Consider the following 56918-nt stretch of genomic DNA (forward strand, 5'->3'; position numbering starts at 1 on the left):
CGGCGCTGACCTGCGTGTAGTCGACGGTGTCGTAGCCGTGCATCGAGCCCGGCTCGGCGGTCGTGACCGGCGATGCATACAGGTGGCTGATGCCGAGCGCGGCGAAATAGTCGACGTGCTTCGCGGCGTCGTCGAACGTGAAGCCTCGATGAAACTGGAGGCGCAGCGTGGAGCGCGGGACGGTCATGGCGTATCAGGCTCCGAAGAAGCGATGGGAGGAGCGGCAGGGGGAACGGAAGCGGTCGCCGCGCGGCGCGCGCGATCGACCGCCAGAAGACGATCGCTGAACTCGTCGTCGTCGAACAATTCATCGATCGGTAAGCTCAGCCGGCGGCGCCAGTTCGGATGCTCGTCGGTCGAGCCGGGCAGATTCGGCTGCTCGTCGAGCGCCAGCAAATCTTCGAGCGGAAACGTGACGAGCGGTCCGGGGGTGGCCGCGACAAAGGCGAGCGCTTCGTCGACGGGCGCGCTTCCGGGCGGCGGCGCAGCCACATCCGGCGCGGCCACGCCGGCTTGCTGGAACGCGCGCCACAACGCAGCGCGATCGCTCGCGCGCTGCTCCTGCGCGACTTCCTCGGGGTCGCGGCCGTCGGCGCGCGCGCTCGTCTGGCCGATCCGGTTGCGCCACGCGATGTCGCTGCCGCGCCACCACCCGGCCACGGTCGGCAGATCGTGCGTGGTGGTGGTGCCGACCGAATTGCGATCCCACTGTTGCGGCGGCTTGAAACCGTTGCCGTCGAACGCGCCTTCGAACCACAGCACGCGAATCCCGGCGATGCCGTGCTCGTCGAGTCGCTCCCGAAAACCGGGCGGCACGGTGCCGAGATCCTCGCCGATCACGATCGCGCGATGGCGCCACGATTCGAGCGCGATCAGCCGCAGCAGGTCTTCGAGCGGATAGCGCAGGTACGCGCCGTGACGCGCGCTTTCGCCTTCGGGCACGAGCCACAAACGGCGCAGGCCGAGAATGTGGTCGATGCGGATGCCGCCCGCGTGCGCGAACGCGGCGCGCAGCATGTCGATGAACGCGGAGAAGCCCTGCGTGCGCATCGCGCGTGGCGAGAAGGTGGTGAGGCCCCATGCCTGCCCGGCCTGGTTGAACAGGTCCGGCGGCGCGCCGACCGACACGCGTTGCAGCATGTCGTCGCGATACGACCACGCATGACTGCCGGCGCTGTCGCAACCCACCGCGAGATCGGCGATCAGGCCGACGGCCATGCCGGCTTCGTGCGCCGCGTGCTGCGCGTGCGACAGACCCTTCGCGGCAAGCCATTGCAGAAACAGATGGAAGGTGACCTCGTGACGATGGACGTTGGCGAAGTCCTCCACTTCCGGGCTGCGCGGATCGCGCAACGCCTCGGGCCAGTCGCGCCAATGTCCGTTGCCGCCTTGCGCGAGTTGCGCTGCCTGCAGCGCTTCGAAGCGCGCGTGATCTTCGAGCGCGCGGCCGGCGCGCTCACAGAAACCGTGGAATTCGAGCGCGCGCGGCGTGTCCTGTCCCCGTTCGTGCGCGCTGAACTGCTCGTAGAGCGCGCGCAGGACCTTCAGCTTCAGCTTGACCGCGTTCGGCCAATCGATCAGCGGCAAGGCTTCCAATGCCGACCATGCAGCGGTGGCCTGCGCGGCTTCGAGTGCTTCGCGTGCCGCGTCCGCGCCGAACACCGCGGCGGGATCGATATGCGCGACATTCAGCCACAAACGCGACGACGGCGAATACGGGCTGAAGCGATTCGGCTCCGCGCTGAACATCGCGTGCGTCGGACTGACGGCGAGCGCATGCGCGCCACGCCGCGCGCTTTCGACGCCGATTCGCGCGAGCGCCGAGTAGTCGCCGACGCCGCCGTCGCCGCTGCGCCGCAAGCCGTACAGTTGGGCGGCGATGCCCCACAGCGGCGGCGTCGGCGCAGCGTCGTCTTCATCGCGATGCAGCGTGCGCCACGCGTCGTCGACGGTGTAGCAGCGCGATGGCGCGACGGCCAGCGTCACCCGCTGATCGTTGATGACGAGCGCGTGATAGCCGGCCTCGTCGATCGGCGCGAGCAACGCCTCTTCGCCTTTGGGCGCCGTGAAGCGCCCATCGATGATCGAGCCGCTTTCGAGTTCGATCCGGTAGTGGCTGCCGGACTTGATCGCCGCGACGGGCAGCGCGATGCCGCGCCCGACCTCGGCGGTCATCAGCGGCGGCATTTTGCGGCCGGATAGTTCGGTCTCCAGAACAGCGGTGCTGTGGCGGACCTGCGTGGCGTTGCCGCACGGCAGACCCATCTGTTCGAGCAGCATCGCCAGTGTGCTCTCCGGCACGTGCTGGGTCGTGTGGTGCGCGTCCTGCCACTCCACTTCGAAGCCGGCGCGGCGGGCGAGCGTGGCGATCGTGTCGCCGGGGCGTCGGGTAGTCACGCGTGGCGCTCCTGTTGACCCGCGATGCGGGCGTCGTGGCTGATCGCGTAGTCGCTGACGTCGCCGGTCAGCCACGCGACGAACGCGTTCGTCGGCAGCGTGCCGGCGTCGATCTGCTCGCGCACGCGCGGCGGCGTTTCGAAAATCACCTTGCCGGCGGGGACGTTGTCGAACGCGACGCCTTCCTTCGACAGATTCAGCGCGATCGACAGCGTTTCGCCGTCGCAAAGTTTCCAGCGGGCGACCAGCGCGTTTGCATCGCCGCCGCCGGCCGCGCCTAGCACGCTCGCGCCGAGCGCCTTGCTGTGTTGCAGACGCGGCGTGACGAGCTTGGCGCGCACGGCGAGCGCTGACTTGTAGAAGTGCATCCAGTCGAGCCGGTCTTTCGCGTCGGCGTTGTTTTGCTCGCGCGCCTGATCCGGTGCCGGCGGCGACGAAGCGGTGAACGTCTTCAGGTCGTTCGGATCGGGAATTTGCGCACGCCGCTTCTCATCGCTGAACGACGAAAAGCGCGCGAATTCGCGGCGGCGTCCCTCGCGCACGGCGTCGGCGAGTTCGCCGGTGTAGTCGGTGAAGAACAGGAACGGCTGCGTCGAGCCGTATTCCTCGTCCATGAACAGCAGCGGGATTTGCGGCGACAGCAGGAGCAGGCCGGTGGCGGCGCGCAACGCGTCGTCCGAGGTCAGCTTGCGAAGCCGTTCGCCGAACGCGCGGTTGCCGATCTGATCGTGGTTCTGCAAAAACATCACGAACGATGTGGGCGGCAGATGCCCGCTCGATTCGCCGCGCGGTTTACCGTCGTGAATCGGCGACGGGTCGCCTTGATACGTGAAGCCTTCGGACAGGACGCGCGCGAGACGGCGGATCGGCTGGTCCTCGTACGCGTGGTAGTAGCCTTCCGTTTCGCCGGTCAGCAGCACGTGCAGCGTGTTGTGCGCGTCGTCGTTCCATTGCGCGTCGAAATGCGTTTCCAGCAGGCTCGCCGTGTTGTGCTCGTTTTCCAGCACCAGATGCACATGCCGGCCGTGCTGCACTTTCGCGCGGATGTGATCGGACAGCTCGCGCAGCCACGCATGATTGTCGATCGCATGCACCGCGTCGAAACGCAGCCCGTCGATGCGATATTCATTGATCCAATACACGGCGTTGTCCGTGAAGAAGTCGCTCACTTCACTGCGGCTGAAGTCGATGGCTGGGCCCCACGGCGTATGCGTGCCCTCACGGAAAAACGAGCGGGCATACGCGTGCAGATAATTGCCGTCCGGGCCGAAGTGGTTGTAGACCACGTCGAGAAACACCATCAGGCCGAGACCGTGCGCGGCGTCGATCAGCGCCTTCAGTTCGTCGGGGCGGCCGTAAGCGGAGTCGGGCGCATAGGGCAGCACGCCGTCATAGCCCCAGTTGTGCTTGCCGGGGAAGTCGTTCAGAGGCATCAACTCGATTGCGGTGACCCCGAGCGCGGCGAGCGCCGGCAAGCGCGTCTGCACGCCCGCGTAGCCGCCCATCGCACCCACGTGCAGTTCGTACAGCACGGTCTCTTCCCACGGCCGGCCATGCCAGTTCGTGTGTTTCCAACGGTACGCGCGCGGATCGATGACTTCGCTCGGCCCGTGCACATCCTGCGGCTGAAAGCGCGATGCCGGATCGGGCACCAGTTGCTCGCCGTCGAGCCGGAAGCGGTACAGCGTGCCCGCGCCGCCATCCACGGTTGCTTCGAACCAGCCGTTGCCGGCGGGCGTCAAGTCGTGCATGCCTTGCGCCGGCCCGTTTTCGATCGCGACTTGAACCGTCTTGCACGAAGGCGCCCAGAAACGGAACCGCGTGCGCGGTTTCGTGCCCGCGGCGCCGAGCAGTTGCGCGCTGAACGGCAGGCAATGCGCGTGATGATGCGCATGAGGGTCAATCGGACTTTCGGACATGATTCTTCACCATTCGAATGTGCTGTCGAGCCGCGTTCTGCGTTCTGCCTGCGAAGCGCGTTTTGCGCAAGCGCACACGTGAGAACCCGGCCGCCGTGCATGTGAGTCCGTGCCGCGATCCGGCTGCGATCTGGCTGCCATCGCGCCGTTGCCTCGCGGCTACTTCGCGCTTACGTCACTGGCGCCTATGTGCTCGCCTACGTGCTCGCTGACGTGTCGCTGCTCGGCGAATGCGCACCCGGATCGGGCGGCAGCGCCGTCAAAAGCCGCGGCCCGTGCTGCGCGCCGGCCTTCCAGCCCGCCTGCCAGTCCGCTTCGCCCACCGGCTGCGCGGCCAGCATCACGAGACCGTGCGCAGCCACCTCGACCTCGGCCACCGCCAGCCGATGAGGCGCACTGTCCGGTTCAGCAGTGTCTAACAGCACATGCCATTCCAGGTGCGGGGCGGGCGGTGTAAAGCGCAGTGTTTCCTCGTTTGCGTTGAGCAACATCAACAATACTTCTGTTTCGCCATTCAAGCCTGGTCCCGCGCGACGCAAGGTGAACGCGCGGCCTTCCGGGTCCTGCCAGGCCTCGATGGTGAGCGGGTCGCCGTGCTCGTCGAACCAGCCGACATCGAACAGGCCCGGCAGCACTTCACGGTCGCCGAACAGAAAACGCGTTTCGCGTAGCAGCGGATGATGTCTGCGCAGCGCGATCACGCGCGCGACGAAGTCGACCATCTGCTGGCCGTCCGGCGAGGTTGCACCTTCCCAGTCGAGCCACGATATTTCGTTGTCCTGGCAGTACGCATTGTTGTTGCCGTTCTGCGTGCGCAGCATTTCGTCGCCCGCCAGCACCATTGGCGTGCCGAGCGCGATCAGCAGTGTCGCGATCAGCGAACGGGCCACGCGTTTGCGCGTGTCGAGAATCGCGGGATCGTCGGTCGGACCTTCCGCGCCCCAGTTGCGGCTGCAGTTCTCGTTGTGGCCGTCGTTGTTGTCCTCGCGATTCGCTTCGTTGTGCTTGTGCTCGTAAGCCGTGACATCGGCCAACGTAAAGCCGTCGTGTGACGTGATGAAGTTGATCGACGCCCACGGCTTCCTGAAGCGCCGGTTGAACAGATCGGCCGAGCCGGTCAGGCGTGCGGCGAGATCGGGCCGCAAGCCTGCGTCGCCGCGCCAGAAACGGCGCACTGTGTCGCGGAAACGGTCGTTCCATTCTCCGAAGCCCGGCGGATGATTGCCCAGCTGATAGCCGCCGGGACCGATGTCCCACGGCTCGGAGATCAGCTTGCGTTGCGACAGGATCGGGTCCTGGCGCAATGCGTCGAAGAAACCCGAGCCCGGATCGAAGCCATGCTGCTCGCGGCCGAGCGTCACGCCGAGATCGAACCGGAAGCCGTCGATATTGAACGCCGTCGACCAGTAACGCAGCGAATCCATCACCATCTGCAGCACGCGCGGATGCGGCAGGTTCAGCGTATCGCCGCAGCCGGTGTCGTTGATGTGGTGGCGCTCGTCGCCGGGAACCAGACGGTAGTAGCTCGCGTTGTCGAGACCGCGCCACGAAACGGTCGGGCCCATTTCGTTGCCTTCGCAGGTGTGGTTATAGACCACGTCGAGAAAGACCTCGATGCCGGCCGCGTGCAACTGGCGCACCGCAATGCGCATTTCGTCGAGCCGGTGCGTGCTCAGATACGACGGCTCGGGCGCGAAGAACGCGGCGCTGTTGTAGCCCCAGTAGTTGCGCAGACCGCGCTCCACCAGGAAGCGGTCGTTGAGAAACGCGTGGACCGGCAGCAACTCGACCGCGGTCACGCCGAGCTTCAGCAAATGTTCGATGAACTCCGGCGACGCCAGCGCGGCAAACGTGCCGCGTTCGTGCTGGCGCAAATCGGCGCGCAGCATCGACGCCCCGCGCACGTGCGTTTCGTAGATGATGGTCTCGCCCCACGGCACGTTCGGGCGCTTGTCGTGCGACCAGTCGAACGCTTCGTCGATCACCACGCACTTCGGCATGGCCGGCGCGGAGTCACGCCGGTCGATGGAGAGGTCGGCGCGATTCGAATGCACGCGATAGCCGAACAGCGCATCCGACCAGCGAAACTGCCCGACCAGTTTGCGCGCGTACGGATCGAGCAACAACTTGTGCGGATTGAAGCGGTGCCCCTGATGCGGCTGATACGGCCCGTGCGCGCGAAAGCCGTAAGCGGTGCCCGGATGCGCGTTCGGCAAGTAGCCATGCCAGACCTCGTCGGTGCATTCGGGCAGCATGAAGCGGCGAATCTCCTTGCGCCCGGTGGGCTCGAACAGGCAAAGCTCGATTTTTTGCGCATTCGCCGAGAACACCGCAAAGTTGACGCCGAGGCCATCCCAGCTAGCACCGAGCGGATACGGCGAACCGGGCAGAAGCCGGTCGGGCATTGCATGCGACATGATTCCCCTTCCCAGTTCTGATTTATTGAATGCCAGCTTGGGTCTTCATGCAACGAGCGCGCGGCGCCCATACCCCGCTCCGCCGCGCGCTCGCGTTACAGCATGTCAATCATTCCGCACGCAACACGATGGTTGCGAGCGGCGGCAATACTAGTGAAGCGGAATGCGGCCAGCCGTGGCTAGGGGTCGCGTCGGTATGAATCAGGCCGCCGTTGCCCATGTTCGAGCCGCCGTACACGCCGGCGTCCGTGTTCAGCACTTCCGCCCAGCGTCCGCTGGCCGGCATGCCGATCCGGTAGCCGACGCGCGGCACCGGCGTCATGTTGCAGACCACGACGAGCTCACGGCCGGCGCCGTCGGTGCGCCGATAGGCGAACACGCTGTTGGCGTTGTCGTCGCCGATCAGCCATCCGAAGCCGCCCGGCTCGCTGTCGAGCAGATACAGCGCAGCCTCCTTGCAGTACAGATGGTTCAGGTCGCGCACCAGTAACTGCACCCCGTGATGATGCGGATCGTCGAGCAGATGCCAATGCGGCGAAGTGTCGTGATCGAACTCCGCCATCTGCCCGAATTCGCCGCCCATGAACAGCAGCTTCTTGCCAGGATGCGTCCACATGAAGCCGAAGTACGCGCGCAGGTTCGCGAAACGCTGCCACGTGTCACCGGGCATCTTGCCGAGCAGCGATCCTTTGCCGTGCACCACTTCGTCGTGCGACAGCGGCAGCACGAAGCGCTCGGAGTACGCGTACACCATGCCGAACGTCATGTTGTGGTGATGGTACTGGCGATAAACCGGATCTTCCTCCATGTAGTGCAGCGTGTCGTGCATCCAGCCCATGTTCCATTTGAACTGGAAGCCGAGGCCGCCGTCTTCGACGCGCGCCGTCACGCCCGGCCACGCGGTTGACTCCTCGGCGATCGTGATTGCGCCCGGCACGCCCGGCACATAGCCGACTTCGTGATTGAGGCGCTTCAGAAATGCAATCGATTCGAGGTTCTCGCGGCCGCCATAAATGTTCGGCACCCACTCACCGGCGGCGCGCGAATAGTCGCGATACAGCATCGACGCGACCGCGTCCACGCGCAAGCCGTCGACGTGATAGCGCTTGAGCCACGCGAGCCCCGACGCGACCAGGAACGCGCTCACCTCGTTGCGGCCGAGGTTGTAGATCATCGTGTTCCAGTCCTGGTGATAGCCTTCGCGCGGGTCGGCGTGCTCGTAGAGCGGCGTGCCGTCGAAGTCGACGAGGCCATGCGCGTCGTTCGGAAAGTGCGCGGGCACCCAGTCGAGTATCACGCCGAGTCCGGCTCCGTGCGCCTTATCGATGAAGCGCGCGAACTGTTCCGGCTTGCCGAAGCGCGCGGACGGTGCGAATTGCCCGAGCGGCTGATAACCCCACGAGCCGCCGAACGGATGTTCCGCGATCGGCATGAACTCGACGTGCGTGAAGCCCATGCTCTTCACGTACGGCAGCAGGCGCTCGGAGAGTTCTTCCCAATCGAGGCCGCGCTGACCTTCTTCGGCGACGCGCAGCCACGATTCGGCGTGCACTTCGTAGATCGAAATCGGCGCGCGCGCGGTCTGCCTGACGGCGCGCGACTGAATCCAGTCGTGATCGGTCCACGGAAACTGCTCGATCTCGTCGACATGCGCGACTACCGACGCGGTGCCCGGCGGCCTTTCCGTTTGCATCGCGCAAGGATCGGCCTTCAGCGGCAGCGGATGACCGTCGCGCGACAACAGCTCGTATTTGTAGCGCGTGCCCGGTCCCACGCGCGGCACGAATAGCTCCCACACGCCGGCCTGATGACGCAGCCGCATCGGATGACGGCGGCCGTCCCACGCATTGAAGTCGCCGACCACCGACACGCGCCGCGCATTCGGCGCCCAAACCGCGAAGCGCACGCCGGGCACGCCATCCATTTCCATCGGATGCGCGCCGAGACATTCGAGCACCGCGTAGGGGTCTCCGTTCGCGAGGCGGCCGAGCGGCTCGTCGCCAAGTACCGGGCTGAACGAATAGGTGTCCTCGACTTCCTGCACCACGCCATGCCAATCGATCCGCAAGCGATACGGCGCCCCCGACGTGACGCGGCCGGCGAACAGACCAGGGCGCAACTGTTCGAGTTCGCCGACCGTGGCACCGTCGGCGCGCGCAATCACGGTGACGTGCGCGGCGTTCGGCAACAGCGCGCGCACCACCGGACCCGCGTCTGTCCAATGCAGCCCGAGCTGCGAGAAAGGATCGGGGTGGCGCGCTTCGACGAGCGCGTCGATATCGAGCGTTTGCAGGCCTGCGGCCGGATCGTGCTCACTCATAGTCGCCCTCGGCCGGATTAGGCGGTGTGGCGGCGCCTGGCGCCTGGGTTGATGATTCGGTCTGTGCGGGGGTGCCGGTGTCGCCCAGCAGGCGGCTCGCGAGCGCGGCGAGGCCGCGCACCGGCAAGCTGAGCCATGTCGGACGGTTGGCCGCTTCGTAGCGGATTTCGTAAGCGGCCTTTTCGATCAGGAACAGATCGAGCAGCGCCTGTTCCGCCTCGGGCTCCACCAGCGGCGCCGGCGCGTCCGCGACCGCTGCACGGTACTGAACGAGGAAAGCTTCCGTGGCATGCGCGCGGAACCGGTCGAACAACACACGCTTGCGATCGGCGGTCTGCTGCGGCGCGCTTTCCAGCGTGGATTGCGCGGCTGCGCTCGCATATGACAGCGAACGCATCAACCCGGCCACGTCGCGCAGCGGGCTCGATTTCTGCCGACGCTCTTCGAGCGAACGCGCCGGCTCGCCTTCGAAGTCGATCAGATACGCGTCGCCTTGCGCGACCAGCACCTGGCCCAGATGGAAGTCGCCGTGGATGCGGATGCGCAATGCGCCCGCATCGGCGGAGACCAGATTCTCGACCACGGCTACGAGCGCCGCGCGATGGTCGATGAGGCTTTGCGCCAACGCCTTGGTGTCCGGATCGCTCATCTGTTCGATGCGCGGCGCGAGCAGATCGAGCGCGGCGGCGAGCATCGACTGCGTGCCGTCGACCCACGCTTTCACCTGGATGGCGTCGGCCGGTTCCGGCGCGAACGACGGGTCGTCGGTCGGCGACGCGAGCGCCACGTGCAGTTCGCCCAGCCGCCTGCCGATGATGCCGGCCAGTTCGCTATAGCCTTCCATCAGGATCGCTTCGTTGTCGCGGTCCGGCGCCGTGGACGTTTCCGGATCGATGGCGATCGCAAGTTCGTCCACCGAGCGGCGCAGATAGTCGAGCGACCAGTTCCACGCGTCGCCCTGGTTGTCGATAAAGCCTTGCAGGATCGCAAGCGTATGCGGCACGCCTTCGGGATCGACGCGCACCACTTCGCCATACAACGGCGCGGTGTTCGCATAGCCGAGCTGGGTCAGATAGCGGCTGATTTCCGCTTCCGGATGAATGCCGCTGACGAGCCGGCGCACCAGCTTCAGCACCGCGGCATCGGCGATGATCAGCGAGCTGTTGCTCTGCTCGGCCGCGAGCCAGCGAATCTCCGGCCGCTCGCCGAGGTTGTCCAGTTCGGCGAAACGCTCGGTCGGCAGGAATTTGATCTCGCTCTTCTGCACGGTCGGCACCACCGCGCGTTCGCGCAGCTTGCGCAACACGTTATGCGCGAAGATCGGCAGCGCGAACGCATCGGTCAGATGACCGACATTGCGGCCGCGCCGCACGCGCGCCAACGCGAGTTGCATGAAGAGCGGCGTGGTGGTTTCGCCACCCCACGTGATCGCGATCGGCACCACGTAGCGTTCGGTGTGGTTGCCCACGTCAGCTTCGATTTCCGTGAACGCGAAGCCGCCGTTCGGGATCGTGGTCAACGCGGCGAGCCGCACCGCGTGCATCTTCTGATCCTTCGACGCAAACCAGCGGCGCCGGCTCAGCCACGAAGGCAGCACTTCCGATTCGAGCAGGCGCACGTTTTCCGGCGTCGGGCCGATTTGCCCTTCGCGGATCACGATCGTGACGAATTCCGGCAACGGCTCCGAATGCGCCTGCGCCCAGGTGGGACGCTGACTGCCCTCACACAGCATGAACCACAGGAAGCCGTAGGGCGGGAACGTCAGCAGATAGGTCAGTTGACCGATCGCGGGGAACACGGAGTCGGCGGTCATTTCGATCGGCACCGCGCCGTTGAACTCGGACAGATCGAGTTCGACCGCTTGTGGCGCGCGCGACAGATTGGCCACGCAGAGGATCGGCGGCTGGTCCGGCATTTCCCGCAGATACGCGAGAATCTTGCGGTTCTCCGGCTTCAGGAAGCGAATCGTGCCGCGCCCGAAGGTCTGCTTCGCGCGGCGCGTGGCGAGCATGCGCCGGGTCCAGTTCAGCAGCGAATGCGGATCGCGGCTTTGCGCTTCGACGTTGATCGCGTCGAAGCCGTAGAGCGAACCCATCACCGGCGGCAGCACGAGCTGCTCGGGGTCGGCGCGCGAGAACCCGCCGTTGCGATCCGACGACCACTGCATCGGTGTGCGCACACCGTCGCGGTCGCCGAGGTGGATGTTGTCGCCCATGCCGAGTTCGTCGCCGTAATAGATCACGGGCGTACCGGGCATGGACAGCAGCAGCGAATTGATCAATTCGATGCGGCGTCGGTCGCGCTCCATCAACGGCGCCAGGCGGCGGCGAATGCCGAGATTCAGGCGCGCGCGGCGATCGCTCGCATAGGTGTTCCACAGATAGTCGCGCTCGGAATCGGTGACCATCTCCAGCGTCAGTTCGTCGTGATTGCGCAGGAAAATCGCCCACTGGTTCGACTCGGCGAGGTCCGGCGTTTGCCGCATGATGTCGGTGATCGGAAAGCGGTCCTCGCTCGCGATCGACATGTAGATGCGCGGCATCAGCGGGAAGTGGAACGCCATGTGGCATTCGTCCTCTTCGCCGAAATACTCCTTCACGTCTTCCGGCCACTGGTTCGCTTCAGCGAGCAGCATCCGGTTCGGATACTCGGCATCGATCGTCGCGCGGATCTTCTTCAGCACCGCGTGCGTTTCCGGCAGGTTCTCGTTGTTGGTGCCTTCACGTTCAACCAGATACGGCACCGCATCGAGCCGCAGCCCGTCAATCCCCATATCGAGCCAGAAGCGCATCACCTGCAGCACTTCCCTTATCACCGCCGGATTGTCGAAGTTCAGATCGGGCTGATGCGAATAGAAGCGGTGCCAGAAGTAGGCGCCCGCGACCGGATCGTGCGTCCAGTTCGACGGCTCCGAGTCGATGAAGATGATCCGCGTTTCCTGGTACTTCTGATCGGTATCGGACCACACGTAGTAGTTGCGATGATTCGAACCCGGCTTCGCGCGGCGCGCGCGCTGGAACCACGGGTGCTGGTCCGAGGTGTGGTTGATCACCAGCTCGGTAATCACGCGAATGCCGCGCGCGTGCGCTTCCTGGATGAAGCGTTTGACGTCCGAAATCTGCCCGTAGTCCGGATGCACGCTGCGATAGTCGGCGATGTCGTAGCCGTCGTCGCGCCGTGGCGAAGGATAGAACGGCAGCAGCCAGATCGCGTTCACGCCGAGTTCGGCGATGTAGTCGAGCTTTGCGATCAGGCCGGGGAAGTCGCCTACGCCGTCGTTGTTCGCGTCGAAGAACGACTTGATGTGCACCTGATAGATGATCGCGTCTTTGTACCAGAGCGGATCGTCGCTCAAGGCCGCCGGCTTGCCGCGCCGCTGCGAGCGTGCTTTGGCCCCGCTGCCCGTGGTTGCGCCTGTCTGTCCCGGCGACGTGGTCTGTGCTGGATCGTCACGCTTCATGTCGCACCTTCCGTTGGGGTTGGGTTGCCAGCGTCGGCGTGATAGGCGCTGTCGGAATCGCTGTCTGCTTCATCCGGGCGCTCGGCGGGCAGGCCGCCGAGCGGCGCGATGCGCCAGATAGAGAACGGCTGGCCCGACCCGAGTTGCACGTGCTGCCAGCGGCCGTGCCATTCGAAGCGCGCGCCGGTCATCTGGTCGGTCACTTCCAGCGCGCCGTGATCGTGCAGATGCCAGCGCTGGAACGTGTCCCACGACAGTTCGATATCCGCGCCCTGCTCGTTGAACGGATCGAGGTTGATCGCCACGACGATCACGTTGTCGCGCGCCTCGGTCGCTTTCTCGAACAGCAGGATGTGATCATTGTGCGCGCTGAGGAACGTCAGGCCCAGATGCGTTTGCAGCGCCGGGTTGGCGCGGCGAATCCGGTTCAGCGCCGTGATCTCGCCGACGATGTTGCCCGGCCGGTTCCAGTCCCACGCGCGCAACTGGTATTTCTCGGAGTTGAGATATTCCTCGCTGTTGGGCAGCGCGGCGGCCTCGCAGAGTTCGAAACCGCAGTACACGCCCCACAAACCCGCCAGCGTCGACGCGAGCGCCGCGCGGATCAGAAAGCCCGTGCGTCCCTGCGACTGCAGATGGCGCGGGTTGATGTCCGGCGTGTTGACGAAGAAGTTCGGCCGGTAGAAATCACGCGCATCGGTTTGCGTGAGCTGGTTCATGTACTCGATGAAATCGCGCTTCGACTCGCGCCACGTGAAGTACGTGTACGACTGCGAGAAGCCGATCTTGCCGAGCCGGTTCATCATACGCGGACGCGTGAACGCTTCGGCGAGGAAGATCGTGTCGGGATAGCGCGCGCGTACGTCGGCCATCATCCATTCCCAGAACGGCAACGGCTTGGTGTGCGGATTGTCGACGCGGAAAATGTGCACGCCCGCTTCGATCCAGAACAGGATCACGTCGCGTAGCGCGATCCACAGGTCGGGTTTCGCGTCGTGCGCGTAGAAGTCGGGATTGACGATGTCCTGGTACTTCTTCGGCGGATTTTCCGCGTAACGCAAGGTGCCGTCCGGACGCCACGCGAACCACGTCGGATGCTCCTTGAGCCATGGATGATCCGGCGAGCACTGGATCGCGAAGTCGAGCGCGATTTCGAGGCCGTGCGCATGCGCGGCGGCGAGCATCGCCTTGAAGTCGTCGAGCGTGCCCAGTTGCGGATGCACGCCGGTGTGACCGCCTTCGGCCGCGCCGATCGCATACGGACTGCCCACATCGCCGGGCTGTGCGTTCAGGGTGTTGTTGCGGCCTTTGCGATTCGCGAGGCCGATCGGATGAATCGGCGGGAAATACAGCACGTCGAAACCCATATCGCGGATGCGCGGCAGCTTCGTCGTCACGTCCGCGAAAGTACCGTGGCGCGATTCGTCGTCGCTCATCGAACGCGGGAAGATCTCGTACCAGCTCGCGAAACGCGCGGCGGTGCGGTCCGCGTCGATCTTGTAGATGACCGGGTCGCGGCTCAGGAACGGCCGGTGGCGCGCGGCGGTCATCGCCTTCGCGGTGGTCGGCGCGAGGATCAGCGCGAGCCTGGTGGCGGCGTCGGACTTTGTGAAGAGCTTGACGATCTGTTCGAGCGGCTCCTTCACCGCACCTTCTGTCGTCTCCACTTCGGCAAGCACCAGCGCGAACAGATGCGCGGCTTCGTCGAGTTCGAGTTCGACGGTCTGGCCCGCCTTCAGCTTCTTCTCGACGTGCTCGACGAGCGACGCGAAGTCGTCGCGCCACGCGATCACGCTGAACTCGTGACGGCCGAGCCGTTCGAGCGGAATGCGCGCGTGCCAGATGTCGAGTCCGGCGGGCTGCGCGGGACTCATCAATACTTCGTGCCAGGCGGTTTCGTCGGCGGCGCGCCAGATCACGGCGGCGGCGATCTTGTCGTGACCTTCGGCGAAAATCGCGGCGCTGATTTCGACGCGCTCGCCCACCGTGCTCTTGGCCGCGAAGCGGCCGTTGTCGACCGTGGGCATCACGCTTTCGATCGCCACGCGCGGCGCGTTGAGCGCCTCCAGCACGGACTTGCGGCCACTGCGCTTGCTGTTGGCCTTGTCGATGGGCGGAGCGAGGCGGATCGGCTTCTCCGTCACCGCGCGCAAGAGGCGCACCGCGCCGGGCGCGAGCGTGAACGGCGTCAATCCGGCTGGCGCGGCATGGCCCGGCGCATCCAGCGGCACGAAGCGTGTGAAGTTGCCCGGCGCGCTAGCGAGGAAGCGTGCGGGATCGACGCGCACCGGCGCGCCGAGTTCGGGATTGATGGCGATCAGCACCGCTTCGTCGGCGTCGCGCAGGTCCGGCTGATCGGCGCGCAACAGGACGGCGGCGGGCGCACCGGGCCCGCTCAACGGGCGCAATTCACCATTGGCGTGCAGCGTCCTCGAATTGCGCGCCACCTCGTTGGCATGGGTGATCCGTTCCGTAAGATCGAATTTCTTTGCCTGGACAGCGAGCGCGAATTGCGACGCGTCGCCGCGCGTTTGCGACATGGGTTCGGCGATGCCGTATTCGAAGCCCATCGGCATCATCCAGCCGGTGCCGAGCGCAGTCGATGTGAACAGCGCGCGCCGGTAAGCCCGCTCGACGATGGCGGCGTCGTGGGCGTCGGTCAACTCGGCGGCGAGACGCGTGCCGTAGGGCGCTTCAGGAAACGTGACCGGCGCGCCGATACGCGCGAGCGCCGCGTGCTCCTCGACCATCCAGCTCGCGCGGAAGTCCCACCAGCGCACCGACGAGAACGCGCTGTCGAAGCCCGCGCTCTCCAGCCCGGGCAGATCGTCGCGCGCTAGACCAGGGGTTGCGGCGAGCAGGCGCACGTCGGGATGCTTCGCGCGCAACGCGTCGCCGAGCTGGCGCCAGACGGCGGCCGGCACGCGATGCGGCGAATCGAAGCGGAAGCCGCCCACGCCCGCGTCGGCCAGCGCCAGCAGCTGTTGCGTCCACCAGCCGGTCAGTGCATCGCGGCTGCCGGCGTCGTTGAAGTTCGCATACGCGACGTTGTCCTCGCGATGCACATGGCGCGGATCGAGCCGCGCCTCTTCAGACTCGAAGGAATGGAACCAGTCGGCATGGTCGGCGTAGAGCGCGCCATCGGCGGCCATCCGGTCGATCACGAGATCGGTCAGCAACGTGAGACCGTTCTGGCGGGCGGCGTCTGCGAGTGTGCGCAGCGCGTCGAGCGCGGCTTGCCGCGCCTCGAACACCGGATGCAGCCTGGCGTGGTTGCCGACCACCTGTCCGTGGCCCGCCTGCCCCGGCTCGAAGAGGCCGCCGATCAGCGCATGATCGAAGCCCAGCGCGGCCGCATGAGCGAACTGCGCGGGCCATGCATCGAGCGGCCCGACCAGGAGTGAATGAAAAAAGTAAATCCGCGGCGCATACCCGTTTGGAGGTTCCATCGGTGGTTTCCAGATTCGTCCTGCTGCGGTGTGGATGCAGTTGGCATGCGATCGCAGCGCTCATTGGGCTTCCAGAGCCGGCTACCGCGCGTTGCATCAGCGAAGGCGCGTACTGGTCAATGTAGTGCAAAGATCGTCACGCCGCTGGCCAGTCGAAGGTGCTTTGACGCCAGACTTCGGCTGCGCCAGGCCGGCCGAAGCTATTCGGGAGCAGCAGCAAGCGTTGTGCCAGTCGATGACAGGAGCGGCTCGATGGGAGGGCGGGCGGGTGCCCTGAAGGAAAGCGCGCCGGGCATGAATGAGGAGACCTCCCCACGCCGACGCCGCTCGCATGTGTAAAACGGGCGGGCGTCGTGCGGGTTTTACAAGGGGCGCAGGCGAGGCGGCGTGATGACCGCAAAAGGCGAACTGGCGAGCGGCACGGGCGGGGTCGGTAGCGTTATGACCCCAGCAGGCCTGCTGCGATGTTCACGCACAAGCCCAAGACGGCGACGTTGAAGTAAAACGACAGAATGGACTGCGCGAGCGCGGCGCGGCGAATCGTTCGCGAGCGCAATACCACATCCGAGGTTTGCGAAGCCACCGCGATGGTAAACGAGAAATACAGGAAGTCCCAGTAGTTCGGTTGGAGCTTGTGGTCGGGAAACAGCAGTGCGGTCTCTTTGGCGTCGGCGTCGTAGTAGAGCCGCGCGTAGTGCAGCGTGAAGATGGTCGGAATCAGAAACCATGCGCCGATCAGCGTGAGACCGGTCAGCAGGTAGTGCCATGCGCTCGACGCCCCAGCGGTTCCTTTCGCCGATGCCAGTTCCAGCACGATCGCGGCGACGCTTGCGATGGTCGCGACACAGATCACGAAGAGCACGACGCCCGCGTTTTCGTCGTCACGTCGCGCGTATTCGCGGACCCGGTTTTCGTCAGCGACGGCCATGTGCACCCAGATCATCAACAGGTAGCTCCAGATGGCGGCGTCCCAGCCGATCAGCGCGCGCGCCGTCGCGCTGATTTGCCCGGGCACCAGCAGCGTGACCGCGCTGCCGATGATGAGGCCGAGCACCGTGCGTGGCCGATTGCGAAGAACCTGCGGATAGAATTTCGTGAGCATGGAATCGGGAGTGAGCGTGGAGTGGGCGCCATCCGTGTCGCGGATTCTACTCGCGCTTCGGTGAGCATTTGTCGAATCGGCGAATCACAAGCTATAGTCTTTCGCAGCGGGCTTGCGCGCCGCTTTCAGTTGAAAGGCGATTGGCAGGCAACGGGCCGTCGGCCTGCGCATTGCGCTGTAAAGGCCATCGCAAGGCAATGATCGGCAAGCTGTAATGCGGCTCGCATCGACAGCAGGCGCACACTGCGCATTGCGCGCATAAGGCCGCTCGAGCGGCGTCAGACCAGGTTTGGGAAAGAGCAATCGAAGCAGCGCGTACAGCGTCACGCCAGCGCGGCGCTGCTGGTTGAGAATGACTCACCATCTGGAGTCCCCATGACAGAGGTTCCCGACGACCACGTTGCGCACCGCGCAGTGACGCATCCGGCCGGATTGCTGTCATCCGCTTCGCCTTCATCGCAGTCTTCACGTTCCGCCACGTTTTCAGCTTCGCGCAGAGCATGGGTGCTCGGCGCGTGCGCCGCCGCCGCGGCGCTCGCGTTTGCCGGCGCTGGCCGACCGCTCTCGTGGATCGCCCCGGCCTTCGCCGACGCGCCGCCCGCAGGCGGTGGACTCGACGCCTTCCTCGCGCTCTCGCAGCGTCTCACCGGCCGCAGCGGCTTCGACGCCGTTCTCGGCAAACGCGTGTACGACGCCCTCGCCAGATCCGACAGCCAGTTCACGCAGAATGTCGCCGCGCTCAACACGTGGCTGCAAGGCCATGGCGGCGTGCCGTCCGATACCGTCACGCAGGCTTTGCAGGCCGAGCAGCCGGCGCTCGCGAAAGCCGTGAGCGCGATCATGCGCGCGTGGTATCTCGGCCTCGTCGGCGACATGCCGCATGTGGACGTGGTCGCGTATGAAAAAGCGTTGATGTTCGAACCCGTCAAGGACGTGCTGACCGTTCCGTCCTATTGCCGCGACGTGCCGTTTTTCTGGACGCACAAGCCGTTGAGCGCCTGAACGATCCTCTCGCGCGTGCCGCGTCGTCCAGTTTTGCCGTTCGACGTTGGGCCGCCACGCGATGTATCAAGCAACGATAAGCCAGCACGACCATCGTGTATGGGACCGGAGTGCGAAGCATGGGACCGGAGTAAGTGCTGAAACACTAACTCCGATCGACATAAGCGCTGAAGCACTAACTCTGGTCGACATACGGGTGCATGGGACCGGAGTGCGAAGCATGGGACCGGAGTAAGTGCTGAAGCACTAACTCCGATCGACATAAGCGCTGAGGCGCTAACTCCGGTCGACATACGCGTGCACGGGACCGGAGTAAGCGCTGAAGCGCTAACTCCGGTCGACATACGCGTGCATGGGACCGGAGTAAGTGCTGAAGCACTAACTCCGGTCGACACAGAAGAGGGCAGCCATGGCAAACACAAATTCGGCCGATGTCGTGGTGGTCGGCTCGGGCGTCGCGGGCGGACTGGTCGCGCATCAGTTGGCGCTGGCCGGCGCGTCGGTGATCCTGCTCGAAGCCGGGCCGCGCATCCCGCGCTGGCAGATCGTCGAGAACTTCCGCAATTCCCCCGCCAAGGCGGATTTCGCGACGCCGTATCCGTCGACGCCTTATGCGCCTCATCCCGAGTACGCGCCCGCCAACAACTATCTGATCCAGAAGGGCGACTATCCGTACAACTCGCAATACGTGCGACTCGTGGGCGGCACGACATGGCACTGGGCCGCCGCCGCGTGGCGGCTGCTGCCGACGGACTTCCAGTTGCACAAACTGTACGGCGTGGGGCGCGACTGGCCGTATCCGTATGAGATGCTGGAGCCGTGGTATTCGGCGGCAGAAGTGCAACTCGGCGTATCAGGTCCGGACAGCTCCATCGATCTCGGTTCGCCCCGCTCGAAGCCTTATCCGATGAGCCAGTTGCCGCTGTCGTACATGGATCAGCGTTTCAGCGACGTGCTCAACGCGCAGGGCTTCAAGGTCGTGCCGGAGCCCGTGGCGCGCAACAGCCGCCCATACGACGCGCGGCCCACCTGCTGCGGCAACAACAATTGCATGCCGATCTGTCCGATCGCCGCGATGTACAACGGCGTCGTGCATGCGGAGAAGGCCGAGCAGGCTGGCGCGAAGCTGATCCCCGAAGCAGTGGTGTACCGCGTCGAAGCGGACAACAAAGGGCTCATCACGGCGGTCCACTATAAAGACCCGAACGGCAACAGCACGCGCGTGAGCGGCAAGCTGTTCGTGCTCGCCGCCAACGGTATCGAAACGCCGAAGCTGATGCTGATGTCGACCTCCGACAAATTCCCGCACGGCGTGGGCAACAGCTCCGATCAGGTGGGCCGCAATCTGATGGATCACCCCGGCACGGGCGTCACGTTTCTCGCCAACGAGCCGTTGTGGCCGGGCCGCGGGCCGATGGAGATGACGTCGATCGTCAACTTCCGCGACGGCGCGTTCCGCTCCGACTACGCGGCGAAGAAGCTGCATCTGTCGAACGGCGTGCCGACCATGGGCGTGACCGCCGATCTGCTGAAAAAAGGCCTCACCGGCGCGGAGCTCGACCGGCAGATTCGCGACCGCGCGGCGCGTACGCTGAACATCAACAGCTTCCACGAGCATCTGGCGGAGCCGCACAATCGCGTGGTGCCGTCGGCGGATCACAAGGACGCGCTCGGCATTCCACAGCCCGAGATCTATTACTCGATCAACGATTACGTGAAGAAGAGCGCCGCCGATACGCACGAACTGTATGCGCGAATCGCGGCGCTGTTCGGCGGCACGGAGGTCGCGTTCGACGACGCCTTCGCGCCCAACAATCACATCATGGGCACCACGATCATGGGCAGCGATCCGGCGGATTCGGTGGTGGATTCGGACTGCCGCACGCACGATCATTCGAATCTGTTCATTGCCAGCAGCGGCGTGATGCCGACGGCGGCCTCGGTGAATTGCACGCTGACGATCGCGGCCTTGTCGCTGAAACTGGCCGACAAGCTCAAGCGCGAAATCTGAGCCCCGAGCGGAGAGCCACCATGAAGAAGAACACCTCTCGCGTGCCGCCGGAAATCGCGCTGGTGCAGACCAGGCGCCGCCGCATCGGGGTTGCGGCGCTGGCGGCAGCGTTCTCGCTGGCCGCGCTGTATGTCGCCTGGCATGAGGCGAACGGACCGGGCGCCCGACCCACTGACGAACTACCGATCACGCAAGCCCGCGCCGACTCTGCGTCGAAACCGGCCGACGCCGCGGCAATGCCGGCCGGCGCCAGCGGCAACACTCTGGTCAAGCGCGGCGAGTACCTCGCGCGAGTCGGCGATTGCGCCGCCTGCCACACCGCGGACAAGTCGCGTCCGTTCGCGGGCGGGCTGCCGATCGACACGCCGTTCGGCACCATCGTGACGCCGAACATCACGCCCGATCCGGATACCGGTATCGGCCAATGGAGCGACGCCGATTTTCTGCGCGCGATGCACGAGGGCATCGGCAAAGGCGGCGAGCGGCTCTACCCGGCCTTTCCGTACGCGGAGTACACGCGCGTCACCGAGCAGGACTTGCTCGCCATTCGGGCGTACCTGAACACGCTCACGCCGATCCACTACACGCCGCCGGCCAACAGCCTGAAATTCCCGTTCAACCAGCGCTGGCTGATGGTGTTGTGGAACCTGTTCAATTTCACTGAAGGCCGCTTCGTTCCCGATCCGAAGCAAAGCGCCGAATGGAATCGCGGCGCGTATCTGGTGACGGGACTCGCCCATTGCGAGGAGTGCCATACGCCGCGCAATTTCATGCAGGGCTTGAAGTCGAGCGCGCGTTTCTCCGGCGCGGTGCAGGCCGGCTGGCATGCGTTCAACATCACGCCGGACAAGATCAGCGGCGTGGGCGACTGGCGCGATGACGAGCTTGTCGCGTATCTGGCGACTGGCGCGGCGGCGGGCCGCGCGAATGCGGCCGGTCCGATGGGCGAAGTGGTCGCCGACAGCACGCAGTACATGGCGCCGTTCGATCTGCGTTCGATCGTCACGTATCTGCGCACGGTGCCGCCGGTCAGCGGCGGCGAGTCGCGCCCGCGCCATCAGTGGGGCAATCCCGCCGACGACGTGACCGCGCTGCGCGGCACCGCGATCAGCGGGGTGAACGGCGCGCAGCTTTTTGTGGCCAATTGCGCGACCTGCCATAGCTGGACGGGCCAGGGTGTGGGCGCGAGCGCGCCGGGCGCGTATCCGTCGCTGATCCACAATTCGACGGTCGGCGCGAGCGACGTCAGCAATCTGGCGCTGGTGATTCTGCACGGCGTAAGCCGCACGACCGCGCATGCGGACGTGCTGATGCCCGCATTCGGCAGCCAGCTCACCGACGAGCAGGTGGCCGCCATCACCAACTATGTGACCCGCCAGTTCGGCAATCCGCAGTCGACGGTGACGGCCGAGCAGGTCGGCAAGCTGCGCACGCCGTAGCCAGCGCCGCTGCGCACGCTGCTGCGCACGCAGCAATAGTCATCGCGAAGGCGATGTGTTTCTGGTAAAGGAATCCGCGAAACACACCGGTTTTGCGTAGTTTTGCGTCGTTTTTGCGCTGCAAAACGCCAGGATACGATAGGCACCGCGCATACGCACCCGCGGACGCAGCATTATCATGAGTAAATGGCTTCCGTACTCGTTAACCCCGTCCAACATCATGCAGCCAATGCGAGCGGCCGCGACTTCGTGGTCGGCGATCTGCACGGCTGCGTCGATGCATTGCGCTATCTGCTGCGCCTGATCGCGTTCGACCCGGTGCGCGACCGGCTTTTTTCGGTCGGCGATCTGGTCGATCGCGGCGAGCATTCCGAGCAGGCGCTGGCGCTGCTCGACAGGCCGTGGTTCTTCCCCGTGCTCGGCAACCACGAAGACACGCTGTGCGCGGTCGCCGACGGACGTTTGCGGCGTGAATGGTGGTTCGGGATTGGCGGCGCATGGGCCGTGAACGTGCCGGACGAACGCTTGCAGCACTACGCGGAACATCTGCGGACATTGCCGCTCGCGCGAGTGGTCGGCAGCGGGAAAGAGCGCTTCAACGTTCTGCATGCCGAATTTTTCGGCACCGACGCCGATCTCGACGCCGGCAACTTCTCGTTCGAAACCCGTGAGCGGATGCTCTGGGGACGCGACCTGGCGGTGGGCAACTACGATCCGGCGCGGCAACGCGGGCTTTCGCTGACCTATTGCGGCCACACGCCGATGCGCGACATCAAGCAGATCGGTTCGCAGGTGTTCATCGACACCGGCGCGTTCGGCCCCGGCGGCAAGCTGACGATCGTGCAGCCTGAGGCCTTGCTGCGCTGGTCGATTTCGGTCGAGGAGGCGCGTGCCGAAGGAGCGGCGGCGCTGGCTTTACCCTGAGCGCGCCCGTCGCCGCACCTGTTGCCGCGCCTGCCGCCGCGCCCGTTCATCATGTTCATCAGCCGACCTGGCTGAGTTCGAACACCATGTCCACGCTCGTGCCATTCCAGTTGTATTCCAGATACGCCGCGTGGTGGCAATCGCGCAGCAACGTGGTGCGGAACGCCGCGAGACATTCGCCTCCGGTATCGCGCACCGACGGATACGCGATGCCCGGCGCACCCGCCTCGCGCACCGCGCGGCCTAGCGATTGACCCGCCAGATAATCGTCCGGCGACAGCACGGCGAGATCGAGTGAAGGGTCGTCACGCAGATCGACCACATTGCCTTGCGCGGCCACCGTGTAGAGACGCATTTGTTGGCGCATAGGCGGCTCGGCGGTCGCTTCCAGAAATTTCCCGGTGTGATAACGCGTCTCGGCAATCGCGGTGCCGCGCGAGCGGGCGCAATAGAACACGCCGTAAGTGCCGTCGGAAAAGCGGCTGCCGAGCGGATTCAGATGCGTCAGCGCGGCCATGATCGGTCCGTAGCCTGGGCCGAAGCGGCGCTCGTCGCGCGGCACCAGATCGAGTTCGCCAATTTCGGTGCGCAGCCGGTCGTTGGTCATGGCTTCGAGCGCGTATAGCGCGTCGAAGTCTTCTGGCGAAGCGACCCGGTCGAACAGATTGATGGCCGGGAAGCGTGTAGGAATCACGCGATACGCGGGCGACCAGTCGAGCGGCGCGGTGGGCCAGCGGTCCTGCCAATGCGGTTGTGTCACGCCCACCCGCCTCGCATCGCGTCGAGATACTGGCGCACGGCCACGAGGTCGCTGATGTTGCCGGCCAGCATGCGGTCCAGCGCGCGGCGGCCGCCGAATGGCGGCGCGCTGTTGGGGCGCTTGATCCAGGTGTCGGCGGCGTTGGGCTGCGGCAGCAGAATCTGCAACGCCTTGTAAATGCCGAGCAGCAGCGACAGGCGCTCGAGCGTGTCACGCCCGAGGCGGGCCGCTTCAGGCGTCTGCTTCCACTTGAAGAAGGTGGAGCGGCCCGGTGAGCCGAGCAGCACGATCTGCTCGTCGGCGTTCAGGTCCCAGTCGTGCGCGATTTTGAAGAACGCGCGCAACCCCGCCGCGGACATCTCCGAAACCGTAGGTTCCGAAATCGGCCGGCGAATCGGCGCTTCGGGCGGGATGAGGCGGGCAGCGTGAGCCATGAGTGGGTAAGTCCCTATGTGTACTTAAAAATGATATTAGTCTAAATATGGATTTTTGCAAGAGAATATAATCCCGGCTCGTTATGCAGTCGAAGATCAGGAGAAGCCGGAGATGTGGATTCGAGTAGTGGCAGCGGCGCTTGCCGTGTGGTGTGTGTCGGAAGCGGCGATGGCGGCGGGTTATGCGGAAGTCTGGAATCCGCCCGAAGCGAGCGGGCATGTGGCGAAGCATGCAGCGAAGAAGCCGGGCCCTAATGTTAAGGCCGGATCGAAGTCGGAGTCGAAGCAGGCCGCAAACGCTCGGCACGGCGCGCCGCGAGTGGCGTCGGCGACGGCAGCGGGGCATGGCAGCAAATTGGCCGCTCATGGCGGCGTGAAGAAGGTCGCTGCGAAGAGTGGCGCGACGCACGGCGCCAAGGCGCCGGCTGCAGGCAAGCCCAAGGCGAAAGCCGCCGTCATGGCACAGGGCGGGAAGCCGCATGCGCAGCTTGTCCGGGCCAAACCGGGGCAAGGCAAGGTTGTGCACGCTAACCTGGTCCAGCCACGCACGGCTCGTCCGCAGGTGGCCAAGGTCGCGGCGAGACCGGCGGTGTCCAGCACGAATGCGTCGGCCATGTCCGCAAACGTTGGCGCCGGTTCGGCCGACGCAGCCACTAATCCGGCCACTGCCAGCAGCGGCTCGCTGCCGCCGATCATCCACTGAACCGGGTTCGCGCAGCGTGTTGGCATCGGCGTTTGCTGCGCGGCGGCCTTACTGTTGTGAGGCACGGCCTGACAATGGGTGCGGACAGTCTTTCTTCGAGACTTAGCTACTGGATCTCCCGCCGGCCTAATTCTTTAACCAGGCGGAAAGGCCGTGCGCGTCATCCACCGAAGCGCGGTCTTGTCATTGCGTGGCCAACCCATTCGCCACCAACCGCAACGTCTCCATCGAGCGCGGATCCCTCACCCGCGAATGCAGCGTCACACGCGACTCCGGCAGCGCCGGCAAGCCCAGCCGCGCGCCAACATCGAGCAAGCCGCGCGGCGCGACCCTGCGCGCCAGCGGCGACACGGCCAGCCCCGCCGCGACCGCCGCGCCGACGGCAGCCACGCCGCCGCCGACGAACACCTCCTGCCACGCAATCCCCGCTTCCGTCAGCGTGCGCAGCGCCACGTCGCGAACGTTGCACGGCGGACTCAGCAGCGCCAGCGCCAGCGGCTCGCCGACCCTCGGCAACCACGCCGGCGTCGCCAGCCAGCCGAGCGGTTCGCTGAACAGCACTTGCGCGTCGTCGCGCGGCGGTTCGTCGGCGCCATAGCGGATGATCACCGCGTCGAACCGGCGCTCGTCGAATTGCGCGAGCAGCGCCGCCGACGTCCCCATGTGCAATTCGATCACCAAACCAGGATCGTGCGCGTTGAGCCGGCCGAGCAGCTGCGGCAAATCGGGCCCCGCGACATGCTCGCTGAGCCCCAGCACGAGCCGCCGCCGCTCCACTGACAGTGAACCCAGCGCGCGCTCGTGCGCGTTCAGCAACTCGCGTGCGGCGCCGAGAAATGCAGTGCCGTCGATGGAAAGACGCACGACGCGCGGCGTGCGCTCCAGCAACTGTTTGCCCAGATGCGCTTCCAGCCGCTTGAGTTTCAGGCTGACGGCCGATTGCGTGGTATCGAGCGCGTCCGCGGCGCGCGTGAAACTGTGCAGGTCGGCAACCAGCACGAAGGCCCGCACCGCATCGAGATCGAGGACTTTCATTTCATTTGAATATAGATGAAATATCGGGTGATATGTGTTTATTATGAATGAGAGAGCCTATGCTGGGGTTGTCTAATCACCGCAACGAAGGAGTTTCATCATGCCGCTCACCCGAATCGCATTGCGCGCCGGCAAGCCGACCGAATACCGGAAGGCGCTGACCGATAGCATCCAGCGCTCGCTGGTGGACACGTTCAACGTGCCGAAGGACGACCAGTTCGTGCTGATCACCGAGCACGAGGCCGGCAATCTGATCTACGACAGGCAGTACCTGAACATCGAGCGCAGCGACGATTTCGTCGTGATCCAGCTCACGGTGAGCAATACGCGCACGATCGACCAGAAGAAGGCGCTGTATCTGCGGATCGTCGACGAACTGGCGAAGTCGCCGGGGCTGCGACGAGAGGATGTATTCATCAGTCTCGTCGAGGTGGAGAAGGAGAACTGGTCGTTCGGCAACGGGATTGCGCAGTACGCGGTGTGAACGCCGCGACGGTAAAGTGGTCTGCTAACGAAACGGCGGGGCGAGCATCGACAATCGTCGCCCGCCGCCGCCCTCAGTTCCTCAGAAAAGCACCCTTCCGTCACGCAATCGTATCGATCACTCCGCCGTCCACGTGCAGCGCCGCGCCCGTGGTCGCCGAGGCCTGCGGCGAGCTTCGCATCCGCCGGCGCGCGGCGGATGCGCGCCCGGTGGCTCGCGTGCGCGTCGTTATAATGGTTCGCTGTCCTTTCCTGGAGCTTCGAGCGCTTCTCGCCATGACATCCGAACACATCGATCCTCACAACGAATCCCTCGAACTCGGCGGCTCCGTCTGGTTCCAGGCCGGCGCGCAGACGCTTGGCGGCGCGTCGCGGATCGCGCTGCTCGCGGCGATCGGCGAAACCGGCTCGATTACCAGCGCGGCGAAAGCGGTCGGCATGAGCTACAAAGGCGCGTGGGACGCCGTCGACACGATGAACAACCTCGCCGGCGAGCCGCTCGTCGTGCGCCTGACCGGCGGCAAAGGCGGTGGCGGCACCACGCTCACGACGCGCGCGGTGAAGCTGATCGAGACGTTTCGCGCGGTCGAGCGCGAGCATCGGCGTTTTCTCGAACGTGCGGGCGCGGCAATCGAAGGTTTCGCGACGGATTGGGATCTGATCGGCCGCATCGGCGTAAAGACCAGCGCGCGCAACCAGTTCTACGGCACGGTGTCGTCGATCACGCGCGGCACGGTCAACGACGAAGTTTCGCTGACACTGCCCGGTGGTCACATGATCGTCGCCGTGCTCACGCATGAGAGCACCGAGACGCTGGGCCTGGTCGAAGGCGTGGCGGCGTTCGCGTTGATCAAGGCATCGTGGGTCGTGCTGCTCGTCGAGGACGCAAGCGGCGCGCCGCTCAGGCTGTCGGCGCGCAATCAGTTGCGCGGTACCGTGCAGAGCGTGAAGCGCGGCGCGGTGAATGCCGAGGTATCGCTGGCGCTCGCAGGCGGCGCGGTCGTGACTGCGGTCATCACCAATGAGAGCGTCGATGCGCTCGGTCTCGTGGAAGGCTCGAACGCGGTCGCGGCGTTCAAGGCATCGAGCGTGATACTCGGAGTGAAGGACTGAGCGCTGGGCAGACGCCAGCGGTGTAAGTGGCCGCCAACCAGCGCCGCGCGCCTGTCCAGGTCAGGGCGCGCTCGGCGCGTAGCCGGCGAACGGCTGATGCTCGCGCACGCAGCCATCGCTGACTTGCACGACCTGATCGCCGAACGCGGCGACATCCTCTGGATCGTGCGTGATCAACACCATCGGAATATCGAGCCGCGTTTGCAGCTCCGACAGCTCGTTGCGCATGCGCTGGCGCAACGCGCTATCGAGTGCGGAAAAGGGTTCGTCCAGCAACAGCAGGCGAGGTTGCGCGACGAGTGCCCGCGCCAGCGCCACGCGCTGCTTCTGTCCGCCCGACAACTGCACCGGATGATTGCCCGCGACGTTCTTCAGTTCCAGCGCGTCGAGCCAGTAGTCGACTTGCGGATGCGCATGCCGTGCGCGCGGATTGAGCCAACCCCGCTGCAAGCCGAAGCCGATGTTTTGCCGCACGTTCAGATGCGGAAACAGCGCGTAGTCCTGAAACAGGTAGGCGATCTTGCGCGCCTGCGGTTTCAGATCGACGCCGCGCGCGCTGTCGAACAGCGCGTCGCCATGCAGCGTGATCGCGCCTTCGTCGGGGCGCAAGAGGCCGGCGATCGCCTGCAAGGTCAGGCTCTTGCCCGCGCCTGACGGTCCGAACAGCACGACGCGCGGCGTGGCCGCCCTGAACGACACGTCGAGCGTGAAGCGGCGCTCGGCGCTCTCGAAGGTCTTGCGGATGTCGACGGCTAGCGGCATCTCAGCGCGAACTCAGGAGCGTGTGCTGCGGCACCAGACGGCCCGCGAGCAGCAGGATCACGACGCACGTCACCGAGGTCACGAGTACCAGGAAATTCGCGGTGCTGTCATCTCCGGCCTGCACGGCCGCGTAGACCGCCACCGAGAGCGTCTGCGTGCGGCCCGGCAGGTTGCCCGCGATCATCAGCGTCGCGCCGAATTCGCCGAGCGCTCGCGCGAACGCCAGCAGGCCACCGGCGAGAATGCCACGCGTGGCGAGCGGCAGGGTCACGCGAAAGAACACCGCCGTTTCGCTGACGCCGAGCGTGCGTGCGGCCCGCTCCAGTTGCGGATCGACGGATTCGAATGCGGCGCGCGCCGATTTCAGCACCAACGGAAACGCCACCACCGTCGACGCGATCACCGCGCCCTGCCACGTGAACACCAGCTGGATATCGAAGCGGTCGAGCCACGCGCCGATCACGCCGCGCCGCCCCAGCAGCACGAGCAGGTAGTAGCCGAGGACCGTGGGCGGCAGCACGAGCGGCAGCATCAGCATCGAATCGATCACGTCGCGCGCGCCGGAGCGCCAGCGCGACAAACCGAAGCCCGCCGCGACACCGAACACCAGATTGAGCGCAGTGGCCCAGCCCGCCACTTTCAACGACAGCAGGAGCGGAATCCAGGCCTGTTGCATGAGCTTGCGCGATCCCGATGAGGTTAATGCGCGTTATTGCGCGGGCCTGAAGCCGTACTTCGCGAGCACCGCTTGGCCAGCCGGCGACAGCACGAAGTTCATGAACGCCTGGGCGTCGGCGGCGTGACGGCTGCCTTCGACCTGCGCGATCGGATAGGTGATCGGCGTTTGCGTCGGCACGTTCAGCGCGACCTTGACCTTGTCCGGCATGATCGCGGCGTCGGTGCTGAACACGAAGCCGGCGTCGACCTCGCCGCGCGCCACGTAGTCGAGGCTCTGACGCACGTTCGACGCCAGCACGGCCTTCGCGCTGACCGCGTCCCACACGCCGGCGGCCTGCAGCGCGCCCTGCGTATACCGGCCGACCGGCACCGAAGCCGGATCGCCGAACGCGACCCGTTTCACGTTCGCCGACGTCAGATCGCCCAGTCCTGTCGGCGCGAAATGGCTGTCGGCAGGCACGATCAGCACCAGCGAATTGGCGGCGAAGTCGCGGCGCGAGGCCGGCACGATTACCTTCTCGGCGACGGCTTTGTCCATCGCCTTCTGATCCGCGGACGCGAACACATCGGCGGGCGCGCCTTTGACGATTTGCTGCATCAGCACGTCGGAGGCGCCGAAATTCAGCAGAACCTTGGTGCCCGGATGCTGCTGCTCGAAGACTTCGCTGACTGCCTTGAACGCGTTGGTCAGGCTGGCGGCGGCGGAGACTACGAGTTCGTCGGCGCGCGCATTCACGCTGACGGCGACGGATAGCGCGCCGACGACGCACAGCGCGCGTTTCAGAAGGCGGCGGGAGAGGGTCATGAGGGTCTGGATGGCCGGCGTAGACCGGCACGGCGAGTTAAAACGCCTATCGTAATATATGAAAGGATATAACGATACTCATGATAATAATTCAGCCACGCTTATGAAGCGTTTGCGAAGCAGCGGGAACGCGTCAGACTTTGGACGTTTGCGGCGGCGCGAGCGTATTGAGCGTCTGCGAGAGCGGCGTGGCCGCGGACGGGCGGACATCGCGCACCGCCTTCCACTTCGCGCGGATGAATGGCCTGTCGTGACCGGACACCTTCAACGCGATATGCGTGACCCAGCGCTGGGTCGGCACGTGCACGCCGTGCATCAACACGGCGAGAACCAGCATGCTGACGGCGACGGGCAATGCCGACAGACGGCCCGGCTCGGTATTCCACGCCATCCGCACGAACAGCAATGCGGCGAGCGCACCGGTCAGGCAGCCGGTGACGGCCTCGGACGGTGAGTGAGCGCTCAGCACGACGCGCGACAAGCCCACGGCGATACCCGCAGCCAGCCCGAGCAAAACGCCGAGCAGACGAATCGCCGGACGCGCCGGCAGCAGCATCAGGAACAAAGCGACCGGATAGACGGCGGTAGACAGCATGGCATGGCCACTGACGCCGGTGAAATCCAGTTCGCGCACGCCGACACCCCAGCCGAGGAACGCCAGCTTGGTCACGGTGACGACGCCGATGGCGGCGCCGAGCAGCAGCAGCCAGCCTGCCGCCATGCGCCACGTGTAGCCGAGCGCCAGCCAAAGGGCGATGGCGAACGCGAGCGGCAGCGTCATGCCGGCCCCGCCGAGACTGGTGATCGAATACCACAGGTGAAGAGGTAAATCGGGCATGGCAGGAGTGAGTGCGACCCAGGCCGCGTAGCATCAGGTTGGTGAAGAAATCAACGCGCGCACGGCGCGAGGCGTCGACGCGGCGCAGGCACGCGCATCCATTGATTCAACCGCCAGTATAGACGGGTGTGGCACCGCGGTCTCGCCGCGCGCGGCGCAGCTTGGCCGCCGAGCCGGACATCAGACGTTGGCCCGCGAACGAACTTGCAGCGGTTTGACGCCGCGGCGGCTCCGAGGTTCGCCAAGCGGAAATTTGAACTTGAGTGCCTCCCAGGACGTCAGCATCGCAGGCGGATTGATGTTATTGTGCATTGCACAAGAAACATCGTTGCCTTTTTATCGAACCGCCCCTGTCCCTTTTTGCGAGGTCATTCGCCAATGGCAAAAAGTCTATCGAAAATCTGGCTGCGCGGTCTGAAGCGACTGCTCGCCATTCAAACCGAGCACGCTAAAAAGACCACCAAGCGCGTCACGGCGCGGCCGGCGCGGGCCGCCACCACTAAGCCGTCCGCCAAGGTTCATCCGGTCAAGCCGACGGCTGCGCTGCGCACCCCTGCGAAGCGCGAGGTGCCGCGCGTCGCCGCCCGCGAGTCGCGGGTGCGCCCGCGCGCGTCGGCGTGGACGAACGGTTCGTGGACCCGCTCGTTCCATTCCGCGCCGGCGGCGCCGGGGCGGCTCGTCAATCATCTTCAATACGGGTTGTACGTCCCGTCGGGACATGCGCTCGAGGCGATGCCGCTGGTCGTGATGCTCCACGGTTGCACGCAATCGATCGACGAATTTGCCGAAGGCACGCGGATGAACGTGCTGGCGGATCGCTACGGTTTTGCGGTGGTTTATCCGGAGCAGTCGAAACATGCGCACTCGCACCGCTGTTGGCACTGGTACGACGCCGGCGAAACCGCCGGCGGGGCCGAGGCGCGCGCGGTGGTGTCGCTGGTCGATGCGCTGGTGGCGGAGCATGGATTCGACTCCGGGCGCGTGTATGTCGCCGGAATTTCCGCCGGGGCGGGTCTCACGGCGCTTCTGGCCATCAAATATCCAGGACACTTCGCCGCAGTCGCACTGCATTCCGGCCCTGCTCTGGGTGAAGCCCGCTCGGGCATTACCGCAATGGACGTGATGCGGCGCGGCGCTCGCCGCGAGCCGGTCGCGCTCGCCGACGAAGTGGTCGACGTGGCCAACTATCCCGGCATGCCGGCGCTCATCATCCACGGTGACGCCGACCACGTGGTCGCGCCGGTCAATGCGGACCAGCTGGCGGTGCAATTCCTCCGCCTGAACCGCATCGTCGACGCGAAAGGCGCGCGTAAATCCGGCGAAGTGCGGGAAGAGCGTAAGGGCGGTGTGGTGATGCGCGACCACGTGCGCAGCGGGCGGCGCGTGGTGCGTCTGTGCCGCGTGCAGGGGCTCGCCCATGCCTGGAGCGGCGGCGACGACGCCGTGCCGTTTCATTCCGCCAAAGGTCCGGACGCAAGCGCGATGGTGTGGGAATTCTTCAAGCATCAACGCCGCACCGACATGGGTCGGACCGCTGAAAGCGCCGCCGCCGCAGCCTCTTGAGGCGGACGGTGAGGTCGGAGCAACACTTCGAAATGAGTAGTGGCGCAATCCTAGGGTTTTCCCTATAATACGGGTTATCCCCTAGACGCTAATGCCTAAACTTATTGCCGAGGTTGATCATGTATCTGCTTAGCCGCCTGTTTCTGCTTTTGACCAAGTCGCCCGACCAACTCGCGAAAGAACGCGCTGACGCCTACCTGGCCGAGGCTACCGATCTGTACGATCTCGAATTCCGCATGCGCAAGCTGGACCGTGAAGTGAACGTCCGCCAACCGTCGTGGATGAGCCAGCACTAAGCTGAGCAGGCTGAAACATCGGCGCGTAGTGAAACGCCGGTGTTCGGGGCGAGACGCCCAAGCTGCCATTGAGTACTGCTCACGCTCGCTTCAGACAGCCGGATTCAATTGCCAGAGCGCGTGATTCAGCACTGCGCGAACGCCACCCAGGCGACATAGGGCACCAGCAGTCAGCCTGCCCAGCGGTCCCGCCGCCAGAATGCAAAAGTCGGCGCGACGGTCATAACCAGCAGGATGACGTATCGGCCAGCGCCATGCGAGGTCGATGCAGGCCGAAAAACAGCGACATTCACGCTGCGCTGAACAGTAACTGAACGACCCACAAGACGATCGCCACGCTCAGGCCTTCGCACGTCCAAACGCGCTGAGCGGAAATTGCCCTCAGCACATAAAGCACTGCCCAAGCCGGGGGAACACCCAGTTCGGCGGGTTGAACGCGGGCTTTTGCAGCGCCCCGTACCAGACATCTGGCCGAAACCGGCTCGCGGCGAACGCGGCGGCCGGCGTCAAAATCAGCAACACCAGCAGCGACGACAAACGGCGCACTTTCATATCCCTATTTCCTCCGACGCTTCCGACCAAATCAAGTAAGGACGTAAGCGAGCGCTCACTTGCCGAAACGAGCCAGCGTGCGTGCGCGTGCCTCGGCGTGGTCGACGATTGGCTCTGGATAGTCCCTACCCAACTCCACGCCGAATTCCGCGAGCCGCTGCGCGCCGGCCAGCCACGGCGCGTGAATCCATTTGGGCGGCAGCTTCGCAAGCCCGGGCAAATAGCGTTTGATGAAGCGGCCCTCAGGATCGAATTTCTCGGATTGCGTGATCGGGTTGAAGATCCGGAAATACGGCTGCGCATCGCATCCAGTCGACGCCGCCCACTGCCAGCCACCGTTATTCGCCGAGAAGTCGAAGTCGTTCAGTTGTTCGGCGAAGTAGCGCTCGCCGAGCCGCCAGTCCACGCCCAGATCCTTCACCAGAAAGCTCGCCGTCACCATCCGCAGACGGTTGTGCATGTAGCCGGTGCGATTCAGTTGCAGCATCGCGGCATCGACGAGCGGATAGCCGGTGCGGCCATCGCACCACGCGGCGAATGCCTCGTCGGCCTCCGGGCCTCGTTCCCAGCGCAGCCGGTCGTACTCTTCCTTGAACGACGCGCCGCTCGCGAGGCGCGGATGGTGCGCGAGGATCAAGAAGTAGAAATCCCGCCAGATCAGTTCCGACAGCCAGATGGCCGCGCCCTGTCCGTCCGCTTGCAACGACATCTCGTGGGCGAGGCGCGCGAGCGTGCGGATCGAAACCGTGCCAAAGCGTAGATGCATCGAAAGATAGCTCGGGCCCTTGGCGGCGGGGAAGTCGCGCCGCTCCGCGTAGCTGTCGATGCGGGTCGTGAAGTCGTCGAGCAGACGTTGCGCGCCGCTCATGCCCGTGGGCATCTCCAACTCCGCAAGGTTGCTCGGCGCGAAGCCGAGTTGATCGAGCGTCGGCAACTGGCGGTTCAGCTTCGGCGGCAGCGCCGCCAGATGCTTCGCGTAGGTTTCCACCGGATACGGCTTCAGATCGAAAGCCGTCGCGTGCTTGAGCCACGCGTTCTTGTACGGCGTGAACACGGTGAACGGCTTGCCCTGGCCGGTCAATATTTCGTCGCGTTCGAAAATCACCTGGTCCTTGAACGTCAGCCACTGGCGCCCGGCCTCGGTGAGACGCTCATGCACCGTCTCGTCGCGCTCGATCGAGACCGGCTCGTAATCGTGATTCGCGAATACCGCTTCGACGCCGAGTTCGGCGGCGAGCTTGGGCACGAGGTCGGCCGGATCGCCGTACAGCACGATCAGGCCGCCACCCTTCGCGCGAAATGCGTCGTCCAGTTCGCGTAGCGCCGCGAGAATGATTTCGATGCGGCGGTCCTGCACCTGCGTATCCGGATGGCGCGCCTGCCAGGCGTCGACGAGCGGTCCCAGGATCGTCGTATCGAACACGAACGTGCACCAGACGCGCTCGCAATGCTTGAGCGCGTAGTAGAGCGCGGCGTGGTCAGTGCTGCGCAGGTCACGGCGAAACCAGACCAGGCCGGTGTCGAAGGTGTCGTTCAGGCGTCGGACGCGTGTCATCGGGGTGGTCGGTCGGATGAGGGGTTTGCCACTGCAGGTTGCAAGCCGCAAGCGATGGCGGCGCGGACCGGTGCCGCAGATTGCGTGCCGCGTCCACAAATGCACGAGCGCCCGCCCCTATTGTGCAGGGTGCGGGCGCTGGTCGCGGCGAGCGGCGGTTCTGCCGCGCGCCGCCGCGGCGATTCATAGGCGCCTCATCAGCGCTTCATCGACACTGCCGCTTACGCAATCTGCAGCCGCACCGCGACGTTGTTGCGGGTAGCGTTCGAATACGGGCAGACCTGGTGCGCCGCGTCGACCAGTTCCTTGGCCGCGTCAGCGGGCAGGCCCGGCAGCGAGATGCGCAGGTCGATGTCGAGTGCGAAGCCGCCTTTGTCGTTCGGACCGATGCCCACTTCCGCGGTCACTTGCGTGTCGGACGGCAAAGCCTGCTTTTTCTGGCCGGCGACAAATTTCATTGCGCTCAGGAAACACGCCGAGTAGCCAGCCGCGAACAGCTGTTCCGGATTGGTGCCCGCTGCGCCGTTGCCGCCCAGTTCACGCGGCGCGGCCAGCTTGACGTCCAACGCATTGTCTGACGATACGGCATGGCCGTCGCGGCCACCGGTGCTCGTTGCGCTTGCTTTGTAGAGGATGTTCATGGCGAGGCTCCTTGTCTGGGTTGTCCTGGATCGACTGGGTTTGTCAGGGTCTGCATGTGTGCCGCCGTTTGTCGGCCGCCGTTCTGGCGGTGCGCTATCGCAGCGGCATGTCGTTAAGATAGTACACAAATCATTTGTGTACAAACTAATTTTTGTATCAGCGCGATAGCTTGCGTTTTGCAGCAGGCCGGTTAGTGATCCATGTAGTCGTTGAGCGTGGCACGCAGGCGCGTCAGATCGTCGCGCAGACGCAGCAGGAATTCCGGCGTCTGCTGAGTCGCGCACAAGATTTCCGCGGGTACTTCGCGCGCCTGGCGCTTGAGTGCCGTGCCGGCCTTGGTGAGCCGGATATAGACGAGCCGCTCATCGTCGACGCCTCGCACGCGCTCCAGCAGGCCTTGCGTTTCAAGGCGTTTGAGCAGCGGTGTAACCGTCGCCGAGTCGAGATTCAGGCGCGCGGCCATGTCCTTGACGGTGACGTCGTCGCCCTCCCACAGCACCAGCATCGTCAGATATTGCGGATACGTGAGGCCCAGCTTCTCGAGCAACGGCTTGTACGCTTTCGTCATGGCAAGCGAGGTCGAGTAGAGGGCGAAGCAGAGTTGCTCGTCGAGCGTGAAGGGCAAAGCGGGGCGCTGGGTCATGGTGCATCTCGCGTAAAAGAGCGTGCAAATGGATTGCGCGCAAACCATTGTGCCGCAATTCGCTGCGGCTTGACGAGTGCGGGGCGGGGACCGAGCGAAGCGAAGACGGCGAGCGCCGTCTGTTGAAATAAGGGCGGGCGCTAGAACAGCGCCCGCGCCTGAACCACTTTCAAGCTGCCTTTACGCTGCCGGCGTGGTCGGCAGGTCCGGTGCTGCGGGCGTTTGTACGCCGAAGCAGCCGCGATAAGTCGCGTAGAACGAGCAGTACAGCATGGTCGTGACGATCATCGTGGCGGGCATCAGGATCGCGAACGCGAAGTCGGCCGCGCCCAGCGCCTGCATCAGCGCGGACAGGCCGATCGATACCGTTATCGCAACGGCGAACCACAGTGCGCCGAATACGACGAACGCGCCACGATTGCGCCAGCAACTGATGATGCTGAAGAACATCGCCTTCACGGGCGGCACGTCATGCCAGGCGGTGAGAATCGGCGAGAACCAGAAGATCATGGCCACCGGAATGTAGAGCACAAGGGCCGTGATCACCGCGAGCGGAATATTGCTGTTGGCAATCGCATCCTGATCCATCGCACCGCCGCCGCCGAGCATCACCTTTAGCAGCATGCCGCCATCGGCGAGCGCCGAGCCGGCCAGCACGAGCCCCATCGCGACGACATACAGCACGCCGAGCACCAGCAGCCGCCTCGCGACCACCGGGCCGTACGAGTGAAAGCCGTCCACCAGAATGGTCGGGAACACCGGCTTGCCGGCGATCGTGTTGCGGCACGCCGCCATGAAGCCGACCGCGACGCCCGGAATGAACGCCAGCGGCAGCACGCCGCCGATCACCGGAATCTGCGACACGAGCGTCATGACCAGCAGATAGGTGAAGAACAGCGTGAGGAATGCGAGCGGGTTCTTGCGGAACAGCCAGATACCCTGCCGGAACCACACATAGCCGGTTTTTGCGGGGACTTCGATCAGTTGCATGGGGTATGGATGCCTGGATGTGCAACGCCTGACAGGCGTTCGCGCAGAATGCGCTCGAAATGGCCGGGGTCGTGCGGCTTGAGCAGCTCGGCCGCGCGCGGCAAATGAAAATCATACAGGCGCGAGACCCAGAAGCGGTACGCGCCCGCTCGCAGCATATCGCCCCAGTGGCGGTTCTCTTCGGCGGTGAACGGGCGCACGGTCTGATAGGCGCGCAGCATGGCTTCGGTGCGCCCATCGTCCAGCTTGCCGGTGGCGAGGTCGACACACCAGTCGTTGACCGTCACCGCGACGTCGAACAGCCACTTGTCGCAACCGGCGAAATAGAAGTCGAAGAACCCGCCGAGGCGCACTTCATGGCCGGTGTCCGGCGCGGCGTGCGCGAACATCGCGTTGTCGCGGAAAAGATCGGCGTGGCAGGGGCCTTCGGGCAGCGCGGCGTAATCGGCGGACGCGAAAAAGGCTTCCTGATACGCGAGTTCGGACGCGAGCAGGTCGCGCTGCGCGCCTTCCAGAAACGGCAGGATGGTCGGCACGGTTTCCTGCCACCACGGCAGGCTGCGCAGATTCGGCTGATAGCCGGTGTAGTCGCGTCCGGCGAGGTGCATGCGCGCGAGCATCTGCCCGACTTCGATGCAATGCTCGACGCCCGGCGACAACTCCGGCGCACCTTCGAGCTTGGTCACGATGGCAGTGGGCTTGCCGAGCAGCATGCCGAACAGCGCACCGTCCTCGCGCGGCATTGGGTCCGGCACCGGCACGCGGTGCGCGGCCAGGTGGCGCATGAGGTCGAGGTAGAAAGGCAGTTGTTCGGCCGTCAGCTTTTCGAAAATCGTCAGGACGTATTCGCCGCGCGTCGTCGTCAGAAAGAAGTTGCTGTTTTCAATGCCAGACGAGATGCCACGAAACTCGACGACATCGCCGAGATCGTAGTGACGCATCCAATCTGCTAGTTGGGATTCGTTGACAACGGTGAAGACAGCCATGCGGGAAACGTCGGATCAGGTTGGTCGGGCTGGCGCGATGCGGCCAGTGCGATGTGTGGCAAATGCGGTGCTGAAAAACGGTGTTGAGCGCTGGCGCTCAGAGCCGCGCAGCGAACGCGACAGGGCGGCGCCGTATCGGGTGTGAAGCGCGGCGGCCACGCCGGGCCGCCACCCCGACAGGCATCAATAGTGCAGATTCACCGAAGGCAAGCGCGTGCTTGGGTGGCCGTTGTCGCGCACGGTGGGCGACGTGTCGAGCGGCGCGCTCATCTGGTAGCGCGTGCCGAGATTCGAATGCACGTTGATTTCAACCGGCTTGCCCTTGTCGCGGTATTCGGTGATTTCAGTGCCATTGCCGCTGCGCTCGTAAAAACTCGGCGTGCGCGGCACGTTGATTTCGACCTTCGAGCTGACCTCGGCGGCCGGACGATTGATCTTCTCCAGGTCGGGCAGACCGGCCCGTTCATTGGCGGACTGGGGCGCGTCGGCGGGCGGAGCGTCATCGACAGGCTGGGCAGCCATCGCGGCGTTGCCAAAGGCGAGGGCCAGTGCAACGGCGACGGGAAGGAGCGGCTTCATGGTGATTCTCCGATATGGTGCCCCGATTCTAGCAAATCCAGCCTGGTGATCGGGCGCGACGGCCTTATTTTGCGCCGCTTTCACGCGAAGTGCCCGCAATCCTGCGAACAGTGTGGCGGCATGTGTTGCAGGCAACGCCAGGTGATTTGGCGAACCCGTGTTCCGTGGTAATGTCGTCTCATCGATAGGGGTGAATGACGATGAACAACGATACCAATCAACGCGCGGTGCAGACTCCCGCCAACAGCTTCCCAACCGAATCGTTCGACGACGCGACCGAGGCCGTCACCCGCCTCTCGGCGATCTACGAAGCGAACACCTCGTTTCTGCGCGATGCGTTCGCGCGCTATCGCCGCAACGAAAAATTCGAGCGCCGCGTGCGCGCCTGCTATCCGTTCGTGCGCGTGTGCACCGAAGTCAACACGCATATCGACTCGCGCCGCTCGTACGGTTTCGTCGCGGGTCCGGGCGTGTTCGAGACAACCGTGACGCGGCCCGATCTGTTCGGCGACTACTATCGCGAGCAGTTGCGTCTGCTGGCGAAGAACCATCATGTGCAGATCGAGGTCGGCGTGTCGAACCAGCCGATCCCGATTCATTTCGCGTTCGCCGAGGGCATTCATCTCGAAGGCGATCTGGACCGTGAGCGCCTGTTCCTGATGCGCGATGTGTTCGACACACCGGACCTCGCACTGCTCGACGACCGCATTGTCAACGGCACGTATGAACCGGCGGCGGGCGAGCCGCATCCGCTCGCGCTGTTCACGGCGGCGCGGGTCGATTTCTCGCTGCATCGGCTGAAGCACTACACGGCCACTTCGCCCACGCATTGCCAGAATTACGTGCTGTACACGAACTACCAGTTCTATATCGACGAGTTCGTCAAACTCGGCCGCACCATGATGGCTCATACCGACGACGCCGAATTGCGCGCCTATCGCAGCGAATACACGTCGTTCGTCGAGCCCGGCGACGTGGTCATATACAACGAGAATCTCGGCGAGCAGTCGCAGGAAGGCACGGCGCCGCCGCGTTTGCCGCAGATGCCCGCCTATCACCTGAAGCGCGCGGACGGCAGCGGCATCACGATGATCAACATCGGCGTGGGGCCGTCGAACGCGAAGACCATCACCGATCACATCGCCGTGCTGCGTCCGCATGCGTGGATCATGCTCGGCCACTGCGCGGGTCTGCGCAATACGCAACGCCTGGGCGACTACGTGCTCGCGCACGGCTATGTGCGCGAGGACCACGTGCTCGATGCCGACCTGCCGCTGTGGGTGCCGATTCCGGCGCTCGCCGAAGTGCAGGTGGCGCTGGAGCGCGCGGTCGCGCAGGTCACGCAACTGGACGGTGTCGAGTTGAAGCGCGTGATGCGCACGGGTACGGTGGCGAGCGTGGACAACCGCAACTGGGAGCTGCGCGATCATCGCGAGCCGGTGCAGCGGCTGTCGCAAAGCCGCGCGGTCGCACTCGACATGGAAAGCGCGACGATCGCCGCGAACGGCTTCCGCTTCCGGGTGCCGTACGGCACCCTGCTATGCGTGTCGGACAAGCCTCTGCATGGCGAACTGAAGCTGCCGGGCATGGCGGATCAGTTCTATCGCGCACAGGTCGATCAGCATCTGCAGATCGGCGTGAAGGCGATGGAGATATTGCGCACGAACGGGTTGCATCGTTTGCATAGTCGCAAGCTGCGCAGCTTCGCTGAAGTGGCGTTTCAGTAAGCGCGGCATTGGCAGAGGGCTCGTTCGTGCCCGCGTGATGCGTCGGCAGGCGGCCTTGCTTCGGACGCCTTCCTTCAACCGCCTTGCTTTAGCCGCCTTGCGTCAGAGCTTCGCGTTAGAACTGCCCGAACCCCGTGAGCCCGATCAAACTGCCCGCAGCCAGCAGCCACAACGGATGAACCCGCGTCTTGAACGCCATCACGGCGGTGAACGCGGTGATCGCCCACGCAATCGAGGTGGGATTCGACGCCTCGGCAATCAAGGCCGCGCTTGCCGCGACGATGCCGGCCGTCACCGGCATCAAACCCAATTGCGCGTACCGTCGCCACGGACGGTCCTTGAAGCGGTCCCACGCATGCAGCGCGATGATCGTCACGAGCGACGACGGTCCGAACTTCGCCACCGACGTCACCAGCATTCCCGCCCAGCCGGCCACATGCCAGCCGATCAGTGTCACGATCATCAGGTTCGGCCCGGGCGCAGCTTGCGCGAGCGCGAATAGCGCGCTGAATTCGCTGGCGGGCATCCAGTGATGCACGTCCACCACCTGACGTTGCATCTCCGGAAGAATCGTATTGCCGCCGCCGAACGCGAGCAGCGAAAGCTGACTGAAGATCGCGGCAAGCGAAACGAGCGTGTCGTTCATCGTGCGCTCCTCGCCGCGAAGTAGATGCTGAGCGGCGTCAGCACCAGCATGGTCGGCAGAAGCGGCAGCCGCAGGATCGCAATCGCGACGAAGCCCAGCGCGGCAATGAGCGCGGCGAGCGGCCTGTTGCGCAACGGCAGCACGATCTTGACGGCCATCGAGATCAGCAGGCCCGCCGCGGCCGCGGCGAGACCGGCGAACAGATGACGCACGTGCGGGTCGTTTTGCGTGTGTTCGTACAACACGCCAAGGCCGATCACCACCAACGACGGTCCCGCGATCAAGCCGAGCAAGCCGGCCAGCGCGCCGGGCACGCCGCGAAAGCGCATGCCCATCGCCACTGAAAGATTGATTACGTTGCCGCCCGGCAGGAATTGGCACAGGCCGAGCAGGTCGGTGAATTCCTCGGCGCTCAACCAGCGGCGCTGTTCGACCAGCGTGCGACGCGCGAGCGGCAATGCGCCGCCGAACGAGATCAGCCCAAGGCCGAGAAAGCCGCCGAAGATTTCCCGCAGCGTCGGTGTGGGCGCGAGTACGGAGTCGGAGGATGAAAGATTGTGGTCCATGTCGCTAACTAGCTTCCAGATCAAGCTCAGGAGGTTAGCGCCGAACCGGCGGCGAGCAAAACGGTTTTTGAGCATGACCGCAAGCGCCGTGTGAAGGGGGCGGTGAAGCGGGCAGGTGAAGTGGGTCGATGAAGCGAAAGCGGACAGCCCGAAGGCTGCCCACAGAATCAACGCACCAGGTTCAGTACATTGCGGGTACTCCCTTTGCGCCAACGCGCGAAGCGAGTACGCCGCATCACATCACAGGTAGAACATCCGGTCCTCATCCGATTTGGTCGGATGCGGCTCGGCTTCTTCACGGTCTTCGTAGAACTTCAGCACCGCTTCGAGCACCTGGTCCGGATCGTCGATCACCTGCATCAGGTCCATGTCGGTCGGATTGATCAGGCCCATCGGTGTGAGCGAGTTCTTGAACCAGGCAAGCAGGCCTTCCCAGAACTCCGCGCCGACCAGGATGATCGGCACGTGGCGCGACTTCTTGGTCTGGATCAGCGTGAGCACTTCGGCGAGTTCGTCCAGCGTGCCGAAGCCGCCCGGCATCACGATCACCGCGTCCGAGTTCTTCACGAACGTGACCTTGCGCGTGAAGAAGTGGCGAAAGCGCAGCGAGATGTCCTGCCACTGGTTGCCCGATTGCTCATGCGGCAGTTCGATGTTCAGGCCGACCGAAGGCGCCTTGCCCGCATGCGCGCCCTTGTTGGCCGCTTCCATGATGCCGGGGCCGCCGCCGGAGATCACCGCGAAGCCAGCGTCCGACAGCTTGCGCGCGATCTGGGTGGCGAGTTTGTAGTACGGCGAATTCGGTTTCAGGCGCGCAGAACCATAGATGCTGACAGCCGGGCGAATCTCCGAGAGGTACTCGGTCGCCTCGATAAACTCTGCCATAATCGTGAACATCTGCCACGATGCGCGGGCCTTTTTGGCCGTTGCGCGCTCTTGATCTGCGAGTGATCGCAGACTCGGAATCACTTTTCTCTTAGTCATAATGCCTGAAGAACGAAGCCTTGAAGGTAAGACCCTGCTATTGGTCGACGGTTCGAGTTATCTGTACCGGGCCTACCATGCGATGCCTGATCTGCGCGGCCCCGGGGGCGGTCCGACGGGTGCGCTCTACGGGATGATCAACATGCTGCGGCGCATGCGCAAGGAAGTCACAGCAGAGTATAGCGCGTGCGTGTTCGACGCCAAGGGCAAAACATTTCGCGACGACTGGTATCCCGACTACAAGGCGAATCGTCCGTCGATGCCGGACGACCTGTCGCGCCAGATCGAGCCGATTCATGTGGCCGTGCGCGCGCTCGGCTGGCCGCTCCTGATGATCGAAGGCGTCGAGGCCGATGACGTGATCGGCACGCTCAGCACCGCGGCGGAACAGCGCGGCATGAACGTGATCGTGTCGACTGGGGACAAGGATCTGGCGCAGCTCGTGTCGGATCATGTCACCCTCATCAATACGATGACCAACGAAAAGCTCGACCGCGCCGGTGTGATCGCCAAGTTCGGCGTGCCGCCGGAGCGCATCATCGACTACCTGTCGCTGATCGGCGATACCGTCGACAACGTGCCGGGCGTCGAGAAATGCGGGCCGAAAACCGCGCTCAAATGGCTGACGCAATTCGACTCGCTGGATGGCATCGTCGCACATGCGGACGAGATTAAAGGTGCGGTAGGAGACAATCTGCGGCGTGCGCTCGATTTCCTGCCGATGGCGAAGAAGCTCGTCACCGTCGAGCGCAATTGCGATCTGACCGACCATATCGTGTCGATCGAGGAAAGCCTGCCAAGCCGGCCCGAATCGCGCGAGGAGCTGCGCGACGTGTTCACGCGCCACGGCTTCAAGACCTGGCTGCGCGAAGTGGAAATCGCGGACGCGGTGGAGGGCCCGGAAACCGACGTGCCGCCGGCACTGTCGGTGGATCACGAGCGGCACTACGACACCGTGCAGACGTGGGAGCAGTTCGACGCATGGCTCGAAAAAATCAACGCGGCTGAACTGACCTCGTTCGATACCGAGACCACCGCGCTCGATCCGATGACGGCGCAGATCGTCGGCTTGTCGTTGTCGGTGGAAGCCGGCCGCGCCGCTTATGTGCCGCTCGCGCATCGCGGCCCGGACGCGCCCGTGCAACTGCCGCGCGACGAAGTGCTCGCGAAGCTCAAGCCGTGGCTCGAAAGCGCCGAGCACAAGAAGGTCGGGCAGCATCTGAAATACGACGAGCAGGTGCTGGCGAACTACAGCATCGAAATGCGCGGTATCGAACACGACACGCTGCTGCAATCGTACGTGCTCGAATCGCATCGCACGCACGACATGGACAGCCTCGCGCTGCGCCATCTCGGCATCAAGACGATCAAGTACGAAGATGTTGCGGGCAAGGGCGCGCAGCAGATCGGCTTCGACGAAGTGGCGTTGGACAAGGCCGCCGAATACGCGGCGGAAGACGCCGACATCACATTGCGTTTGCATCAGGCTTTGTATCCGCAGGTGGCCGCGGAGAAGACGCTCGACTACGTCTACCGCGAGATCGAAGTGCCGACCTCGCGTGTGCTGCGCAAGATGGAGCGCACGGGCGTGCTGATCGATGCGGAAAAGCTGCGTCAGCAAAGCAGTGAAATCGCCACGCGTTTGATCCAGCTCGAAGGCGAGGCGTACACGCTGGCCGGCGGTGAATTCAATCTGGGCTCGCCCAAGCAGATCGGGCAGATCTTCTTCGAGAAGCTGGAACTGCCGGTGGTGAAGAAGACGCCCAGCGGCGCGCCGTCCACCGACGAAGAAGTGCTGCAGAAACTCGCCGAAGATTATCCGCTGCCGAAGATCCTGCTCGAGCACCGCGGTTTGTCGAAGCTGAAGTCGACCTACACGGACAAGCTGCCACGCATGGTCAACGCACAGACGGGCCGCGTGCATACGAACTACGCGCAGGCCGTCGCGGTGACGGGGCGTCTCGCGTCGAACGATCCGAACCTGCAGAACATTCCCGTGCGCACCGGCGAGGGCCGCCGGATTCGTGAAGCGTTCATTGCGCCGCCGGGGCACAAGCTCGTTTCGGCGGACTACTCGCAGATCGAATTGCGCATCATGGCGCACATTTCCGGCGACGAATCGTTGCTGCGCGCGTTCTCGCAAGGGGAAGACATTCACCGCGCCACTGCGGCGGAAATCTTCAGCGTGACGCCGCTCGAAGTGTCGAACGATCAGCGGCGCGTGGCCAAGGTCATCAACTTCGGCCTGATCTACGGGATGAGCGCGTTCGGTCTCGCGTCGAATCTCGGCATTACGCGCGACGCGGCGAAGATGTATATCGACCGCTACTTCGCGCGTTACCCGGGCGTCGCGCGTTATATGGACGAAACGCGTCTGAGCGCGAAGGCGAAGGGCTACGTCGAAACGGTGTTCGGCCGCCGCCTGTGGCTACCGGAGATCAACGGCGGCAACGGCCCGCGCCGCCAGGGCGCCGAGCGCGCCGCGATCAACGCGCCGATGCAAGGCACGGCCGCCGACCTCATCAAGCTGTCGATGATCGCGGTGCAGAACTGGATCGAAGACTCGAAGATCGGTACGCGCATGATCATGCAGGTGCACGACGAACTGATTCTCGAAGTGCCGGACGCCGAATTGTCCGAAGTGCGCAAGCGCCTGCCCGAGTTGATGTGCGGTGTCGCCGACCTGAAAGTACCGCTGGTCGCCGAAGTGGGCGCCGGCCTGAATTGGGAAGAGGCGCATTGACGCACTGGTGACAACGCGCGATATCGTCGTGCGCATGTCACACATGCGAATTGATGGCTTGTGACAACCCGTGCTGCGCGCGGACAATCGCTGAATCACGGCGCGCTTGCTGCGTGCCGGTGCGACGCATATTTCATCGGCAAACACGGAGAGTGCAATGCATCGATTTATCGTCGTTGGCGGGGGCGCGGGAGGGCTGGAACTGGCGACACGTCTGGGTGATCGCTATGGAGCCCACAAGAGCAAAGGTGACGCGCGGGCGCAAGTCACGCTCGTCGACCGTTATCCCACGCATATCTGGAAGCCGTTGTTGCATGAAGTGGCGGCCGGCAGCATGGACCCGTTCACGCAGGAACTCGAATACGCGGCGCAAGCCCGCTGGCATGACTTCGAGTTTCAGCAGGGCGAGCTGACCGGGCTCGATCGCGCGAACAGGCGCCTGACGCTCGGCCCCGTGCTCGACGACGACGGGGCTGAACTGCTGCCGGAACGCGAGCTCGAATACGACACGCTGGTCATCGCGATCGGCAGCACCACGGCGTTCTTCGGTGTGAAAGGCGCAGCGGAATTCTCCCTTGCACTCGACACGGTCGGCCAGGCCGAGCGTTTCCGCAAGCGCCTGATCGCGGCCTGCATGCGAGCCGAGCATCAGGTGCATGAGCCTGTCGAATCGAGACCGGGACCCGGCACGTCGACGTCCAGTGAGCCGCGCATCCAGGTAGCGATTGTCGGCGGCGGCGCAACGGGGGTCGAACTGTCGGCGGAATTGCGCAACACCGCGCAGGTGCTGTCCGCGTATGGTCTGCATAAGCTCGATCCGCGGCATGACGTCGGCATCGTGTTGATCGAAGCGGGGCCGCGTATTTTGCCGGCCTTGCAGGAGCGCGTCTCGACCGCTACCGCCGAGCTGCTCACCAAGCTCGGCGTGAAGCTGATGATCGGCGAGACGGTGGCCGAGGTCGCGCCCGGCATCATCCGCACCGCGAGCGGGCATACCGTGCGCGCCGATCTGACGGTGTGGGCGGCGGGTATCAAGGCGCCTTCCATCTTGAGCCAGCTCGACGGCCTGACGGTCAACCGGCTGGGTCAGCTGAACGTGCGCCGCACGCTGCAAACCGAAATCGACGACAACATATTCGCACTCGGCGATTGCGCCGCGTGTCCGTGGCCGGGCAACGAGCGCAACGTGCCGCCGCGCGCGCAGGCTGCCCATCAGCAGGCGAGCTTCTTGCTGAAAGCGTTGGCGGGGCGCCTCGACAACAAGCCGCTGCCGGAATTCACCTATCGCGACTTCGGCTCTCTCGTGTCGCTCGGGCACTTCAGCGCGGTCGGCAATCTGATGGGCGGGGTGATCGGCGGCAACATGCTGATCGAGGGGTTGTTCGCGCGCTTCATGTACATGTCGCTGTACCGGCTGCATATCGCGGCGTTGCACGGCTACGCGCGGATGGTGCTCGACACCTTCGCGCACTGGCTGCGCCGCTCCACGCTGCCGCGCGTCAAGCTGCACTGACGGCTGCGGACAACGGTTGAACCTGCAACAGATACGCGTCAGGCGTATCCTGTTGCCTCTAACAATCAACCGAGGAGCACGCATGCTGAAACCCGAAATCGAAAGCCTCGTCCCCCACGTTCCCTTCAATCGGCGCACCTTCATCAAGGCCGCGCTCGGCTCCGGTTTCGCGGCGGCCGTGCTGCCAGTCTCGGCGCAAACCATCCATACCGACAGCGACGGTCTCGAAGCCGGCGAAGTGGCCGTGCGCTCAGGCGGCACGCTGGTGCCGGCGTATCGCGCACAGCCGAAGGGCAAGACGCATTTGCCGGTGATCGTCGTGATCCATGAGGCGTTCGGTGTGCACGAGCATATTGCCGACGTATGCCGCCGTTTTGCGAAGCAGGGCTATCTGGCGATTGCGCCGGACCTGTTTGTCCGCGAAGGCGATCCGATGGTGTACCCGACCATCCAGCAGATCAGCACGCAGATCCTCGACAAGGTGCCTGACGAGCAGGCGCTGGCCGATCTCGACGCGACTGTCGCATGGGCGGGCGAGAATGGCGGCGATCTGAACCGGCTCGGCGTGAACGGTTTCTGTTGGGGCGGCCGCATCGCCTGGCTGTATGCGGAGCACAACCCGCGACTCAAGGCGGCGGTCGCATGGTACGGGCGCGTGGGCGGAGACCATACCGCGACCACGCCGGCAAATCCGCTCGATCGGGTTGGCGATCTGCATGCGCCGGTGCTGGGGCTCTACGGCTTGCAGGATCAGGGCATCCCGCAAGCCACGCTCGACCAGATGAAGCAGGCCATCGCGCAAGGTCCACAGGCGGGCCGCGGCTCGCAGTTCGTCGTGTATGACGACGCGGGCCACGCGTTTTTCGCGGATTACCGGCCGAGCTACAAGAAGGCCGATGCCGAAGATGGCTGGCGCAGGACGCTAGTGTGGTTCAAGCAGCATGGGGTGGCTTGAGGCGCGTAGCCTGAGCCTTCCGCCGGGCTGTCACGATGCTCGATAAAAAAGGCCGTTGCCGACCATGGGCGGCGACGGCCTTTTGCTTATCGCTTGCAGCGGCTTGCGCTCAAGGATTCGGGCCCGTTGCAACCGGCCGCTTCGGATCGGAACTCCATTCGCTCCAGGACCCCGCATATAACGCCGCGCCATGCAGGCCGGCAATCTCCATCGCCAAAGCGTTCACGCACGCCGTCACGCCTGAGCCGCATTGCAGCACCACATGCTCCGGCGGCGTATCGCCGAGCAGCGCATGAAATTCCTCGCGCAGCGTATGAGCCGGCTTGAAGCGGTCGTCGGCGGTGAGGTTGTCCTTGAAGTAGCGGTTGAGCGCGCCGGGGATGTGGCCGCCGACGCGGTCCAGCGTCTCGTTCTCGCCGCGATAGCGATCGGCCGCGCGCGCGTCGACCACCGCGCGATCCTTCGAGCCGAGATTGCGCTCGACCGTCTGCGCATCGACCGTGACGGAGAGCGGCGCGCCAGCTTTGAAGTCGCCGGTGTTCTGGGCCGGTGCGTCTTGCGTCAACGGCTGACCGGCGGCCTGCCACGCTTGCAGTCCGCCGTCGAGCAGCGCTACCGAGTCGTGTCCGAGCCAGCGCAGCAGCCACCATGCGCGAGCGGCGTACATGCCGCCTTGCGCGTCATAAGCGACCACTTGCTGACCCTCCTTCAGGCCGCGCGACTCCAGCGTCTCGACGAGGCGCGCACGATCCGGCAGAGGATGTCGGCCGTTCGCGCCGTTCTTCGGGCCGGACAGATCGCGATCGAGATGCAGGTAGTGCGCGCCTGGCAGATGTCCGGCCAGATAGGCTTTCTCGCCCGCTTCCGTGTCGGTCAGATCGAAGCGGCAATCGATAACGAACACGCTGCCCGGCGCGGCAACGAGCCGTTCGGCGAGATTGGTCGCGGAGATCAGGGTGGTGTAGTGAGTGTGGGGCATGGCGTCTCCTCGATACGGGCGATGGCGGCTCCGTTCGGGCGAGTGGCGCCGCGAACGGATGGCCGAGCTATCTTGTAAGTCTAAACAAAAAAAGACGAGCCGAAGCCCGTCTTTCCATGCGTCGATGCTGCTTGCGCGAGAGTCCGATCTAGCGCGCTCAGATCGCGCCCAGTTCGCGCCGCAAAAACTCGTGGAAGTGCTGCATGCCGTCTTCCATCGGGCTCTGATACGGGCCGACCTGCGATTCGCCGCGTTCCATCAGCGCGCGGCGGCCAGCGTCCATGCGCTCGGCGATCTCGTCGTCTTCGCGGGCGGTTTCCATATAGGCCGCGCGCTCGGCTTCGACGAAATCGCGTTCGAACAGCGCGATTTCCTCAGGGTAATAAAACTCGACCACGTTGGTGGTTTTCTGCGGACCGCGCGGAATCAGCCACGACACCACCAGCACGTGCGGATACCACTCGATCATGATGCCGGGGTAATACACCATCCAGATCGCGCCGAAGTCGGGCGGATTGCCGCCGCGGAAACGTAGCACCTCGTCATGCCACTTGCGGTAGGTCGGGCTGCCCGGCTGCTCCAGATCCTTATGCACGCCAACTGTCTGGACGCTGTACCATTCGCCGAACTCCCACGTCAGGTCGTCGCAATTGACGAAGCTGCCAAGGCCCGGATGGAACGGCGCGACGTGGTAGTCCTCCAGATAGACCTCGATGAAGGTCTTCCAGTTGTAGTTGCACTCGTGCACTTCGACGTGATCGAACATGAAGCCCGAAAAATCGAAGTGTTTCTTGGTGCCGAGGCGCGCCAGGTCGCGCGCGACGTCGCGGCCCTGCGCTTCGAACAGCAGCCCCTGCCAGTTCTGCAGCGGCGTGGCGCCGAGATTCAGGCAGGGGTTGTCCGCGAAATGCGGTGCGCCGAGCAGCTGGCCGTTCAGGTCGTACGTCCAGCGATGCAGGGGGCAGACGATGTTCTCTGCCTGGCCGCGGCCGTTGAGCATGATGGCCTGCCGGTGACGGCACACGTTCGACAGCAGTTCGACTTGCGACTGCTGGTTACGGACGAGCACGCGCCCCTCGCTTTCGCTGGGCAAGGCAAAATAATCCCCCGCTTCGGGCACCATGAGATCGTGGCCGATGTAGCGAGGACCTTTCTTGAAAAGGGTTTCGATTTCGCGCGTTAGAAGCGCTTCGTCAAAGTAAGCCGTGACTGGCAGCTGGCTGTGAATAGACCGCAACTGCAATGCATTGCTCAGATTGGACATTCCCACTCCCGTGAAGACGTGAAAGCAGTGAACAACCCAACCATCGAAGATTCGATTTAGGGAGCCCGCGATTATACCCGTTTCCCCTGTGTCGGGGCGCTTAAGTCCCTGATTCGGGTCAAAAATGTCAGGAAAGTTCGGGATTTTCGCCGCAGACCGATCGTTTTTTTTCTGCGAGACTTCAGGGGCGTCGCGCGATGCGCACGCGCGACGCAGGCCGGCGAGCGGATCGGAAATGTCGCTTTTGCCGTAGAATGTCCGACTTGTTTTAATTTTGCGACTATTCATGGCGAAGACCGCGTCGAAAGATCTTGCTGCCGCGCCAGCCGAAGGCGTCGATACCGCGCCGCTGCCGGAGAACTACGAAGCCGCTCAGGCGGAGCTGGAAGAGCTGGTGGCGCGTATGGAAGGCGGTAGCCTCAGTCTCGAGGAGTCGCTCACCGCGTACCGGCGCGGTGCGGCTCTGGTGGCGTTTTGCCAGCAGCAGCTCGAAAAGGTCGAGCAGCAGGTGCGCGTGCTCGACGGCGAGACGCTCAAGCCGCTGCCCATGAATACCGCAGGCACAGCCGCTACTGAAAGCGGGGACGACCTATGACATTCGAACAATGGACGCGCTCGGTGCTCGAACGCGTCGAAGCGGCTCTGGAACACTACCTGCCGAGCGCGGCCACCGAGCCCGCCAAACTGCATGAAGCCATGCGTTATGCGGTGCTGGGCGGCGGCAAGCGGGTTCGCCCGTTGTTGTGCCACGCCGCCGGCGAGCTGACCGGCGCGCGCGCCGAATGCCTCGACGCGGCGGCGGCGGCGCTGGAAATGATCCACGTGTACTCGCTGGTGCACGACGACATGCCGTGCATGGACGACGACGCATTGCGTCGCGGCAAGCCCACGGTGCACGTCCAATACGACGAAGCCACGGCGCTGCTGGTTGGCGACGCGCTGCAGTCACAGGCTTTCGTCGCGCTGACTTCGAACGTGCTGGCCGCGCCGCAGCAGGCTTCGCTTGTGCGCGAGCTGGCGCTCGCGAGCGGCTCGATCGGCATGTGCGGCGGGCAGGCCATCGATCTGGCGAGCGTCGGCCACACGCTGACGCGCACCCAACTCGAAACCATGCACCGGATGAAAACCGGCGCATTGCTGCGTGCCGCGGTGCGCATGGGCGCGCTGGCGGGCGTTGCGCCGGACGCGGACGCGATGCGTTCGCTCGACGCCTATGCGGGCGCTGTCGGTCTCGCGTTTCAGGTCGTCGACGACATTCTCGACGTCACGACCGATTCCGCGACGCTCGGCAAGACCGCGGGTAAAGACGCGAAGGACGGCAAGCCGACCTACGTGTCGATTATCGGGCTCGACGCGTCGCGCGCGCTCGCGGCCCAGCTGCGCAGCGACGCCCACGCCGCGCTTGCGCCGTTCGGCGCGCGCGCGCAGCGTCTTGCCGAATTGGCCGACCTGGTGGTGAACCGGGTAAGCTGAACGCGAAAGCCCGCCGCCGCGCACCTTTTATCCCCGGGGTGCATGTATGAAGTGCGGGCGCGTAAGTTTTCCTACAATGGAACGACGATGTACGACTTGCTGAAAACCATCGACGACCCGGCAGCCTTGCGCCGCCTCGATCGCCGCCAATTGCAACCGCTTGCCGACGAGTTGCGTGCTTTCGTGCTCGACAGCGTATCGCAGACGGGCGGCCATCTTTCGTCCAACCTCGGCACGGTCGAGTTGACCATTGCTCTGCACTATGTGTTCGACACGCCGCATGACCGGATCGTCTGGGATGTCGGCCACCAAACCTATCCGCACAAGATCCTGACGGGCCGCCGCGACCAGATGCACACGCTGCGTCAACTGGGCGGCATCTCGGGCTTCCCGAAACGCGACGAATCCGAATACGACACCTTCGGCACCGCGCATTCCAGCACGTCGATTTCGGCCGCGCTCGGCATGGCGGTCGCGAGCAAGCTACAGGGCGACAACCGCATGGGCATCGCGGTGATCGGCGATGGCGCGATGACGGCCGGCATGGCCTTCGAGGCGATGAACAACGCCGGCGTCGAAGACGACGTGCCGCTGCTGGTCATCCTGAACGACAACGACATGTCGATTTCGCCGCCGGTCGGCGCGCTCAATCGCCATCTCGCGCGCCTGATGTCGGGCCGCTTCTATGCTGCCGCGCGCGCGGGCGTCGAACGCGTGCTGCGGGTCGCGCCGCCCATGCTCGATCTGGCTCGCAAGCTCGAAGAACACGCGAAGGGCATGATCGTGCCGGCCACGCTGTTCGAAGAGTTCGGCTTCAACTACATCGGCCCGATCGACGGTCACGATCTCGATTCGCTGATCCCGACACTGCAAAACATCAAGGAACTGCGCGGTCCGCAGTTCCTGCACGTGGTGACGAAGAAAGGCCAGGGCTACAAGCTGGCCGAAGCAGATCCGGTGCTGTACCACGGCCCGGGCAAGTTCAATCCGGCTGAAGGCATCAAGCCGGCCACCACGCCGTCGAAGAAGACCTACACGCAGGTGTTCGGCGAATGGCTGTGCGACGCGGCTGAACTGGACGCGCGCGTGGTCGGTATCACGCCCGCCATGCGCGAAGGCTCGGGCATGGTCGAGTTCGAGAAGCGCTTCCCCGACCGTTACTTCGACGTCGGCATCGCCGAGCAACACGCGGTGACGTTCGCTGGCGGCCTAGCCGCGGACGGCATGAAGCCGGTGGTGGCGATCTACTCGACCTTCCTGCAACGCGCCTACGACCAACTGATCCACGACGTCGCGCTGCAAAACCTGCCGGTGGTCTTCGCCATTGACCGCGCGGGTCTGGTCGGCGCGGACGGCGCGACGCACGCGGGTGCTTACGACCTCGCGTTCATGCGCTGTATCCCGAACATGACCGTAATGGCCCCGTCCGACGAAAACGAATGCCGGCAGATGCTGTACACCGCGCTGCAGCAGTCGAACCCGACGGCGGTGCGTTATCCGCGCGGCGCCGGCACGGGTGTCGCAACCGTCAAGCAGATGGCTGCCTTGCCGATCGGCAAGGGCGAGGTGCGTCGCGAAACGTCGCAGCCAGCGGGCAAGCGCATTGCCATTCTCGCGTTTGGCACGATGGTCGCGCCGTCGCTGGCGGCGGCCGAGCAACTGGACGCCACGGTCGCGAACATGCGCTTCGTCAAGCCGTTGGACGCCGCTCTGGTCCGTCAGCTTGCGGAGACGCACGACGCCATCGTCACCGTCGAAGAAGGCTGCGTGATGGGTGGCGCGGGCTCGGCTTGCGTCGAAGCGCTGCTGGAAAGCGGGATCATGCGACCCGTGCTGCAATTGGGCCTCCCCGACCGGTTTATCGATCATGGCGACCCGGCTAAACTGCTCGCCGCGTGCGGTCTCGACGCCACCGGCATCGTCAAGTCGATTCGTGAGCGCTATTTGGCGAACGGCATGGTCGGCGGTCAATCGTCGGTGAAGCGCGTCGCGTAAAGCGTCGCCGTCCGCTATGCCGCTAGGATGCGATAGCGGCTGCCCATTGCCATCCCCAACTTGAAGCGATGGGCCTCCGGGCCCATCTTCCAACGCCGGCAGGGGCCGGCGTTCGCCGTTGCGCGCGCTGATCCGCACGGCCGCTGAGCGCTCCCAAACCTGTCGCTGAGCGATAGCGCCCAAGGGGCCCTCCCCCAACCCCCAAAAGGGGACTTCCTTCGGGGCGGGTGACTTCCTTCGGAGCGGAAAACTTGGGACAGCCCGGCGTTCTCTTGAAAGGACAAAAAAATGAATCAGATGAATCCCGCCTTTGTGATGCCCGACGTGCAAAGCACGCCCGACACGCGTCAGATCCCGATTCAGCGGGTCGGCGTCAAGGGTGTGCGTCATCCGTTGACGGTGCGCACGCAAAGCGGTGAGGTGCAGCCGACGGTCGGCACGTGGAATCTCGACGTGCATCTGCCGGCTGACCAGAAGGGCACGCACATGTCGCGGTTCGTCGCGTTGCTCGAAGAGAACAAGGCGCCGCTCGAACCGGCCACGTTCCGCACCATGCTCGCCGCGATGCTCGAAAAGCTCGAAGCCGAGGCGGGCCGGATCGAGGTGTCGTTCCCGTACTTCGTGAACAAGACCGCACCGGTCTCGGGCGTGCACAGCCTGCTCGACTACGAAGTCACGTTGACGGGTGATACCCGCAACGGCGCCACGCGCCTGTTCCTGAAGGTGCTGGTGCCGGTCACGAGCCTGTGCCCGTGCTCGAAGAAGATCTCGCGGTACGGCGCGCACAACCAGCGTTCGCACGTCACGATCAGCGCGGAGCTGACCGACGACGTGGCAGTGGAAGAACTGGTTCGGATTGCCGAGGAAGAAGCGTCGTGCGAGCTGTGGGGTTTGCTCAAGCGCCCGGATGAGAAGTTCGTTACCGAGCGTGCGTATGAGAATCCGAAGTTCGTCGAAGACCTCGTGCGCGACGTCGCGCAGCGTCTGAATGCGGACGAGCGGATCGTCGCGTATGTGCTCGAAGCCGAGAACTTCGAGTCGATTCACAATCACAGCGCGTATGCGGTGATCGAGCGGGATAAGCGGGTGGGTTGATACGCGCTCGTTGCCGGTCCGGTCGCTGACGCCAAAGAAAAAGCCGCTTTGAAAGCGGCTTTTTTACGGCTTCGCGATTTTCAGTTCAGCGCGCGAGAGAGGTCAGATCCCAGCGTGGCTTCACCGTGAAAGCGTAGTCCTTACCCGATTGCTCGGGCCAGCGTTGCAACCGCAACGCGCCGGCCAGCGCGATCATCGCGCCGTTGTCCGTGCAAAGCGACAAGTCCGGGTAGTGCACGTAGAAATTGCGCTTCTTCGCGGCGGCGGACAGCGCGTCGCGCAGTTGCCGGTTCGCGCCCACACCGCCGGCGACGACGAGCCGGTTGAGCTTGGTCCGCTTGAGCGCGGCCAGCGATTTCGCCGCCAGCACTTCCACCGCGGCGTCGACGAATCCGCGCGCCAGATCGGCCTTCGCCTGCTCGCAGATATTCGCTCCGCCGAGTTTTTTCGCGTGCGTGAGGACCGCGGTCTTCAGGCCGCTGAAGCTGAAATCGAGGTCACCGGAATGCAGCATCGGGCGCGGCAGCACCACCGCGCCGGGCGTGCCGAATTCGGCCATGCGCGAGACTTCCGGGCCACCCGGATAACCGAGGCCGAGCAGCTTGGCGGTTTTGTCGAACGCCTCGCCGGCGGCGTCGTCCAGCGTTTCGCCGAGAGTTTCGTAGACCCCCACATCCGTCACGCGCATCAGTTGCGTGTGACCGCCAGACACCAGCAGCGCGACGAACGGAAACGGCGGCGGCTCATCGACCAGCAGCGGCGACAGCAAGTGTCCTTCGAGGTGATGGATGCCGATGGTCGGCTTGTCCCACGCCATTGCCAGCGAATTGGCGACGCTCGCGCCGACCAGCAGCGCGCCCGCGAGCCCCGGCCCCTGCGTGTAGGCGATTGCATCGATGTCGCTCTGTGCCGCGCCGGCGCGCGCCATCACCTCTTCGAGCAACGGCAGCGCGCGCCGGATGTGATCGCGCGACGCCAGCTCCGGCACGACCCCGCCGTACTCCCGGTGCATCGCGATTTGCGAATGCAGCGCGTGCGCGAGCAGCCCGCGCTCCGTGTCGTAGAGAGCGAGACCGGTTTCGTCGCAGGAGCTTTCGATGCCGAGTACGAGCATGATGGGTGGGTTTGAGCGGACGCGCGAATGACAGGCACTGCGGCGCCCCAAAATGAAAAGGCCAGCCTGAAAGTATAGCAGTGCGGGCAACGCGCCGCAGACGCGCGGGTACAATGCGGCCCCATGGAATCCTTCGATATCGCGGTGATCGGCGCAGGGGCGGCCGGCATGATGTGCGCGGCGGTGGCCGGGCAGCTCGGCCGTCGCGTGGTGCTGATCGACCACTCGCAGCGTCTCGCGGAAAAGATCCGCATTTCCGGCGGCGGCCGTTGCAACTTCACGAACCTGTACGCGGCGCCGGCCAACTACCTGTCGGCGAATCCGCATTTCTGCCGCTCGGCGCTCGCGCGCTATACGCCGCGCGACTTCATGGCGCTGCTCAAGCGCCACCATGTAACGTGGCACGAGAAGCACAAGGGGCAGCTGTTCTGCGACCAGTCGAGCGACGCGGTCATCAACGTGCTGAAGCACGAGTGCGACGCCGGTCGCGTGACATGGCGCACCCCGCTGTCGGTCGAGGCGGTGCGTCAGGACGCGGCAGGCCGCTTCGCGCTGGACACGTTATCGGGTCCGATCACCACGCGCGCGCTCGTGATCGCGACGGGCGGGCTGTCAATTCCCAAGATCGGCGCCACGGATTTCGCCTACTGTCTTGCCAAGCAGTTCGGCCATAAGCTGATCGACACCCGTCCCGCGCTGGTGCCGCTGACCTTCGCGCCGGCCGACTGGGCGCCGTTCGCGGCGCTCTCCGGCGCGTCGCTCGAAGTGCAACTGGCGACCGGCAACAAAAAGACCGGCGCCGAATTCAACGAGGATCTGCTGCTCACTCACCGTGGCCTGTCGGGCCCGGGCGTTCTGCAGATCTCGAGCTACTGGCAACCCGGCGAACCGATTCACATCAACCTGCTGCCGGAGCGCGACGCGACGGCCGCGCTGCTGGAAGCGAAGACCGGCACGAAGCGCCAGATCGCCAATCTGCTGTCCGAATGGGTGCCGCAACGGCTCGCCCACGTCTGGCTGGAAACTCACCAGATTCCCGCCGAAGCCCGCGTGGCCGATTTGCCGGACAAAACGCTGCGGCGCGTCGGCGAGGCGCTGTCGCGCTGGAACCTCACGCCGAACGGCACGGAAGGCTATCGCAAGGCCGAAGTGACGCGCGGCGGCGTGGATACGCGCGACCTGTCGTCGTCGACGATGATGAGCGCGCGCACGCCGGGCCTGTATTTCATTGGCGAAGCGGTCGACGTGACCGGTTGGCTCGGCGGCTACAATTTCCAGTGGGCGTGGGCCTCGGGCGTGGCGGCCGGCCAGGCGGCCGCGGAGTACGCCTTGGGGGCTTGACGGCGCCGTAGCTTTGTGAGAAAGCTCTGCTATACTCCTGAACCTTTACAAAGTTCCGTTATTGAAAAATGACGACTATCCGCGTAAAAGACAACGAGCCGTTTGAAGTCGCCATGCGCCGTTTCAAGCGCACCATGGAGAAAGGCGGCCTTCTGACGGAACTTCGCGCTCGCGAGTTTTACGAAAAGCCTACGGCCGAGCGCAAGCGCAAGAAGGCCGCCGCGGTGAAGCGTCATTTCAAGCGTCTGCGTGGCCAGATGCTGCCAAAGAAGTTCTACTGATTCTGGCGTTGCCGCGGTTCCGGTCGATCGGAGCGGCGACATCCAACCGGTGACGGCACGCGAGGTGTCATCACGGAAAACACGGCCTTCGGGCCAGCCGGCAGGGTCGCATCCACTACGCACATTGCGCCAACCCGCTTGAGGAAGCAGTCCCCAAGCGGGTATTCGTGTTGATGCTGTCGACCCGGCCGCTTTTTCAACTTTCAACGCATTCAGGTGAGTGATGAGTCTCAAGGACCGGATCAACGACGATATGAAAGCCGCCATGCGGGCGCGTGAGACCGAGCGTCTCGGCACGATCCGCCTGCTGCTCGCCGCCATCAAGCAACGCGAAGTCGACGAGCGCGTGACCCTCGACGACACCGCGATCACCGCGGTCATCGAC

General features: G+C 64.6%; 49 protein-coding genes and 1 pseudogene (2 of these 50 cut by a window edge). 20 read left to right on the forward strand and 30 right to left on the reverse strand.

The features are described from left to right. From treY to P0D89_RS03065, 8 genes are all read right to left on the reverse strand, one after another. Window positions 1–187: the start of a malto-oligosyltrehalose synthase gene (gene treY / locus P0D89_RS03030; protein WP_408376076.1), read on the reverse strand. It extends 2675 nt beyond the left edge of the window; 187 of the gene's 2862 nt are visible here — the first part of the coding sequence; the start codon lies at window positions 185–187; its stop codon lies beyond the left edge, outside the window. Beyond that, window positions 184–2397 carry a 4-alpha-glucanotransferase gene (gene malQ / locus P0D89_RS03035; protein ID WP_408358286.1) on the reverse strand — a complete coding sequence of 738 codons (2214 nt, stop codon included), beginning with the start codon at window positions 2395–2397 and terminating at the stop codon, window positions 184–186. Before malQ ends, treY begins: the two co-directional genes overlap by 4 nt. Further along, entirely contained in the window at window positions 2394–4316 is a 1923-nt protein-coding gene (treZ, locus tag P0D89_RS03040; RefSeq protein ID WP_408358285.1) for a malto-oligosyltrehalose trehalohydrolase, read from the reverse strand. The genes malQ and treZ overlap by 4 nt, the downstream gene beginning before the upstream one ends. A gap of 197 nt (window positions 4317–4513) precedes the next feature. After that, entirely contained in the window at window positions 4514–6733 is a 2220-nt protein-coding gene (gene glgX, locus P0D89_RS03045; protein ID WP_408358284.1) for a glycogen debranching protein GlgX, read from the reverse strand. Between the two features lie 109 nt (window positions 6734–6842). Then, the gene (gene glgB, locus P0D89_RS03050; RefSeq protein ID WP_408358283.1) at window positions 6843–9053 is read right to left on the reverse strand and encodes a 1,4-alpha-glucan branching protein GlgB; all 2211 of its coding nucleotides are present in this window, start codon (window positions 9051–9053) and stop codon (window positions 6843–6845) included. Continuing rightward, complete coding sequence (gene treS / locus P0D89_RS03055; protein ID WP_408358282.1) at window positions 9046–12513, reverse strand: maltose alpha-D-glucosyltransferase; 3468 nt, start codon at window positions 12511–12513, stop codon at window positions 9046–9048. The genes glgB and treS overlap by 8 nt, the downstream gene beginning before the upstream one ends. Beyond that, complete coding sequence (locus P0D89_RS03060; RefSeq protein WP_408358281.1) at window positions 12510–15962, reverse strand: maltotransferase domain-containing protein; 3453 nt, start codon at window positions 15960–15962, stop codon at window positions 12510–12512. The genes treS and P0D89_RS03060 overlap by 4 nt, the downstream gene beginning before the upstream one ends. A 439-nt stretch (window positions 15963–16401) precedes the next feature. Next, complete coding sequence (locus tag P0D89_RS03065; protein WP_408358280.1) at window positions 16402–17064, reverse strand: DUF1345 domain-containing protein; 663 nt, start codon at window positions 17062–17064, stop codon at window positions 16402–16404. A gap of 375 nt (window positions 17065–17439) precedes the next feature. Here P0D89_RS03065 and P0D89_RS03070 point away from each other — a divergent pair, with 375 nt between their 5' ends. The 4 genes from P0D89_RS03070 to P0D89_RS03085 all read left to right on the forward strand — a co-directional run bounded on the left by P0D89_RS03070 (window position 17440) and on the right by P0D89_RS03085 (window position 22440). Next, complete coding sequence (locus tag P0D89_RS03070) at window positions 17440–18066, forward strand: sugar dehydrogenase complex small subunit (RefSeq protein WP_408358279.1); 627 nt, start codon at window positions 17440–17442, stop codon at window positions 18064–18066. A 409-nt stretch (window positions 18067–18475) separates the two neighbouring features. Continuing rightward, on the forward strand, window positions 18476–20077 hold the full coding sequence (locus P0D89_RS03075) for a GMC family oxidoreductase (RefSeq protein ID WP_408358278.1): 1602 nt from the start codon (window positions 18476–18478) through the stop codon (window positions 20075–20077). Window positions 20078–20097: 20 nt separating this feature from the next. Then, complete coding sequence (locus P0D89_RS03080) at window positions 20098–21516, forward strand: c-type cytochrome (protein ID WP_408358277.1); 1419 nt, start codon at window positions 20098–20100, stop codon at window positions 21514–21516. Between the two features lie 186 nt (window positions 21517–21702). Beyond that, a complete protein-coding gene (locus P0D89_RS03085) occupies window positions 21703–22440 on the forward strand; it encodes a metallophosphoesterase (protein WP_408358276.1) in 738 nt (245 codons plus the stop codon). A 58-nt stretch (window positions 22441–22498) separates the two neighbouring features. On the opposite strand, the gene P0D89_RS03090 is transcribed toward P0D89_RS03085, so the two are convergent. Together P0D89_RS03090 and P0D89_RS03095 are read right to left on the reverse strand one after the other, a co-directional pair. Next, a complete protein-coding gene (locus P0D89_RS03090) occupies window positions 22499–23200 on the reverse strand; it encodes an RES family NAD+ phosphorylase (protein ID WP_408358275.1) in 702 nt (233 codons plus the stop codon). Next, the gene (locus P0D89_RS03095; RefSeq protein WP_408358274.1) at window positions 23197–23634 is read right to left on the reverse strand and encodes an MbcA/ParS/Xre antitoxin family protein; all 438 of its coding nucleotides are present in this window, start codon (window positions 23632–23634) and stop codon (window positions 23197–23199) included. Before P0D89_RS03095 ends, P0D89_RS03090 begins: the two co-directional genes overlap by 4 nt. A 112-nt stretch (window positions 23635–23746) precedes the next feature. Here P0D89_RS03095 and P0D89_RS03100 point away from each other — a divergent pair, with 112 nt between their 5' ends. After that, window positions 23747–24337: a hypothetical protein gene (locus tag P0D89_RS03100; protein WP_408358273.1), complete on the forward strand. Its 591-nt coding sequence runs from the start codon at window positions 23747–23749 to the stop codon at window positions 24335–24337. Window positions 24338–24520: 183 nt separating this feature from the next. On the opposite strand, the gene P0D89_RS03105 is transcribed toward P0D89_RS03100, so the two are convergent. Further along, window positions 24521–25372, reverse strand: a complete 852-nt coding sequence (locus P0D89_RS03105; protein WP_408358272.1) for a LysR family transcriptional regulator — start codon at window positions 25370–25372, stop codon at window positions 24521–24523. Window positions 25373–25472: 100 nt separating this feature from the next. On the opposite strand from P0D89_RS03105, the gene P0D89_RS03110 reads away from it, so the two are divergent. Further along, a complete protein-coding gene (locus P0D89_RS03110) occupies window positions 25473–25856 on the forward strand; it encodes a tautomerase family protein (protein ID WP_408358271.1) in 384 nt (127 codons plus the stop codon). Between the two features lie 100 nt (window positions 25857–25956). On the opposite strand, the pseudogene P0D89_RS03115 reads toward P0D89_RS03110, so the two are convergent. Further along, window positions 25957–26028: pseudogene (locus P0D89_RS03115) on the reverse strand (SDR family oxidoreductase); the annotation flags it as partial. 103 nt (window positions 26029–26131) lie between these two features. On the opposite strand from P0D89_RS03115, the gene P0D89_RS03120 reads away from it, so the two are divergent. Then, a complete protein-coding gene (locus P0D89_RS03120; protein ID WP_408358270.1) occupies window positions 26132–26968 on the forward strand; it encodes a TOBE domain-containing protein in 837 nt (278 codons plus the stop codon). 60 nt (window positions 26969–27028) lie between these two features. Here P0D89_RS03120 and P0D89_RS03125 read toward each other — a convergent pair whose 3' ends face one another. The 4 genes from P0D89_RS03125 to P0D89_RS03140 all read right to left on the reverse strand — a co-directional run bounded on the left by P0D89_RS03125 (window position 27029) and on the right by P0D89_RS03140 (window position 30051). Further along, window positions 27029–27730: an ATP-binding cassette domain-containing protein gene (locus P0D89_RS03125; protein WP_408358269.1), complete on the reverse strand. Its 702-nt coding sequence runs from the start codon at window positions 27728–27730 to the stop codon at window positions 27029–27031. 1 nt (window position 27731) lies between these two features. Next, a complete protein-coding gene (modB, locus tag P0D89_RS03130; protein WP_408376077.1) occupies window positions 27732–28406 on the reverse strand; it encodes a molybdate ABC transporter permease subunit in 675 nt (224 codons plus the stop codon). A gap of 33 nt (window positions 28407–28439) precedes the next feature. After that, window positions 28440–29213, reverse strand: a complete 774-nt coding sequence (gene modA / locus P0D89_RS03135) for a molybdate ABC transporter substrate-binding protein (RefSeq protein ID WP_408358267.1) — start codon at window positions 29211–29213, stop codon at window positions 28440–28442. A 133-nt stretch (window positions 29214–29346) separates the two neighbouring features. After that, a complete protein-coding gene (locus tag P0D89_RS03140; RefSeq protein ID WP_408358266.1) occupies window positions 29347–30051 on the reverse strand; it encodes a phosphatase PAP2 family protein in 705 nt (234 codons plus the stop codon). 378 nt (window positions 30052–30429) lie between these two features. Between P0D89_RS03140 and P0D89_RS03145 the strand changes: the two genes are divergently transcribed. Both P0D89_RS03145 and P0D89_RS03150 read left to right on the forward strand, forming a co-directional pair. Then, on the forward strand, window positions 30430–31614 hold the full coding sequence (locus P0D89_RS03145; protein WP_408358265.1) for an extracellular catalytic domain type 1 short-chain-length polyhydroxyalkanoate depolymerase: 1185 nt from the start codon (window positions 30430–30432) through the stop codon (window positions 31612–31614). 119 nt (window positions 31615–31733) lie between these two features. Beyond that, window positions 31734–31910 carry a DUF3563 family protein gene (locus tag P0D89_RS03150; protein ID WP_408358264.1) on the forward strand — a complete coding sequence of 59 codons (177 nt, stop codon included), beginning with the start codon at window positions 31734–31736 and terminating at the stop codon, window positions 31908–31910. Window positions 31911–32199: 289 nt separating this feature from the next. On the opposite strand, the gene P0D89_RS03155 is transcribed toward P0D89_RS03150, so the two are convergent. From P0D89_RS03155 to P0D89_RS03190, 8 genes are all read right to left on the reverse strand, one after another. Next, a complete protein-coding gene (locus P0D89_RS03155; RefSeq protein WP_408376080.1) occupies window positions 32200–32373 on the reverse strand; it encodes a tryptophan-rich sensory protein in 174 nt (57 codons plus the stop codon). After that, window positions 32292–32462: a tryptophan-rich sensory protein gene (locus P0D89_RS03160; RefSeq protein ID WP_408358263.1), complete on the reverse strand. Its 171-nt coding sequence runs from the start codon at window positions 32460–32462 to the stop codon at window positions 32292–32294. The genes P0D89_RS03155 and P0D89_RS03160 overlap by 82 nt, the downstream gene beginning before the upstream one ends. 55 nt (window positions 32463–32517) lie before the next feature. Beyond that, the gene (locus P0D89_RS03165; RefSeq protein WP_408358262.1) at window positions 32518–34017 is read right to left on the reverse strand and encodes a cryptochrome/photolyase family protein; all 1500 of its coding nucleotides are present in this window, start codon (window positions 34015–34017) and stop codon (window positions 32518–32520) included. 221 nt (window positions 34018–34238) lie between these two features. Then, window positions 34239–34658 carry an organic hydroperoxide resistance protein gene (locus P0D89_RS03170; RefSeq protein WP_408358261.1) on the reverse strand — a complete coding sequence of 140 codons (420 nt, stop codon included), beginning with the start codon at window positions 34656–34658 and terminating at the stop codon, window positions 34239–34241. 191 nt (window positions 34659–34849) lie between these two features. Beyond that, window positions 34850–35302: a MarR family winged helix-turn-helix transcriptional regulator gene (locus P0D89_RS03175; protein WP_408358260.1), complete on the reverse strand. Its 453-nt coding sequence runs from the start codon at window positions 35300–35302 to the stop codon at window positions 34850–34852. A gap of 180 nt (window positions 35303–35482) precedes the next feature. After that, a complete protein-coding gene (locus tag P0D89_RS03180; RefSeq protein ID WP_408358259.1) occupies window positions 35483–36292 on the reverse strand; it encodes a BPSS1780 family membrane protein in 810 nt (269 codons plus the stop codon). After that, window positions 36283–37278 carry a homoserine kinase gene (locus P0D89_RS03185; protein ID WP_408358258.1) on the reverse strand — a complete coding sequence of 332 codons (996 nt, stop codon included), beginning with the start codon at window positions 37276–37278 and terminating at the stop codon, window positions 36283–36285. The genes P0D89_RS03180 and P0D89_RS03185 overlap by 10 nt, the downstream gene beginning before the upstream one ends. A 183-nt stretch (window positions 37279–37461) precedes the next feature. Then, entirely contained in the window at window positions 37462–37857 is a 396-nt protein-coding gene (locus tag P0D89_RS03190) for a hypothetical protein (RefSeq protein ID WP_408358257.1), read from the reverse strand. Window positions 37858–38057: 200 nt separating this feature from the next. Here P0D89_RS03190 and P0D89_RS03195 point away from each other — a divergent pair, with 200 nt between their 5' ends. Further along, entirely contained in the window at window positions 38058–39584 is a 1527-nt protein-coding gene (locus tag P0D89_RS03195; RefSeq protein ID WP_408358256.1) for an AMP nucleosidase, read from the forward strand. 115 nt (window positions 39585–39699) lie between these two features. On the opposite strand, the gene P0D89_RS03200 is transcribed toward P0D89_RS03195, so the two are convergent. The 3 genes from P0D89_RS03200 to P0D89_RS03210 form a co-directional block, all read right to left on the reverse strand. Next, window positions 39700–40230 (reverse strand): chromate transporter, encoded by a 531-nt coding sequence (locus P0D89_RS03200; protein WP_408358255.1) that lies wholly within the window; start codon window positions 40228–40230, stop codon window positions 39700–39702. Then, entirely contained in the window at window positions 40227–40796 is a 570-nt protein-coding gene (locus tag P0D89_RS03205) for a chromate transporter (protein ID WP_408358254.1), read from the reverse strand. The genes P0D89_RS03200 and P0D89_RS03205 overlap by 4 nt, the downstream gene beginning before the upstream one ends. A 240-nt stretch (window positions 40797–41036) precedes the next feature. Further along, entirely contained in the window at window positions 41037–41780 is a 744-nt protein-coding gene (locus tag P0D89_RS03210; protein WP_408358253.1) for an LOG family protein, read from the reverse strand. A 1-nt stretch (window position 41781) separates the two neighbouring features. Here P0D89_RS03210 and polA point away from each other — a divergent pair, with 1 nt between their 5' ends. The 3 genes from polA (at window position 41782) to P0D89_RS03225 (ending at window position 46991) form a co-directional block, all read left to right on the forward strand. Beyond that, window positions 41782–44523, forward strand: a complete 2742-nt coding sequence (gene polA / locus P0D89_RS03215; protein ID WP_408358252.1) for a DNA polymerase I — start codon at window positions 41782–41784, stop codon at window positions 44521–44523. 157 nt (window positions 44524–44680) lie between these two features. Then, entirely contained in the window at window positions 44681–46036 is a 1356-nt protein-coding gene (locus P0D89_RS03220; protein WP_408358251.1) for an NAD(P)/FAD-dependent oxidoreductase, read from the forward strand. A gap of 82 nt (window positions 46037–46118) precedes the next feature. Continuing rightward, complete coding sequence (locus P0D89_RS03225) at window positions 46119–46991, forward strand: dienelactone hydrolase family protein (protein ID WP_408358250.1); 873 nt, start codon at window positions 46119–46121, stop codon at window positions 46989–46991. Window positions 46992–47100: 109 nt separating this feature from the next. Here the strand turns inward: P0D89_RS03225 and P0D89_RS03230 are convergent, their stop codons facing one another. Continuing rightward, on the reverse strand, window positions 47101–47970 hold the full coding sequence (locus P0D89_RS03230) for a sulfurtransferase (RefSeq protein WP_408358249.1): 870 nt from the start codon (window positions 47968–47970) through the stop codon (window positions 47101–47103). A gap of 157 nt (window positions 47971–48127) precedes the next feature. Beyond that, window positions 48128–49234, reverse strand: coding sequence for an aromatic ring-hydroxylating oxygenase subunit alpha (locus P0D89_RS03235; RefSeq protein WP_408358248.1), 1107 nt, complete (start codon window positions 49232–49234; stop codon window positions 48128–48130). A 286-nt stretch (window positions 49235–49520) separates the two neighbouring features. Here P0D89_RS03235 and P0D89_RS03240 point away from each other — a divergent pair, with 286 nt between their 5' ends. The 4 genes from P0D89_RS03240 to folE2 all read left to right on the forward strand — a co-directional run bounded on the left by P0D89_RS03240 (window position 49521) and on the right by folE2 (window position 53797). After that, on the forward strand, window positions 49521–49829 hold the full coding sequence (locus P0D89_RS03240; protein ID WP_408358247.1) for an exodeoxyribonuclease VII small subunit: 309 nt from the start codon (window positions 49521–49523) through the stop codon (window positions 49827–49829). Then, the gene (locus P0D89_RS03245; protein WP_408358246.1) at window positions 49826–50707 is read left to right on the forward strand and encodes a polyprenyl synthetase family protein; all 882 of its coding nucleotides are present in this window, start codon (window positions 49826–49828) and stop codon (window positions 50705–50707) included. The genes P0D89_RS03240 and P0D89_RS03245 overlap by 4 nt, the downstream gene beginning before the upstream one ends. Window positions 50708–50794: 87 nt before the next feature. Beyond that, entirely contained in the window at window positions 50795–52702 is a 1908-nt protein-coding gene (dxs, locus tag P0D89_RS03250) for a 1-deoxy-D-xylulose-5-phosphate synthase (protein ID WP_408358245.1), read from the forward strand. A 288-nt stretch (window positions 52703–52990) separates the two neighbouring features. Then, the gene (folE2, locus tag P0D89_RS03255) at window positions 52991–53797 is read left to right on the forward strand and encodes a GTP cyclohydrolase FolE2 (RefSeq protein ID WP_408358244.1); all 807 of its coding nucleotides are present in this window, start codon (window positions 52991–52993) and stop codon (window positions 53795–53797) included. 85 nt (window positions 53798–53882) lie between these two features. Here folE2 and tsaD read toward each other — a convergent pair whose 3' ends face one another. Next, window positions 53883–54911, reverse strand: coding sequence for a tRNA (adenosine(37)-N6)-threonylcarbamoyltransferase complex transferase subunit TsaD (gene tsaD, locus P0D89_RS03260; protein WP_408358243.1), 1029 nt, complete (start codon window positions 54909–54911; stop codon window positions 53883–53885). Window positions 54912–55034: 123 nt separating this feature from the next. On the opposite strand from tsaD, the gene P0D89_RS03265 reads away from it, so the two are divergent. The 3 genes from P0D89_RS03265 to P0D89_RS03275 all read left to right on the forward strand — a co-directional run. Beyond that, entirely contained in the window at window positions 55035–56252 is a 1218-nt protein-coding gene (locus P0D89_RS03265; RefSeq protein WP_408358242.1) for a BaiN/RdsA family NAD(P)/FAD-dependent oxidoreductase, read from the forward strand. 68 nt (window positions 56253–56320) lie between these two features. Then, on the forward strand, window positions 56321–56533 hold the full coding sequence (gene rpsU / locus P0D89_RS03270; protein WP_175152514.1) for a 30S ribosomal protein S21: 213 nt from the start codon (window positions 56321–56323) through the stop codon (window positions 56531–56533). Between the two features lie 223 nt (window positions 56534–56756). Further along, on the forward strand, window positions 56757–56918 hold the 5' portion of the coding sequence (locus P0D89_RS03275) for a GatB/YqeY domain-containing protein (protein ID WP_408376078.1). 285 nt of this gene lie beyond the right edge of the window; 162 of the gene's 447 nt are visible here — the first part of the coding sequence; its start codon is at window positions 56757–56759; its stop codon lies off the right edge, out of view.

The sequence above is a fragment of the Paraburkholderia sp. RL18-085-BIA-A genome (assembly GCF_046027075.1).
GTDB lineage: Bacteria > Pseudomonadota > Gammaproteobacteria > Burkholderiales > Burkholderiaceae > Paraburkholderia.

What these genes read in the sequence shown, in the direction of transcription:
- polA (WP_408358252.1), top strand. Translation starts at nt 41,782, where the DNA reads ATGCCTGAAGAACGAAGCCTTGAAGGTAAGACCCTGCTATTGGTCGAC.
- P0D89_RS03190 (WP_408358257.1), bottom strand. Translation starts at nt 37,857, where the DNA reads ATGAAGCCGCTCCTTCCCGTCGCCGTTGCACTGGCCCTCGCCTTTGGC.
- tsaD (WP_408358243.1), bottom strand. Translation starts at nt 54,911, where the DNA reads ATGCTCGTACTCGGCATCGAAAGCTCCTGCGACGAAACCGGTCTCGCT.
- P0D89_RS03095 (WP_408358274.1), bottom strand. Translation starts at nt 23,634, where the DNA reads ATGGCTCACGCTGCCCGCCTCATCCCGCCCGAAGCGCCGATTCGCCGG.
- P0D89_RS03140 (WP_408358266.1), bottom strand. Translation starts at nt 30,051, where the DNA reads ATGCCCGATTTACCTCTTCACCTGTGGTATTCGATCACCAGTCTCGGC.
- P0D89_RS03220 (WP_408358251.1), top strand. Translation starts at nt 44,681, where the DNA reads ATGCATCGATTTATCGTCGTTGGCGGGGGCGCGGGAGGGCTGGAACTG.
- glgX (WP_408358284.1), bottom strand. Translation starts at nt 6,733, where the DNA reads ATGTCGCATGCAATGCCCGACCGGCTTCTGCCCGGTTCGCCGTATCCG.
- P0D89_RS03065 (WP_408358280.1), bottom strand. Translation starts at nt 17,064, where the DNA reads ATGCTCACGAAATTCTATCCGCAGGTTCTTCGCAATCGGCCACGCACG.
- P0D89_RS03150 (WP_408358264.1), top strand. Translation starts at nt 31,734, where the DNA reads ATGTATCTGCTTAGCCGCCTGTTTCTGCTTTTGACCAAGTCGCCCGAC.
- P0D89_RS03180 (WP_408358259.1), bottom strand. Translation starts at nt 36,292, where the DNA reads ATGCAACTGATCGAAGTCCCCGCAAAAACCGGCTATGTGTGGTTCCGG.
- P0D89_RS03245 (WP_408358246.1), top strand. Translation starts at nt 49,826, where the DNA reads ATGACATTCGAACAATGGACGCGCTCGGTGCTCGAACGCGTCGAAGCG.
- P0D89_RS03185 (WP_408358258.1), bottom strand. Translation starts at nt 37,278, where the DNA reads ATGGCTGTCTTCACCGTTGTCAACGAATCCCAACTAGCAGATTGGATG.
- P0D89_RS03195 (WP_408358256.1), top strand. Translation starts at nt 38,058, where the DNA reads ATGAACAACGATACCAATCAACGCGCGGTGCAGACTCCCGCCAACAGC.
- treS (WP_408358282.1), bottom strand. Translation starts at nt 12,513, where the DNA reads ATGAAGCGTGACGATCCAGCACAGACCACGTCGCCGGGACAGACAGGC.
- modB (WP_408376077.1), bottom strand. Translation starts at nt 28,406, where the DNA reads ATGCAACAGGCCTGGATTCCGCTCCTGCTGTCGTTGAAAGTGGCGGGC.
- P0D89_RS03265 (WP_408358242.1), top strand. Translation starts at nt 55,035, where the DNA reads ATGGAATCCTTCGATATCGCGGTGATCGGCGCAGGGGCGGCCGGCATG.
- P0D89_RS03105 (WP_408358272.1), bottom strand. Translation starts at nt 25,372, where the DNA reads ATGAAAGTCCTCGATCTCGATGCGGTGCGGGCCTTCGTGCTGGTTGCC.
- treZ (WP_408358285.1), bottom strand. Translation starts at nt 4,316, where the DNA reads ATGTCCGAAAGTCCGATTGACCCTCATGCGCATCATCACGCGCATTGC.
- P0D89_RS03070 (WP_408358279.1), top strand. Translation starts at nt 17,440, where the DNA reads ATGACAGAGGTTCCCGACGACCACGTTGCGCACCGCGCAGTGACGCAT.
- P0D89_RS03160 (WP_408358263.1), bottom strand. Translation starts at nt 32,462, where the DNA reads ATGAAAGTGCGCCGTTTGTCGTCGCTGCTGGTGTTGCTGATTTTGACG.
- rpsU (WP_175152514.1), top strand. Translation starts at nt 56,321, where the DNA reads ATGACGACTATCCGCGTAAAAGACAACGAGCCGTTTGAAGTCGCCATG.
- folE2 (WP_408358244.1), top strand. Translation starts at nt 52,991, where the DNA reads ATGAATCAGATGAATCCCGCCTTTGTGATGCCCGACGTGCAAAGCACG.
- P0D89_RS03235 (WP_408358248.1), bottom strand. Translation starts at nt 49,234, where the DNA reads ATGTCCAATCTGAGCAATGCATTGCAGTTGCGGTCTATTCACAGCCAG.
- P0D89_RS03210 (WP_408358253.1), bottom strand. Translation starts at nt 41,780, where the DNA reads ATGACTAAGAGAAAAGTGATTCCGAGTCTGCGATCACTCGCAGATCAA.
- P0D89_RS03100 (WP_408358273.1), top strand. Translation starts at nt 23,747, where the DNA reads ATGTGGATTCGAGTAGTGGCAGCGGCGCTTGCCGTGTGGTGTGTGTCG.
- P0D89_RS03205 (WP_408358254.1), bottom strand. Translation starts at nt 40,796, where the DNA reads ATGGACCACAATCTTTCATCCTCCGACTCCGTACTCGCGCCCACACCG.
- P0D89_RS03075 (WP_408358278.1), top strand. Translation starts at nt 18,476, where the DNA reads ATGGCAAACACAAATTCGGCCGATGTCGTGGTGGTCGGCTCGGGCGTC.
- P0D89_RS03085 (WP_408358276.1), top strand. Translation starts at nt 21,703, where the DNA reads ATGGCTTCCGTACTCGTTAACCCCGTCCAACATCATGCAGCCAATGCG.
- P0D89_RS03230 (WP_408358249.1), bottom strand. Translation starts at nt 47,970, where the DNA reads ATGCCCCACACTCACTACACCACCCTGATCTCCGCGACCAATCTCGCC.
- P0D89_RS03225 (WP_408358250.1), top strand. Translation starts at nt 46,119, where the DNA reads ATGCTGAAACCCGAAATCGAAAGCCTCGTCCCCCACGTTCCCTTCAAT.
- P0D89_RS03110 (WP_408358271.1), top strand. Translation starts at nt 25,473, where the DNA reads ATGCCGCTCACCCGAATCGCATTGCGCGCCGGCAAGCCGACCGAATAC.
- P0D89_RS03175 (WP_408358260.1), bottom strand. Translation starts at nt 35,302, where the DNA reads ATGACCCAGCGCCCCGCTTTGCCCTTCACGCTCGACGAGCAACTCTGC.
- P0D89_RS03145 (WP_408358265.1), top strand. Translation starts at nt 30,430, where the DNA reads ATGGCAAAAAGTCTATCGAAAATCTGGCTGCGCGGTCTGAAGCGACTG.
- glgB (WP_408358283.1), bottom strand. Translation starts at nt 9,053, where the DNA reads ATGAGTGAGCACGATCCGGCCGCAGGCCTGCAAACGCTCGATATCGAC.
- P0D89_RS03165 (WP_408358262.1), bottom strand. Translation starts at nt 34,017, where the DNA reads ATGACACGCGTCCGACGCCTGAACGACACCTTCGACACCGGCCTGGTC.
- dxs (WP_408358245.1), top strand. Translation starts at nt 50,795, where the DNA reads ATGTACGACTTGCTGAAAACCATCGACGACCCGGCAGCCTTGCGCCGC.
- P0D89_RS03125 (WP_408358269.1), bottom strand. Translation starts at nt 27,730, where the DNA reads ATGCCGCTAGCCGTCGACATCCGCAAGACCTTCGAGAGCGCCGAGCGC.
- P0D89_RS03200 (WP_408358255.1), bottom strand. Translation starts at nt 40,230, where the DNA reads ATGAACGACACGCTCGTTTCGCTTGCCGCGATCTTCAGTCAGCTTTCG.
- P0D89_RS03120 (WP_408358270.1), top strand. Translation starts at nt 26,132, where the DNA reads ATGACATCCGAACACATCGATCCTCACAACGAATCCCTCGAACTCGGC.
- modA (WP_408358267.1), bottom strand. Translation starts at nt 29,213, where the DNA reads ATGACCCTCTCCCGCCGCCTTCTGAAACGCGCGCTGTGCGTCGTCGGC.
- P0D89_RS03080 (WP_408358277.1), top strand. Translation starts at nt 20,098, where the DNA reads ATGAAGAAGAACACCTCTCGCGTGCCGCCGGAAATCGCGCTGGTGCAG.
- P0D89_RS03240 (WP_408358247.1), top strand. Translation starts at nt 49,521, where the DNA reads ATGGCGAAGACCGCGTCGAAAGATCTTGCTGCCGCGCCAGCCGAAGGC.
- P0D89_RS03060 (WP_408358281.1), bottom strand. Translation starts at nt 15,962, where the DNA reads ATGGAACCTCCAAACGGGTATGCGCCGCGGATTTACTTTTTTCATTCA.
- P0D89_RS03170 (WP_408358261.1), bottom strand. Translation starts at nt 34,658, where the DNA reads ATGAACATCCTCTACAAAGCAAGCGCAACGAGCACCGGTGGCCGCGAC.